The 57,132-nt window shown below is 62.9% G+C and carries 50 protein-coding genes, 2 tRNA genes and 2 pseudogenes (1 of these 54 only partly in view); 32 read left to right on the forward strand and 22 right to left on the reverse strand.

Annotated elements, in window-relative coordinates; translation table 11 throughout:
- Window positions 1–209: 209 nt before the first annotated feature.
- Together ACVWZA_RS16530 and ACVWZA_RS16535 are read left to right on the forward strand one after the other, a co-directional pair.
- Complete coding sequence (locus ACVWZA_RS16530; protein ID WP_457312363.1) at window positions 210–890, forward strand: energy transducer TonB; 681 nt, start codon at window positions 210–212, stop codon at window positions 888–890.
- A 219-nt stretch (window positions 891–1,109) separates the two neighbouring features.
- Window positions 1,110–1,340, forward strand: a pseudogene (locus tag ACVWZA_RS16535) (zinc ribbon domain-containing protein); the annotation flags it as partial.
- A gap of 516 nt (window positions 1,341–1,856) precedes the next feature.
- Here the strand turns inward: ACVWZA_RS16535 and ACVWZA_RS16540 are convergent.
- The 5 genes from ACVWZA_RS16540 to aroA all read right to left on the reverse strand — a co-directional run bounded on the left by ACVWZA_RS16540 (window position 1,857) and on the right by aroA (window position 6,471).
- A tRNA-Leu gene (locus ACVWZA_RS16540) sits at window positions 1,857–1,939 on the reverse strand.
- Window positions 1,940–1,995: 56 nt separating this feature from the next.
- Window positions 1,996–2,274, reverse strand: a complete 279-nt coding sequence (locus ACVWZA_RS16545; protein WP_457312364.1) for an integration host factor subunit beta — start codon at window positions 2,272–2,274, stop codon at window positions 1,996–1,998.
- 188 nt (window positions 2,275–2,462) lie between these two features.
- Complete coding sequence (gene rpsA / locus ACVWZA_RS16550) at window positions 2,463–4,202, reverse strand: 30S ribosomal protein S1 (protein ID WP_457312365.1); 1,740 nt, start codon at window positions 4,200–4,202, stop codon at window positions 2,463–2,465.
- Window positions 4,203–4,468: 266 nt separating this feature from the next.
- Window positions 4,469–5,113 carry a (d)CMP kinase gene (gene cmk, locus ACVWZA_RS16555; RefSeq protein WP_457312448.1) on the reverse strand — a complete coding sequence of 215 codons (645 nt, stop codon included), beginning with the start codon at window positions 5,111–5,113 and terminating at the stop codon, window positions 4,469–4,471.
- 8 nt (window positions 5,114–5,121) lie between these two features.
- Window positions 5,122–6,471: a 3-phosphoshikimate 1-carboxyvinyltransferase gene (gene aroA, locus ACVWZA_RS16560; protein ID WP_457312366.1), complete on the reverse strand. Its 1,350-nt coding sequence runs from the start codon at window positions 6,469–6,471 to the stop codon at window positions 5,122–5,124.
- 141 nt (window positions 6,472–6,612) lie between these two features.
- Between aroA and ACVWZA_RS16565 the strand changes: the two genes are divergently transcribed.
- From ACVWZA_RS16565 to ACVWZA_RS16575, 3 genes are all read left to right on the forward strand, one after another.
- Window positions 6,613–6,930: a TIGR02300 family protein gene (locus ACVWZA_RS16565; protein WP_457312367.1), complete on the forward strand. Its 318-nt coding sequence runs from the start codon at window positions 6,613–6,615 to the stop codon at window positions 6,928–6,930.
- 129 nt (window positions 6,931–7,059) lie between these two features.
- A tRNA-Ala gene (locus ACVWZA_RS16570) sits at window positions 7,060–7,135 on the forward strand.
- Between the two features lie 281 nt (window positions 7,136–7,416).
- Entirely contained in the window at window positions 7,417–8,808 is a 1,392-nt protein-coding gene (locus tag ACVWZA_RS16575; RefSeq protein ID WP_457312368.1) for an alpha-amylase family glycosyl hydrolase, read from the forward strand.
- A gap of 3 nt (window positions 8,809–8,811) precedes the next feature.
- Here the strand turns inward: ACVWZA_RS16575 and ACVWZA_RS16580 are convergent, their stop codons facing one another.
- On the reverse strand, window positions 8,812–9,834 hold the full coding sequence (locus tag ACVWZA_RS16580; RefSeq protein ID WP_457312369.1) for a LacI family DNA-binding transcriptional regulator: 1,023 nt from the start codon (window positions 9,832–9,834) through the stop codon (window positions 8,812–8,814).
- Between the two features lie 208 nt (window positions 9,835–10,042).
- Here ACVWZA_RS16580 and ACVWZA_RS16585 point away from each other — a divergent pair, with 208 nt between their 5' ends.
- From ACVWZA_RS16585 to ACVWZA_RS16625, 9 genes are all read left to right on the forward strand, one after another.
- On the forward strand, window positions 10,043–11,869 hold the full coding sequence (locus ACVWZA_RS16585; RefSeq protein ID WP_457312370.1) for an alpha-amylase family glycosyl hydrolase: 1,827 nt from the start codon (window positions 10,043–10,045) through the stop codon (window positions 11,867–11,869).
- Window positions 11,866–13,491, forward strand: a complete 1,626-nt coding sequence (locus ACVWZA_RS16590) for an alpha-glucosidase (RefSeq protein WP_457312371.1) — start codon at window positions 11,866–11,868, stop codon at window positions 13,489–13,491. The genes ACVWZA_RS16585 and ACVWZA_RS16590 overlap by 4 nt, the downstream gene beginning before the upstream one ends.
- Entirely contained in the window at window positions 13,488–15,548 is a 2,061-nt protein-coding gene (locus ACVWZA_RS16595; RefSeq protein ID WP_457312372.1) for a glycoside hydrolase family 97 protein, read from the forward strand. Before ACVWZA_RS16590 ends, ACVWZA_RS16595 begins: the two co-directional genes overlap by 4 nt.
- The gene (locus tag ACVWZA_RS16600) at window positions 15,545–16,522 is read left to right on the forward strand and encodes an alpha/beta hydrolase (protein WP_457312374.1); all 978 of its coding nucleotides are present in this window, start codon (window positions 15,545–15,547) and stop codon (window positions 16,520–16,522) included. The genes ACVWZA_RS16595 and ACVWZA_RS16600 overlap by 4 nt, the downstream gene beginning before the upstream one ends.
- Complete coding sequence (locus tag ACVWZA_RS16605) at window positions 16,522–18,021, forward strand: MFS transporter (RefSeq protein ID WP_457312376.1); 1,500 nt, start codon at window positions 16,522–16,524, stop codon at window positions 18,019–18,021. Before ACVWZA_RS16600 ends, ACVWZA_RS16605 begins: the two co-directional genes overlap by 1 nt.
- The gene (locus tag ACVWZA_RS16610) at window positions 18,018–19,049 is read left to right on the forward strand and encodes a cupin-like domain-containing protein (RefSeq protein WP_457312377.1); all 1,032 of its coding nucleotides are present in this window, start codon (window positions 18,018–18,020) and stop codon (window positions 19,047–19,049) included. The genes ACVWZA_RS16605 and ACVWZA_RS16610 overlap by 4 nt, the downstream gene beginning before the upstream one ends.
- Complete coding sequence (locus ACVWZA_RS16615; protein ID WP_457312378.1) at window positions 19,046–20,551, forward strand: tryptophan halogenase family protein; 1,506 nt, start codon at window positions 19,046–19,048, stop codon at window positions 20,549–20,551. Before ACVWZA_RS16610 ends, ACVWZA_RS16615 begins: the two co-directional genes overlap by 4 nt.
- Window positions 20,552–20,705: 154 nt before the next feature.
- Window positions 20,706–23,666 (forward strand): TonB-dependent receptor, encoded by a 2,961-nt coding sequence (locus ACVWZA_RS16620; RefSeq protein WP_457312379.1) that lies wholly within the window; start codon window positions 20,706–20,708, stop codon window positions 23,664–23,666.
- Between the two features lie 79 nt (window positions 23,667–23,745).
- On the forward strand, window positions 23,746–25,239 hold the full coding sequence (locus ACVWZA_RS16625) for a tryptophan halogenase family protein (protein WP_457312380.1): 1,494 nt from the start codon (window positions 23,746–23,748) through the stop codon (window positions 25,237–25,239).
- A 196-nt stretch (window positions 25,240–25,435) separates the two neighbouring features.
- On the opposite strand, the pseudogene ACVWZA_RS16630 reads toward ACVWZA_RS16625, so the two are convergent.
- Window positions 25,436–25,610, reverse strand: a pseudogene (locus tag ACVWZA_RS16630) (transposase); the annotation flags it as partial.
- Window positions 25,611–25,908: 298 nt separating this feature from the next.
- Here ACVWZA_RS16630 and ACVWZA_RS16635 point away from each other — a divergent pair.
- The 9 genes from ACVWZA_RS16635 to cobA all read left to right on the forward strand — a co-directional run bounded on the left by ACVWZA_RS16635 (window position 25,909) and on the right by cobA (window position 37,064).
- Window positions 25,909–26,385 carry a hypothetical protein gene (locus ACVWZA_RS16635; RefSeq protein WP_457312381.1) on the forward strand — a complete coding sequence of 159 codons (477 nt, stop codon included), beginning with the start codon at window positions 25,909–25,911 and terminating at the stop codon, window positions 26,383–26,385.
- A 51-nt stretch (window positions 26,386–26,436) separates the two neighbouring features.
- The gene (locus ACVWZA_RS16640; protein WP_457312382.1) at window positions 26,437–27,015 is read left to right on the forward strand and encodes an ANTAR domain-containing response regulator; all 579 of its coding nucleotides are present in this window, start codon (window positions 26,437–26,439) and stop codon (window positions 27,013–27,015) included.
- Entirely contained in the window at window positions 27,012–28,229 is a 1,218-nt protein-coding gene (locus ACVWZA_RS16645) for an ABC transporter substrate-binding protein (protein ID WP_457312383.1), read from the forward strand. The genes ACVWZA_RS16640 and ACVWZA_RS16645 overlap by 4 nt, the downstream gene beginning before the upstream one ends.
- A gap of 189 nt (window positions 28,230–28,418) precedes the next feature.
- Window positions 28,419–29,705: a nitrate/nitrite transporter gene (locus ACVWZA_RS16650; protein WP_457312384.1), complete on the forward strand. Its 1,287-nt coding sequence runs from the start codon at window positions 28,419–28,421 to the stop codon at window positions 29,703–29,705.
- The gene (locus ACVWZA_RS16655) at window positions 29,705–30,913 is read left to right on the forward strand and encodes an alginate export family protein (RefSeq protein WP_457312385.1); all 1,209 of its coding nucleotides are present in this window, start codon (window positions 29,705–29,707) and stop codon (window positions 30,911–30,913) included. Before ACVWZA_RS16650 ends, ACVWZA_RS16655 begins: the two co-directional genes overlap by 1 nt.
- Window positions 30,910–33,366, forward strand: a complete 2,457-nt coding sequence (gene nirB, locus ACVWZA_RS16660) for a nitrite reductase large subunit NirB (protein WP_457312386.1) — start codon at window positions 30,910–30,912, stop codon at window positions 33,364–33,366. The genes ACVWZA_RS16655 and nirB overlap by 4 nt, the downstream gene beginning before the upstream one ends.
- Window positions 33,363–33,707: a nitrite reductase small subunit NirD gene (gene nirD, locus ACVWZA_RS16665; RefSeq protein ID WP_457312387.1), complete on the forward strand. Its 345-nt coding sequence runs from the start codon at window positions 33,363–33,365 to the stop codon at window positions 33,705–33,707. The genes nirB and nirD overlap by 4 nt, the downstream gene beginning before the upstream one ends.
- Entirely contained in the window at window positions 33,704–36,289 is a 2,586-nt protein-coding gene (locus ACVWZA_RS16670) for a molybdopterin-dependent oxidoreductase (protein ID WP_457312388.1), read from the forward strand. Before nirD ends, ACVWZA_RS16670 begins: the two co-directional genes overlap by 4 nt.
- Window positions 36,282–37,064, forward strand: a complete 783-nt coding sequence (gene cobA, locus ACVWZA_RS16675) for a uroporphyrinogen-III C-methyltransferase (protein ID WP_457312389.1) — start codon at window positions 36,282–36,284, stop codon at window positions 37,062–37,064. The genes ACVWZA_RS16670 and cobA overlap by 8 nt, the downstream gene beginning before the upstream one ends.
- 392 nt (window positions 37,065–37,456) lie before the next feature.
- Here the strand turns inward: cobA and ACVWZA_RS16680 are convergent, their stop codons facing one another.
- The 7 genes from ACVWZA_RS16680 to ACVWZA_RS16710 form a co-directional block, all read right to left on the reverse strand.
- Window positions 37,457–38,752, reverse strand: coding sequence for a glycoside hydrolase family 130 protein (locus ACVWZA_RS16680; protein ID WP_457312390.1), 1,296 nt, complete (start codon window positions 38,750–38,752; stop codon window positions 37,457–37,459).
- A gap of 173 nt (window positions 38,753–38,925) precedes the next feature.
- On the reverse strand, window positions 38,926–39,897 hold the full coding sequence (locus tag ACVWZA_RS16685) for a helix-turn-helix domain-containing protein (protein WP_457312391.1): 972 nt from the start codon (window positions 39,895–39,897) through the stop codon (window positions 38,926–38,928).
- A gap of 489 nt (window positions 39,898–40,386) precedes the next feature.
- The gene (locus tag ACVWZA_RS16690) at window positions 40,387–41,640 is read right to left on the reverse strand and encodes an aKG-HExxH-type peptide beta-hydroxylase (protein ID WP_457312392.1); all 1,254 of its coding nucleotides are present in this window, start codon (window positions 41,638–41,640) and stop codon (window positions 40,387–40,389) included.
- A 12-nt stretch (window positions 41,641–41,652) separates the two neighbouring features.
- On the reverse strand, window positions 41,653–42,786 hold the full coding sequence (locus ACVWZA_RS16695) for a radical SAM protein (protein WP_457312393.1): 1,134 nt from the start codon (window positions 42,784–42,786) through the stop codon (window positions 41,653–41,655).
- A 57-nt stretch (window positions 42,787–42,843) separates the two neighbouring features.
- Entirely contained in the window at window positions 42,844–43,203 is a 360-nt protein-coding gene (locus ACVWZA_RS16700) for a hypothetical protein (protein ID WP_457312394.1), read from the reverse strand.
- Window positions 43,200–43,622 carry a hypothetical protein gene (locus ACVWZA_RS16705; protein WP_457312395.1) on the reverse strand — a complete coding sequence of 141 codons (423 nt, stop codon included), beginning with the start codon at window positions 43,620–43,622 and terminating at the stop codon, window positions 43,200–43,202. The genes ACVWZA_RS16700 and ACVWZA_RS16705 overlap by 4 nt, the downstream gene beginning before the upstream one ends.
- Window positions 43,623–43,697: 75 nt before the next feature.
- Window positions 43,698–44,024, reverse strand: a complete 327-nt coding sequence (locus ACVWZA_RS16710; protein ID WP_457312396.1) for a hypothetical protein — start codon at window positions 44,022–44,024, stop codon at window positions 43,698–43,700.
- 290 nt (window positions 44,025–44,314) lie between these two features.
- On the opposite strand from ACVWZA_RS16710, the gene ACVWZA_RS16715 reads away from it, so the two are divergent.
- Window positions 44,315–44,482: a hypothetical protein gene (locus tag ACVWZA_RS16715; RefSeq protein WP_457312397.1), complete on the forward strand. Its 168-nt coding sequence runs from the start codon at window positions 44,315–44,317 to the stop codon at window positions 44,480–44,482.
- 31 nt (window positions 44,483–44,513) lie between these two features.
- On the opposite strand, the gene ACVWZA_RS16720 is transcribed toward ACVWZA_RS16715, so the two are convergent.
- The gene (locus ACVWZA_RS16720) at window positions 44,514–45,803 is read right to left on the reverse strand and encodes an MFS transporter (protein WP_457312398.1); all 1,290 of its coding nucleotides are present in this window, start codon (window positions 45,801–45,803) and stop codon (window positions 44,514–44,516) included.
- Between the two features lie 161 nt (window positions 45,804–45,964).
- On the opposite strand from ACVWZA_RS16720, the gene pgsA reads away from it, so the two are divergent.
- Genes pgsA through ACVWZA_RS16735 form a run of 3 tightly spaced genes read left to right on the forward strand, consistent with a single transcriptional unit; the run spans window position 45,965 to window position 47,222 of the window.
- Entirely contained in the window at window positions 45,965–46,516 is a 552-nt protein-coding gene (gene pgsA / locus ACVWZA_RS16725; RefSeq protein ID WP_457312399.1) for a CDP-diacylglycerol--glycerol-3-phosphate 3-phosphatidyltransferase, read from the forward strand.
- Between the two features lie 5 nt (window positions 46,517–46,521).
- Window positions 46,522–46,779, forward strand: a complete 258-nt coding sequence (gene moaD / locus ACVWZA_RS16730) for a molybdopterin converting factor subunit 1 (RefSeq protein ID WP_457312400.1) — start codon at window positions 46,522–46,524, stop codon at window positions 46,777–46,779.
- Window positions 46,776–47,222, forward strand: a complete 447-nt coding sequence (locus ACVWZA_RS16735) for a molybdenum cofactor biosynthesis protein MoaE (protein WP_457312401.1) — start codon at window positions 46,776–46,778, stop codon at window positions 47,220–47,222. The genes moaD and ACVWZA_RS16735 overlap by 4 nt, the downstream gene beginning before the upstream one ends.
- Here the strand turns inward: ACVWZA_RS16735 and ACVWZA_RS16740 are convergent.
- Together ACVWZA_RS16740 and ACVWZA_RS16745 are read right to left on the reverse strand one after the other, a co-directional pair.
- The gene (locus ACVWZA_RS16740) at window positions 47,219–47,878 is read right to left on the reverse strand and encodes a fasciclin domain-containing protein (RefSeq protein WP_457312402.1); all 660 of its coding nucleotides are present in this window, start codon (window positions 47,876–47,878) and stop codon (window positions 47,219–47,221) included. The genes ACVWZA_RS16735 and ACVWZA_RS16740 overlap by 4 nt on opposite strands.
- Window positions 47,879–47,978: 100 nt before the next feature.
- Complete coding sequence (locus ACVWZA_RS16745) at window positions 47,979–48,878, reverse strand: hydrogen peroxide-inducible genes activator (RefSeq protein WP_457312403.1); 900 nt, start codon at window positions 48,876–48,878, stop codon at window positions 47,979–47,981.
- 148 nt (window positions 48,879–49,026) lie between these two features.
- Here ACVWZA_RS16745 and ACVWZA_RS16750 point away from each other — a divergent pair, with 148 nt between their 5' ends.
- Both ACVWZA_RS16750 and ACVWZA_RS16755 read left to right on the forward strand, forming a co-directional pair.
- Window positions 49,027–49,569: a peroxiredoxin gene (locus ACVWZA_RS16750; protein ID WP_457312404.1), complete on the forward strand. Its 543-nt coding sequence runs from the start codon at window positions 49,027–49,029 to the stop codon at window positions 49,567–49,569.
- A gap of 178 nt (window positions 49,570–49,747) precedes the next feature.
- Window positions 49,748–50,269 carry a carboxymuconolactone decarboxylase family protein gene (locus ACVWZA_RS16755; RefSeq protein ID WP_457312405.1) on the forward strand — a complete coding sequence of 174 codons (522 nt, stop codon included), beginning with the start codon at window positions 49,748–49,750 and terminating at the stop codon, window positions 50,267–50,269.
- A gap of 122 nt (window positions 50,270–50,391) precedes the next feature.
- On the opposite strand, the gene ACVWZA_RS16760 is transcribed toward ACVWZA_RS16755, so the two are convergent.
- Window positions 50,392–51,159 (reverse strand): sulfite exporter TauE/SafE family protein, encoded by a 768-nt coding sequence (locus ACVWZA_RS16760; RefSeq protein ID WP_457312406.1) that lies wholly within the window; start codon window positions 51,157–51,159, stop codon window positions 50,392–50,394.
- A 165-nt stretch (window positions 51,160–51,324) separates the two neighbouring features.
- Here ACVWZA_RS16760 and epsC point away from each other — a divergent pair, with 165 nt between their 5' ends.
- Both epsC and ACVWZA_RS16770 read left to right on the forward strand, forming a co-directional pair.
- Complete coding sequence (gene epsC, locus ACVWZA_RS16765; RefSeq protein WP_457312407.1) at window positions 51,325–52,017, forward strand: serine O-acetyltransferase EpsC; 693 nt, start codon at window positions 51,325–51,327, stop codon at window positions 52,015–52,017.
- Window positions 52,018–52,038: 21 nt separating this feature from the next.
- Window positions 52,039–52,383, forward strand: a complete 345-nt coding sequence (locus tag ACVWZA_RS16770) for a DUF2794 domain-containing protein (RefSeq protein WP_457312408.1) — start codon at window positions 52,039–52,041, stop codon at window positions 52,381–52,383.
- A gap of 168 nt (window positions 52,384–52,551) precedes the next feature.
- Here the strand turns inward: ACVWZA_RS16770 and ACVWZA_RS16775 are convergent, their stop codons facing one another.
- Window positions 52,552–53,583 (reverse strand): hypothetical protein, encoded by a 1,032-nt coding sequence (locus ACVWZA_RS16775; protein WP_457312409.1) that lies wholly within the window; start codon window positions 53,581–53,583, stop codon window positions 52,552–52,554.
- 303 nt (window positions 53,584–53,886) lie between these two features.
- On the opposite strand from ACVWZA_RS16775, the gene ACVWZA_RS16780 reads away from it, so the two are divergent.
- The gene (locus ACVWZA_RS16780) at window positions 53,887–55,353 is read left to right on the forward strand and encodes a hypothetical protein (RefSeq protein ID WP_457312410.1); all 1,467 of its coding nucleotides are present in this window, start codon (window positions 53,887–53,889) and stop codon (window positions 55,351–55,353) included.
- Window positions 55,354–55,397: 44 nt separating this feature from the next.
- Here the strand turns inward: ACVWZA_RS16780 and ACVWZA_RS16785 are convergent, their stop codons facing one another.
- The 3 genes from ACVWZA_RS16785 to ACVWZA_RS16795 all read right to left on the reverse strand — a co-directional run.
- Complete coding sequence (locus ACVWZA_RS16785) at window positions 55,398–56,297, reverse strand: SDR family NAD(P)-dependent oxidoreductase (protein WP_457312411.1); 900 nt, start codon at window positions 56,295–56,297, stop codon at window positions 55,398–55,400.
- A gap of 99 nt (window positions 56,298–56,396) precedes the next feature.
- The gene (locus ACVWZA_RS16790) at window positions 56,397–56,741 is read right to left on the reverse strand and encodes a hypothetical protein (RefSeq protein WP_457312412.1); all 345 of its coding nucleotides are present in this window, start codon (window positions 56,739–56,741) and stop codon (window positions 56,397–56,399) included.
- A gap of 135 nt (window positions 56,742–56,876) precedes the next feature.
- A protein-coding gene (locus tag ACVWZA_RS16795) for a hypothetical protein (protein ID WP_457312413.1) crosses the window boundary here: on the reverse strand, window positions 56,877–57,132 show its final stretch. Its footprint extends 1,457 nt past the window's final position; 256 of the gene's 1,713 nt are visible here — the last part of the coding sequence; its start codon lies off the right edge, out of view; it ends in the stop codon at window positions 56,877–56,879.

Genomic DNA, 57,132 nt, shown 5'->3' on the forward strand with positions numbered 1-57,132 from the left:
CCAAAATCCCAAATCCCCATAGGTCGATGCTTGGGCCCCGCGGGTTCGGGCCTCCCAGACTTTCGTACGCCTGCCGGCATCCGAAACTCTTCAGGAAAGCGGAAGGGCGGCTTTCAGCGCGACCCGCGCGGCAATGGCAGTTGTGTTGGCATCTCAACCAATCTAAGTTACGAGGGATCAGGTAATAAACTGGTGGATCATTACATTTTATGGGCAAGTTAATGACGTCGTCTGCCCGATATGCGCCGGTCATTTTGCTTTTGTCGTGCGCGCAGACTGCTTATGCGCTCCCAAATCGCCTTGACTTAATTTGTAAGCCAGCGGCAGATGCGCCGCCAAACACTACCGATATTGTGCTAAAGATCGATGCCGATGCTGGCATATGGTGCTCTGAAAAGTGCCTTTCGAAAAATCATATTGTGCTCGCTGACGAATCTGGGCTTATCTTGGAAGATGATATGCTTTCGCCCGGACAAATATTTGCAAAGCACGTAACATATTTTTCAAAGACACGAATTTTGCATAATGAAACTAAATATTCATTCAAAGATAAAACCTTAATAGAATATCATTGCGTTGAAAAAGAGTTTTCCGGATTTTTACCCGATAAATCTCGCGAGCCAATGGTCTCGCAACCTTACCCGGGCCCTGAAGATTACCCGCCAGAAGCCAAGCATCGCGGAGTAAGTGGGCGCGTGACGGTCCAATTGAAAATTGATGCAACCGGAAAACTTGTCTCTTGCAATGTCAGCGTATCAAGCGGGTCATCAGATTTAGACGAGGGTACTTGTCAGTTTCTACGCAAGCGTGGCCGTTTCCTCGCAGGAAGGGACGCGGACGGCGCGCCTGTGGCGGGCGAAATACAAAAAATGTTTAACTGGTATATGTAGCCCGATGACCTACTGTCCGATTCCTTCGCCATGTGAGTAGACCGCCAACGTCCGCAACTGGGCGCTTGCAGACCGACCGCTTTTGTGAGTCTACGGCCTAGTTGGCGCCAAAGTGCTTGATCGACTGCTCGGCTGACGACGGTTCGCTACCTAATTACCGACTGTTCGCATTGTGACATTACGACCGGACTTAAAAAACCGTTGGCTCAGCAGCGGCTCTTGGCAGAACGCGATCGGCGCAACACTCCACCGCGTACCACTACGAGCGACGTTCTCCTGTCCAAAGTCGCGCGATGCGGCTCATGCGGGGGCAACATGCAATTGGCGACCGGGACGAGCCGCACTGGCACGGTATATTACTACTACAAGTGCGCTGCCAAACTTCAAACCGGCATGTGCGCTGGCGGTAATCCCGCCTCGATCCGTCGTGATGAATTGGACGAAATTGTCGTCGATAAGGTCGCGTCAGATTTGCTAACGCCGCAAAGGATTCGCGAAATCGTTGCGCGAGCAGCAGAGATGCATACCGGCGCACGTCAGGAAGCGTCGGCTCGGGTCAAGCAACTCAAGGTGCTTCTGCAAGCTGCTAAGCGCAGGGAAGGCAACTTGTGGGACTTGGCAGCCGACCAAGGTATGAAGGCACGTCAGGGCTTTATGGATAAGCTCGACGCAGTTCAGGCCGAGGTTGCCGGTCTCGGCTTGCAAATCGCCTCCAGCGAGAACCTGATCGCCAATACCGTCCGCCCGCTGTCCGATGCAGAGGCAGCCGAACAGGGCGCTAAAATGCGGAAGTTGCTGATCGGGGCGGACATCCGGCGCAAGCGCCGTTTCGTCAACGCGGTCATCGCACGGGTGGTGGTGAGCGACGCTATGATCGAGATCGTTGGCCCTGAATCTTCCTTAGCGGAAGTCGCCAACGACATCGACATTTCGACTGGAACCCCGGTTCACGGTTTTGACCGGGAGTGGTGCGGACGGCGGGACTCGAACCCGCACTCCGAAGAGGGAGATTTTAAGTCTCCTGCGTCTACCGATTTCGCCACGTCCGCATGCACAGCTTGGTGGCGTGGACGAGCGGTCCCGTCAACTCACGCCGGTCAACGCCTCACACGTTGAGGCGTGCGCGCATTTCCTTGCCCGGCTTGAAATAGGGTACGCGCTTGGCGACCACGTCGACGGTTTCGCCGGTGCGTGGGTTGCGGCCGATACGGGCATCACGCGCACGAGTCGAAAAGGCACCGAAGCCGCGCAACTCGACCCGGCCATCGGCGGCCAGGCGGCGGGAAATCTCGTCGAAAAAGGTGCTGACGATAGCCTCGATATCGCGCAGCGCGAGATCGGGATTGTCCAGGGCCAGCATATCGACAAGCTCGGATCGGATCATGGCGTGTTCATTCCCTCTCGATCAAGGACCGCACCATGGGACAGGTGCGCATGAGCCCGGACCGGCGTCCTGACACGAACGCCTGCGAAACGATATACTCATCCGCGTCAAACCGATAGGACCGATTCGACACTAAAACGCCCAAATCGGGCTGGCGGGAGAGAAAAATTCCCTCCCGCCGCCGATTCTTACTTCTTGGTCTCGCCGCTCTGCGCCTTGAGCGCCGCGCCGAGGATGTCGCCGAGCGATGCACCCGAATCGGATGAACCGTACTGCGCCACAGCCTGCTTCTCTTCGGAGATCTGCATCGCCTTGATCGAGAAGGTCGGCTTCTTCGAACGATCGAAGCCGGTGACCATCGCGTCGAACTTCTGCGCGACCTGGAAACGCTCCGGACGCTGCTCGTCGCGGTCGCGGCCGAGATCGGTGCGCTTGATGAAGCCGGTCGCGCCATCGTCGCCGACCTGAACCTCAAGGCCCGCATCGCGGACTTCGAGCACGGTGACGGTAACGACCGCATTCTTATTGAGGCCACCCGAACCGCCGCCGCTCGCAGCGGCTGCACCGCTGGTCGCGCCGACCGCAGGAGCGCCGCGCTCGAGCTGCTTCATGCCAAGCGAGATACGCTCCTTCTCGGCATCGATGTCGAGCACGACGGCCTGAACCGTCTCGCCCTTGCGGTGCAGGTTGAGGGCATCCTCACCCGACACGCCCCAGGCGATGTCCGACATGTGGACCATGCCGTCGACATCGTTGTCGAGGCCGATGAACAGGCCGAATTCTGTCGCGTTCTTGACTTCGCCTTCGACGGTCGAACCGATCGGGTGCGCCTCGGCAAAGGCTTCCCACGGATTCGCCTGAGCCTGTTTGAGGCCAAGCGAAATGCGGCGCTTCTCGGGATCGACCTCGAGCACGATGACATCGACTTCCTGCGAAGTGGAGACGATCTTGCCGGGATGGACGTTCTTTTTGGTCCAGCTCATTTCCGACACATGAACCAGGCCTTCGATACCTGCTTCCAGTTCGACGAATGCGCCATATTCGGTAATGTTGGTCACGCGGCCAGACAGCTTGGCGCCGACCGGATACTTGACCATCGCGCCTTCCCACGGATCGCTCTCGAGCTGCTTCATGCCGAGGCTGATGCGCTGCGTGTCCTTGTTGATGCGGATGATCTGCACCTTCACCGTGTCACCGATGTTGAGCACTTCGCTCGGATGGCCGACGCGCTTGTAGCTGAGGTCGGTGACATGGAGCAGGCCGTCGATGCCGCCGAGATCGACGAACGCACCGTAATCGGTGATGTTCTTGACCACGCCGTCGATGATCTGACCTTCCGCGAGGCTCAGGATCAGGCCCGAACGCTGTTCTGCGCGCGTCTCTTCGAGGATCGCGCGGCGCGACACGACGATGTTGCCGCGCTTGCGGTCCATCTTCAGGATCTGGAACGGCTGCGGGATGTCCATCAGCGGGGTGACGTCACGGACCGGGCGGATATCGACCTGCGAGCCGGGCAGGAATGCCACGGCGCCGTTCAGGTCGACGGTGAAGCCACCCTTGACGCGACCGAAGATCGTACCCTCGACGCGGGCGGTCTTGGCGAATTCGGTTTCCAGCTTGTCCCATGCGGCTTCGCGGCGTGCGCGGTCGCGCGACAGCATCGCTTCGCCATGGATGTTCTCGACGCGGTCGACATAGACTTCGACTTCGTCGCCGACCTTCAGGTCGGCCTTCTGGCCCGGCGCTGCGAATTCGCGCAGCGGCACACGGCCTTCCGACTTCAGGCCGACGTCGATGACGGCCAGGTCGTTTTCAATTCCGGTAACGGTGCCCTTGACGACGCGGCCTTCGAAGCTGTCGGCGCTGCCGAGCGTTTCTTCGAGCATGGCGGCGAAATCGTCGCGGGTTGGATGTGCCTGAGTGGCCATAAAATATGTACGTCCTAAGTTCAGTTTCCGGCCAGCCGGTTGTCTCCGGCGGTCTTGGCCAAAACGCCGCGACGGCCGTATACCGGCGCGGCATCCATCCGAACGGAAACAGGAGGATCTCGACGCGTTTCAAATGCGAAAAGGGCGCGAGAGCATGACTCCGCGCCTTCCTCCACGAGCACCGCTCGCCGGACGGAGGCGCAGATAGCGGCAAGGAGGGGAAAAGGCAAGGTTCGCGAGGCTTGCCGCGCCGAGGCGACCTCAGGTCAGGACGGGCTGCTGTTCGCCTTGCGCTGCCGTTGATCTTCGACCAGCGCGATGGCGCGCTGTACCGATGCCTCGATCGACAGGAAACTCGTGTCGAGCAGCGCCGCGTCATTGGCCGGCACGAGCGGCGCCGCACTGCGCGTCGAATCGCGAAAGTCGCGGGCGCGAATGTCGGCGAGCACCTTGTCCATGCTGACGGTCGATCCCCGGTCGCGCAATTCGGCGTGCCGGCGCTTGGCACGGATCGTCGGGGTCGCGCGAATGAACAGCTTGGCGGTTGCGTCGGGCGCGATCACCGTACCGATGTCGCGCCCGTCGAGCACCGCACCGCCCGCTTGTTGCGCGAAGCGACGCTGGCGGTGGAACAGCGAGGCACGGACCAGCGGATGCGCGGATACTACCGAAGCGAGCTTGCCAACCTCGTCATTGCGCAATGCCTCATCGTTGAGCAGCGAATCATCGAAATCGCACGCCGCCACAGCATCCGCCTCAATGCTATGGTCGAGCTCCATCCGGCTGACATTGGCGGCGACCGCACGGTAGAGCAGTCCGGTGTCGAGATGGGGCAGGCCATAATGCTTCGCCAGCGCGCGCGCGATCGTGCCCTTGCCCGATGCGGCGGGGCCATCGACGGCGATCACCAATGGCTCGCTCATGGTGTCTGTTCCCGCAAATTCCGTCCCCGCAATTCGTCGAGCGTGTGGAAGAACATAGGATAGCTTGTTGCGACTGGCGAGACGTCATCGATCGTCACGCCGTCGCGCGTGACCAGCCCGGCGATGGTCATGCTCATCGCGATACGGTGATCGAGCAGCGAGGCGATCATGCCACCGCCGCGCAATGGCGCGCCGCCGCTGCCCTGGATCGCCAGTCCGTCCTCGAATTCCTCGGTCTCCACCCCGATCGCGCCCAGTGCCGCGGCCATCGCCGCGATACGGTCTGATTCCTTGACGCGCAGCTCATGCGCGCCGCGTGCCACGGTGCGTCCGGTGGCGCAGGCTGCCGCTACGAACAATACCGGATATTCGTCGATCATGCTCGGCGCGAGATCGGCGGGCACCTCGATCGCGTGGAGCGGCGCATGGCGCACGCGCAGATCGGCGACCGGCTCGCCGCCGACGATCCGCGAATCCCGTTCGGTGATATCCGCGCCCATCAGCCGCAGTGCGGCGAACAGGCCGGTACGCGTCGGGTTCATGCCGACATTGACGACCAGCACGTCCGATCCCGGCACGATGCTCGCCGCGACCACCCAGAACCCGGCGGACGACGGATCGCCCGGCACGACGATATGTTGCGGCTTGAGCTCGGCCTCGCCGACCAGCGAGATGATCCGCCCCCCGGACGCTTCCTCGACGCTCAGGTCAGCGCCGAACCCGGCCAGCATTCGCTCGCTATGGTCGCGTGTCGCGACCGGCTCGATCACCCGCGTGATGCCCGGTGTGTTGAGTCCCGCGAGTAGGATTGCCGATTTCACCTGCGCCGAGGCGACCGGCAGGGTGTAGCTGATCGGCACTGCCGGGTTCATACCGCGCACCATCAGCGGCAAGCGTCCACCCGGACTCGCGGTGATGTCGGCGCCCATCATCGACAGCGGTTCGATCACCCGCGCCATCGGGCGAGCGGAGAGCGACGCGTCGCCGGTGAAGGTCACGGTGATGCCATGGCTCGCCACCAGGCCCATCAGCAACCGCGTCGAGGTGCCTGAATTGCCCATGTCGAGCGCCTGTTCGGGCTGCAACAGGCCGCCCACGCCGACGCCGTGCACCGTCCAGATTCCGTCGTCATCGCGTACGATATCGGCGCCCATGGCGCGAAGTGCGGCGGCGGTGGCGAGCACATCCTCCCCCTCCAGCAATCCCTCGATCCGGCTTTCGCCGACCGCGAGTGCCGACAGCATCAGCGCGCGATGGCTGATCGATTTGTCGCCGGGCACGGTGACGCGGCCGACAAGCGGCCCGGAGTTGGTGATTTCGAGCGGACGAGGGGCTTGGTGCGACATTGGTGCGGCGCTTTGACAGTGCGCTTGCGCTATGGCAAGGCGCGCCCCACTTTGTAGCCAGCCCTTGCAAGAGGGAACTCAAAATCATCCTCGCAAGAGGAGCCTCAAATCCCAAATAGTCCTGAAAGGTCTAGTCGGCACATGATCAAGCCGGAATGGGGCACGAAAAGATCGTGTCCGAAATGCGCAACCCGTTTCTACGATCTTGGCAAGGATGACCCGGTCACCTGTCTTGAATGCGGATCGACCTGGAATCCCGAACCGATTCTCAAGTCGAAGCAGCCGCTGCCGTTCGACGCGCCCAAGCCGGAACTCGTCAAGAAAGACGACGATCTCGCCGGCGACGACGAGGATCTGGACACCGGTGAAGATGAAGAGCCCTCGCCCGATGACGAGGTCGATCTTGGTGGTGACGACGATCTCGGCGTCGATGCGCCGATCGCCGAAGACGAACATTGATATGACCTGCCGGCCCGGTAATATCCGGGCCGGCAAGAAATTGATGCGCAGGCGGTGATACAGCCGCTTGCCAACGAAGCGTCGCCCGTTTAGGGGCGACGTTCCCAAGGCCCAAGGGCCTGAACGGATGGGGCCGTAGCTCAGCTGGGAGAGCGCTGCGATGGCATTGCAGAGGTCTGGGGTTCGATCCCCCACGGCTCCACCAGTTCTTTGTCTTTTTTCGGCGGATATGCTGAATTTTTAAGGTCAGGGGACAAGTTGGTCCCTCATTTCAGTCCCACACCCAGCAGATTATTGTGAACTGATCGAGACGCTGTTGCGGCGAATCGGGCTTGGTGCAATCACCGGCTCGGGCAAGCGCAGCCCATTGGAAGGCTTATCTCCTTCTGTGCTCCCGCGCCCCATACGTATTCATCCCGGCTCCAATTGCTTCCGTGGTGCACGCCGGGCAAACCCCGCCGATACAAAAAACGGGGAGATGCCAGCATGAAGATCGGGCAAGCGGCGGCGATGGGATTCGCGCTTATCGTGGGTGTCGTGCCGGCGACCGTGATGGGCCAGACGGTTCCGGCTCGTTACACGCCGCAGCCATTCTCGACGATTACGCACCCGGAATGGTCGAAGTCCGCGGTCATTTACCAGATCAACACGCGTCAGTTCACGCCGGAAGGCAATTTCCGCGCAGCGGAGAAGCAATTGCCACGGCTGAAGGAGATGGGCGTCGGCATCATCTGGCTGATGCCGGTTCATCCGATCGGGGTGAAGAACCGTAAAGGCAGCCTCGGCAGCCCCTATGCGGTACGCGACTATTATGCGGTGAATCCCGAATTCGGCACCGTCGCCGACCTCAGATCCTTTGTCGACACCGCGCACAAGCTCGGCTTGCACGTCATTCTCGACTGGGTCGCCAACCATACCGCCTGGGACGCACCGATCCACGATCAACATCCCGACTGGTACAAGAAGGACTGGAAAGGCGCCGACCGGCCGACCCTGTGGTTCGACTGGAGCGACATCATCGACCTGGATTATTCGAAGCCGGCACTGCGCGAATATATGACCGGAGCGCTGAAATATTGGGTGCGAGAGGTCGGAATCGATGGCTACCGTGCCGATGTCGCCGGCTGGGTGCCGCTTGATTTCTGGGAGAATGCGCGCGCGGAGCTCGACGCGATCAAGCCAGTCTTCATGCTTGCCGAATTCGATCACCGCGATGTCCACCGCGCGTCGTTCGACGCGAGCTATGCGTGGAAATGGAACAACGCGATGCACGATATCGGCCTTGGCAAGGCCGATGCGACGGCGTTGTTTGGTTATTATTCCGAAGCCGAGGGTGCATGGCCCGATGTCGCGCAGCGCATGGTCTATACCGAAAACCATGATCAGAACGCATGGGAGGGAACCGAATTCGAACGCTTCGGCCCCGGCCTGAACAACGCCATCGTCCTGTCGTTCGTCGGGGCGGGAATGCCGCTGATCCATAACGGTCAGGAGGCGGGCAATCCAAAGCGGCTGAAATTCTTCGAGAAGGATCCGATCGTCTGGCGCGACCATCCCAACAATGCGCTGTTCAAACGGCTGATCGCGTTCCGCCAAGCGCATCCGGCACTGTGGAATGCGCCTTGGGGCGCGAGGATGGTCCCGGTGGTCAACACTGTGCCGACCAAGGTCCTTTCGTTCGTGCGTGAGAAGGACGGCGACAAGGTCTTCGCGCTGTTCAACATGTCGCCTGACAGGCAGTCGGTGAAATTCACCGATGGTCCGACCATCGGCACGTATCGCGACTTCGACGGCGATAAGGCGGTGACCATCGGCGGCGCCAGCGAATTGACCCTTGCCCCGTGGAGCTACCGCGTCCTCGCCACCTCGGCCAAATAGGCGTCAGGTCGTCTTGCGGACGATCAGGCGCGGTGGAAGCAGAGTGGTGTCGCTTGGTTCGTTGGCAATCTGGCGGATCAGCGCGTCGACCAGCATCTCACCCGCGCGCCCATAATCCTGCGCGATGGTGGTGAGCGGAGGGTGGGAAAGGCTGGCGGCCGGGATATCGTCGAATCCGACGATCGCGACCTGCTCGGGTACGCTCATGCCCGCTTCTTGCAATGCACGCATCGCGCCGATCGCGATCATGTCCGAGGCGGCGAAGATCGCATCGAACCCGATGCCGCGCCCGATCAACCGGTGCGCCGCTTCATAGCCCGATTGTTCGATCGTCAGGGCATCGACCTGCAGGCCCGGATCGGGGCGCAGACCGGCTTCGGCGAGCGCCGCGCACAGGCCTCGATAGCGCCCATGGAACTCGGGATAATGGCCGGACGCATCTCCGATAAAGGCGATCCGCCGCCGGCCAAGCCCGAGCAGATGTCGGCCGGCATCGCGCCCGCCAGCGACATTGTCGCAACCGATCGTCGTACCCTGAGCATCGGGATCGACAGATCCCCAGCGTACGAAGTGCGTGCCCTGCGACACCAGCTGTTCGAGCCGCGAACGGTAGATCTCGTAATCGCCATAACCGAGCAGGATGATCCCGTCGGCCTTGCGGCTGTCCTCGAAATCGACATGCCAGTCAGAAGACAATTGCTGGAACGAGGTCAGCAGGTCGTAGCTGCGCGCGGCGCAAGTGCGCAGGATAGATCCCAGCATCGACAGGAAGAACGGATTGATGAACGAGCCGTCGGGCAGCGGATCCTCGAAGAACAGCAATGCCAGCGTGTTGCTCTGCCCGCGCCGCAGCGACGAGGCATTCTTGTCGACCTTGTAATGAAGCTGCTGGGCGATCGCCTCAATGCGCTTGCGCGTGGCCTCGCTGACCGTGCGGTCGCCGCGCAGCGCGCGACTGACGGTCGGCTGCGAAACCCCCGCCAATGCCGCGATATCGAACGATGTGGTTTTTTCCTGCACCGGCATTGCGGCGTGCTGTCCTCTCGATACCCTGCGTCATCTCGCGGACGCCTTAGGCGCAGTGTAACGCGCTTCGCGTCAACAACAAAGTGGCTGCTGAATACGTATACCAGAGCCTTGGTTTTCCGGGACTATGATCACAAGACAATGGTCGGGGCACCGTTGTCGTGAATGTGCGGCGGGCATCCGGGGAGGGTCGATTCACCTGCGCGCCATGAAGCAGCTCATCAGTCTTGCCGCGTTGCTCGTCGCAACGCTCCCGTCGCCGCTGGAAGCGCGCGACGCCGCGCCTGCCAGCTATCGCGATCGCCTGCCGCAGGACGAGGTGATCTATTTCCTGCTCCCCGACCGGTTCGAGAATGGCGATCCGTCGAACGATCGCGGCGGGCTGAAAGGCGATCGGCTCAAGACCGGCTACGATCCGACCGCCAAGGGGTTCTATCATGGCGGCGACCTGAAGGGTCTGACCGCGCGGCTCGGCTATATCAAATCGCTCGGCGCGACGGCGATCTGGGTCGGCCCCATCTTCAAGAACAAGCCGGTTCAGGGGCCGCCTGGGCAGGAATCTGCGGCCTATCACGGCTATTGGATCACTGACTTCACCCGGGTCGATCCGCATCTCGGCACCAACGCGGAGTTCAAGGCTCTGGTCGATGCGGCACATGCGATGGGCATGAAGATCTATATGGACATCATCGCCAACCACACCGCCGATGTGATCCAATATCATGATTGTCCAGCGGGCGGTTGCAGCTATCGCGATCGTGCGGATTATCCCTATCAACGCCGTGGCGGTGTCGGAGGGGCACCGATCAATCCCGGGTTCGTGGGCGACCAGGTCCGCACTGCGGAAAATTTCGCAAAGCTGACCGATGCGACCTTCGCTTACACGCCGTTCGTGCCCAAGGGGCAGGAGAAGGTGAAAGTTCCGGCTTGGCTCAACGAGCCGAAATTCTATCACAATCGCGGCAATTCAACCATGTTCGACGAGAGCGCGACGATGGGCGATTTTTTCGGTCTCGACGATCTGATGACCGAGGATCCGCGCGTCATCAATGGCATGATCGAGATTTTCGGCGACTGGATCGACCGTTATGGCATCGACGGTTTCCGCATCGACACCGCGCGGCACGTAAACCCCGAATTCTGGGCGGCCTTCGTTCCGGCGATGTTGGCGCGCGCCAAGTCGAAGGGCATACCCAATTTCCACATCTTCGGCGAGGTCGCGCTCGAGACGCTGGATGTCGGCGCGCTCGCTAAACACACGATCGTCGACAAGCTGCCCGGCGTGCTCGATTTCGCCTTCCGGCAGGCAGTGGTCGAAACCGTCGCAGGCAAGCAAGGGACTAACGCCTGGGAGCGGCTGATCGATGGCGATGCGCTCTATGCCGGTGGCGCGGCGACGGCGATGACCTTGCCGACCTTTATAAGCAATCATGACACCGGGCGCTTCGCAACCTATGTCCGCAAGGCGCGGCCTGAGGCGAGCGACGCGGAAGTGCTCGACCGGCTCAAGCTCGCCAGCGCGATGTTGCTTACCTTGCGCGGCGTGCCGACGATCTATTCCGGCGACGAACAGGGGTTCGTCAGCGACGGCAACGATCAGGACGCGCGCGAAGACATGTTCGGCAGCCGGGTCGCGGTCTATAATGACAACAGGTTGATCGGCACCGATACCACCACCGCCACGGCGCATTTCGGTACCGCCAATCCGCTTTTCCAACAGGTCGCCATGCTTGCAAGACTGCGCATTTCTCATCCAGCGCTGACGCGCGGGCGGCAGGTGCTGCGCGCGCGCGGCGACAAACCCGGCTTGCTCGCAATCTCGCGCTTCGACCCGGTAACAGGGGCCGAATTTCTGCTGCTGTTCAACACGGCCATGACGCCGGTGGAAAAACAGGTGGAGGTGGACGTGACATCGCGCAATTTCACTATGCTTGCCGGTGGCGGGTGCGCCGCGCGGGCCAGCGCACCGGGCAGCGTCAAGGTGACATTGCCGCCGCTTGGCTATGCGGTGTGCACGGCGGAGCGCGTGCAATGACCGATTTTGCCGAACTGCCGATGGCGGATCATACGCGCGAATGGTGGCGTGGGGCTGCGATCTATCAGATATATCCGCGCAGCTTTGCGGATTCGAACGGCGACGGCATCGGCGACTTGCCCGGCATCACCGCCAATCTCGACTATGTCGCCGCACTTGGCGTCGATGCGATCTGGCTGTCGCCCTTCTTCAAATCGCCGATGGCCGATTTCGGTTATGACGTGGCGGATTATCGCGACGTTGATCCGATCTTCGGCACATTGGCCGATTTTGACGCGCTGATCGAGCGCGCCCATGCGCTTGGCCTGAAGGTGATCATCGATCAGGTGTGGTCGCATACATCGGATGCCTGCGAATGGTTCGCAGACAGCCGCGCGGGCCGCGACGGTGTGCGAGCCGACTGGTATGTCTGGGCCGACGCTCGAGCGGATGGCAGTCCGCCCAACAATTGGCAGTCAGTGTTCGGCGGCCCGGCCTGGACCTGGGACGCGCGGCGCGGCCAATATTACATGCACAATTTTCTCAGCGCACAGCCGCAGTTGAATGTGCACAGCGCGGCGGTGCAGGGCGAACTGCTCGACATCGCCCGCTTCTGGCTTGATCGCGGCGTCGATGGGTTCCGGCTCGATGCGATAAACTTCTCGATGCATGACCCGGCGTTGACCGACAATCCGCCGGCGCCGCCGTCCAACAAGCCGCGTACACGCCCGTTTGACTTCCAGCTGCATGTCCATAATCAAAGCCATCCCGATATCTCCGTTTTTCTGGAACGGGTGCGGCGGCTGATGGACGGTTACGGCGTGCGCTTCACCGTCGCCGAGGTCGGCGGCGAGGACAGCGAGCGCGAGATGAAGCTGTTTACGGCGGATCGGCGTCGGCTGGACAGCGCCTATGGCTTCGATTTCCTTTACGCCGACCGGCTGACCCCGGCTCTGGTGCGCACGGCGGTGGAGAATTGGCCCGACACGCCAGGTATCGGCTGGCCGAGCTGGGCATTCGAAAATCACGATGCGCCGCGCGCTATCTCGCGTTGGGCGGCGCCTGCGCATCGCGCCGCGTTTGCGCGCATGAAGATGCTGCTGCTGGTCTGTCTGCGCGGCAATATCTTCCTTTACTATGGCGAGGAGCTCGGGCTGACCCAGGTCGAGATCGCGTTCGACGACCTGCGGGATCCGGAAGCGATCACCAACTGGCCGCTGACGCTTTCGCGTGACGGCGCGCGCACGCCAATGCCTTGGTCTGCCGACAAGGCCGAGCTGGGCTTTTCTGACGGCAAGCCCTGGCTGCCGCTGGGCAGCGATCACGGCGCACTCGCGGTCGATCTTCAGAACGACGATCCGCAATCGATGCTTTCCTTCACGCGCGGTGTCCTCGCGCTCCGGGTCGCCAATGACGCTTTGCTGGTCGGCGATATCCGGGTGCTCGAAGCGTCCGGGGCGATGCTCGCGTTCGAACGCTTTTCGGCCGGGCAGCGCCTGCTCTGCGTGTTCAACTTTTCCGACGAGCGTCACGACTGGCAGCCCGAACAGGCTGGCCGCTGGCAAGTGATCGAGCAGGTCGGGGCGGTCGAGCAGTGGAGCTTCGGCCCGTTCGCGGCGCTGATCGCGGAGCGCATCGCATGATAGGTAACCCGGGCCGGAGGGTTGCCGCGCTGTGCGCTTTCGTTTTGCTTGCACTGTCCGTTCCTGCCGCCGCGCAGTCTCCCGAAGCGACCGCATCATCCCCGTCCGGCACGCTTTCGGTCGCGGTGACGATCGATGGTGAGGGGCATGCCGCCTATGCCATCAATCGTCAGGGCAAGCCGGTGATCGCGCCGTCGCAACTCGGGTTCCTGTTCACCGACGCGCCGCAGATGTTCCGCAATTTCCGGATCGCGACGGTCGAGCGCGCGACCAGCGATTCCAGTTGGGACCAGCCCTGGGGTGAGCGGACCAGAATCCGCAACCGCTACACCGAAATGCGCGTGCGGCTGATGGAGACATCGGCACTGCACCGCATGCTTGATATCATATTCCGGCTTTATGATGACGGGGTCGGCTTCCGCTATCAATTCCCCGATCAGCCCAATCTCAAACAGGCCAATATCGCCGAGGAACTGACCCAATTCAGCGTCGCCGAGCCGGCCACCGCATGGTGGTCGCCGGCGTTCGAATCGAACCGGGCGGAATATCTCTACAACCGAACGCCGATCGCCGAGGTCGGCATCGCGCAGACGCCGATCACCTTCCGCACGGAGGCCGGCCTGCATTTGTCGATCCATGAGGCCGCGCTGGTCGATTATGCCGGCATGAACCTCGCCAAGGTCCAGGGCGGCTTGCTCAAGGCGATGCTCACTCCGTCCTCGATCGGTCCCAAGGTCAGCCGCGCGGCACCGTTCGCCACGCCGTGGCGCACGGTGACGATCAGCCCGGATGCTGCCGGGCTCTACATGTCCAACCTGATCCTCAACCTCAATGAGCCCAACAAGCTCGGCGACGTGTCATGGGTCCGACCGCGCAAATATGTCGGCATCTGGTGGGGCATGCATCTCGATACGCAGACCTGGGGCTCTGGCCCGAAGCATGGCGCGACCACCGCGAATACGCTGAAGATGATCGATTTCGCCGCCAGGAACGGTTTCACCGGTGTGCTGGTCGAGGGCTGGAACATCGGCTGGGACGGCAACTGGTTCGCCGACGGCAACGACTTCGACTTCGCCAAACCCTATCCTGATTTTGACCTGCTCAAACTCGCCGGTTACGCGCGATCCAGGGGTGTCAGTCTGATCGGCCATCATGAGACTGCGGCCAATGCGGCGCATTACGAGGATCAAATGGGTGCCGCGTTCGACCTGTATGAAAAGATCGGCGTCGATTCGGTCAAGACTGGCTATGTCTCGGATGCCGGCGGGTTTCGCGTGCGCGGCGCCGATGGGCATATTCGTTTCGACTGGCATGAGGGGCAGGCCGCGTCGGTCCATCACCTCAAGGTCGTCACCGAAGCGGCGAAGCGCCACATCGCGATCGATGCGCACGAACCGATCAAAGATACCGGCCTGCGTCGCACCTGGCCCAATTGGGTGTCGCGTGAGGGGCAGCGCGGGATGGAGTATAATGCGTGGGGCGCGCCAAAGAACCCGCCCGAGCATGAGGCGAACCTCGTCTTCACCCGGATGCTCGCCGGGCCGATGGATTTCACCCCCGGCCTGTTGAGCCTGAAGGGACGCGGCGACAGCGACATCCTGTCGACCATCGCCAAGCAGCTTGCGCTCTATGTCGTGATCTACTCACCGATCCAGATGGCCGCCGACCTGCCGGAGAATTACGAGAAGAATGCCGGCGCGTTCCAGTTCATCAAGGATGTACCGACCGACTGGTCCGAAACACGGGTCCTGAACGGCGAGGTCGGTGATTACGTCACCATCGCGCGCAAGGATCGGCGCTCCGCCGACTGGTATCTCGGCGCGGTGACCGACGAGACGGCGCGTTCGCTGAATGTGACGCTCGACTTCCTTGATCCCGGCAAGGTCTATACCGCGCAGATCTATCGCGACGGGCCCGGCGCGGATTATCGCACCGATACACGGCACGCGATCACCATCGAGACCAAGCGGGTCAAGCGCGGCGACACGCTGACGCTGCCGATGGGGCCGGGCGGGGGCGAGGCAATCCGCTTCGTCGCGCCCAAGGGTCGGCGGTGACGCGGGCCGCTGTGGTCGTGTCCAATCCATGGTGGCGGTTGTTCGTCGCGCTGCTCCTGGGTCTCGCTCTATTGCCGCAGCCGGCGGCGTCGGCTGGCGACGGACGTTTCGTCGAGATCGCCGCCATGGCCTCGGCCCAGATCACGGCACCGCGAGTCACCATCTGGCTGCCGCCCGGTTATGGTCGCGGCAATCGGCGCTACGGCGTCGCCTATATGAACGACGGGCAGAATCTCTTCCGCCCGGAGCGCTCGGGCTTCGGCAAGGTCTGGGCTGCCGATAAATCGGTGCAGCGCCTGGTCGCGGCTCGGCGTATCGCCCCGCTGATCATTGTCGGCATCGATCACCCGGGCGGTGCGCGGTACCGGCAATATTTCCCGCAAAGCCTGTATGAAGCCGCAGCACCAGAGTTGCGCGCGCAGTTCGACCGCCTGGCTAACGGACCGATCACCGGTGACGCCTATCTGCGCTTTCTCGTCACCGAACTGAAGCCGTTCATCGACGGCCATTACCGCACATTGCCGGGCGCGGCACACACAGCGATCATCGGCTCGAGCATGGGCGGGCTCATCTCTTGCTATGCATTCGTCGAATATCCCCGAGTGTTCGGACGCGCGGGGTGCGTCTCGACGCACTGGCCACTCGCCGACCCCGACGATGTAGGGCCGTTCAAAGCGAATGTCGCCGGCTTGTGGAAACACTATCTGACGCTCAAGCTCGGTAAACCGGACGGACGGCGGCTCTGGATGGACCACGGGACCGAAACGCTCGATGCCGGTTATGCACCCTGGCAGAGCGCGATCGACACGGATCTGACCGCACTTGGCTGGCGCAAAGATCGCGATTTCGCGAGCCGCAACTATGCCGGCGCGGCGCATGAGGAAAATGCCTGGGCGGCGCGCCTTGACGATATCCTCGTCTGGCTACTGGGCGATCGTGAAACGCGCGCAAGTGCGGACCGGGGAGAAGGATGATGCGAACGACGCGACCGACGCTGAAATTTCCCCAGTTGTGGAACATCTCGTTCGGCTTTTTCGGTATCCAGATCGGCTTCGCGCTGCAGAACGCGAACGCAAGCCGCATCTTCCAGTCGCTCGGCACGCCGATCGAGAGTCTCGGTCTGATGTGGATCGCCGCGCCCCTGACCGGGCTGCTCGTTCAGCCGCTGGTCGGGTATTTCAGCGACCGCACCTGGGGGCGGTTCGGCCGGCGCCGGCCCTATTTTCTGATCGGCGCGATCCTGTCGACGCTCGCGCTGTTCGTGATGCCCAATTCCCCAACGATCTGGGTCGCGGCGATCACGTTATGGGTGCTCGATGGATCGCTAAATATCTCGATGGAGCCGTTCCGCGCATTCGTCGGCGACATGGTCGCGGAAAAGCAGCGCCCCGCCGGCTATGCGTTCCAGACCGCGTTCATCGGTGCCGGCGCGGTCGTTGCCAGCCTGGCGCCCTGGGTGCTCGAGAATTGGTTCGGAGTGTCCAATTCGGCCACCGCCGGTCAGCTTCCCGACGCGGTGCGCTATGGGTTCTATTTCGGCGGCGCGATGCTCTTCGCGGCGGTGCTGTGGACGGTGCTGTCGACGCGGGAATATTCACCGCAAGAACTACGCGCGTTCGGCGAGGAGAGCGCGACCGATGCGGAGATCGCCGCCGAACCGATTGTCGCGCAACCGTACGGGGCGCTATGGGTCGCCGGCGGCGTTGCTGTCGCCGCATTGATCTGGTGGGCGGAACGATCGGGTGTACTCGCCTCAGCCAATGAAGCCTATCTCGTGGCGGGGGGCATCGCGGCATATGGCGTGGCGCAGATCGTGTCGCGTGTGCTGGTCGGCGCGGGAAAAGGCGACAATGTCCTCAGCCATATCGTCAGCGACCTGGCGACCATGCCCAAGACGATGAAGCAACTCGCGCTGGTCCAGTTCCTTACCTGGGGCGCGCTGATCATCATGTGGATCTATTCCACACCGGTTATCGCGCAGCATGTCTATGGCACGCTCGATCCGACGTCCGACGCTTATAACCAAGCGGGGAGCTGGGTCGGTGTATTGTTCGCGATCTATAGCGGCGTGGCGATGCTCGCCGCCTTCCTGCTGCCGGGGCTGGCGCGGCGGCTCGGGGCGGCGCGCACGCATATCGTCGGCCTGTCATGCGGCGCGCTCGCTTTTCTCGGCCTGTTCTTCGTGCGCGATCAATATCTGCTGATCGCGCCGATGATCGGTATCGGCATCGCCTGGGCCTCGATTCTGACTATGCCCTATGTCATGCTTGCCAACGCTCTGCCGCAGCGCAAGCTTGGGATCTATATGGGCATCTTCAACTTCTTCGTCGTCCTGCCGCAGCTGATCGTCGCGACAATAATGGGCGGCGTGATCAAGAGCTGGTTTCCCGGCGAGCCGGTCTGGACGATGATCATTGCCGCAGTGGTGATGGGCCTTGCCGCGCTGGCGATGTTGCGCGTGAAGGCGGCGTGACCCAGGATCTCTGGGCGGGAACGCCATCGGTCCCGGTGATCGAGGGCGTGAGTCGCGCGCGGTTCGAGGCGGAGATCGTGCCGGCCGGCCGGCCGGTGATCCTGAAAGGCCAGGTGCGTGATTGGCCGATCGTCGCGGCGGGCACGCAGTCCGACGCTGCCCTTGCCGACTATCTCCTGCGGTTCGAGGCGAAGCACGCGGTCGATGCCTGGTTCGGCGCGCCGGCCATCGGCGGCCGCTTCAGCTATTCCGACGATCTGAGGGGCTTGAATCACGAACGCCGAACAGTCGAGATGCATGACCTGCTCGCCTATATCCTCGACAATCGCGACGATCCGACGGCGTTTTCCGCTTATGCCGGGGGCGTGCCGCTGCCCAAGGTCATGCCCGAACTGCTGGCCGCGCTGCCGATGCCGTTGCTCGATGCTGACCGCGAGATGCTGGTGTCGCTGTGGATCGGCGGGCGCAGCCGCACTGCGGCGCATTGGGATGTGCCGCAGAACCTCGCCTGCGTCGTCGCGGGGCGGCGGCGCTTCACCCTGTTCCCGACCGATCAGGTCGCCAACCTTTATGTCGGGCCGCTCGACTTCACGCTCGCGGGCCAGCCGATCAGCCTGGTCGATTTCGCCGCGCCCGATTTTGATCGCTTCCCGCTTTTCCGCGATGCGATGGCGGCGGCGGAGATCGCCGATCTCGGGCCGGGCGACGTGCTCTACATGCCCAGCCTGTGGTGGCATCATGTCGAGACACTCGATCCGGTCGGCGCGATGATCAACTTCTGGTGGCGCGACGGACCGGACTGGACGATCACGCCACTGTTCACGCTGTTCCACGCGCTGCTGACACTCAAATCATTGCCCGACAATGAACGCGTCGCATGGCGGACGTTCTTCGATCACTATATCTTCGGCACAAACGGCGATCCGATGGCGCATGTACCGCCCGACGCGCGTGGCCTGTTCGGCGAGATGACGCCGGATATGCGCCGCACCCTGATGACTTTCCTGGCCGGTCCGCTCAAGCCGTGAACACGCAACCGGAGCGGGCGCTGCGCCGCATCATTATCGTCGGCGGCGGTTCGGCCGGCTGGATGGCGGCGATGTCGCTCGCCAATGCGCTGCGCGGCAATTGCGCGATCGAACTGGTCGAATCCGAAGAGATCGGCATCGTCGGCGTGGGCGAGGCGACGATCCCGCCGATCAAGCAATATCTGCGCGGCCTCGGCATTGACGAGGAAAGCTTTGTTCGCGCCACGCGCGCGAGCTTCAAGCTCGGCATCCAGTTCGATGGTTGGGGCGGGGAGGGTGATCGCTATTTCCACCCTTTCGGCACTTACGGCATCAATTTCGACATGGTGCCGATCTATCAATATTGGCTGCGCGCCCATCTCTGTGGCGACCCGACGCCGCTCGACGATTATTCGATGTGCGCCGTCGCGGCGCGGCACGGACGGTTCGCGCACCCGGTCGATAATCCGCGCATGGTCCAATCGACACTCGATTATGCCTATCATTTCGACGCGGGCCTGTTCGCGCGCTTCCTGCGCACCCGCGCTCAGGCGGCCGGGGTGGTTCGCACCGAAGGCAAGGTGGTCGATGTGCGCCGCGCCGCCGACACCGGATTCATTACCTCGGTCGAACTGGCCGACGGCCGCAGCGTCTCGGGCGACTTCTTTATCGATTGCTCCGGTTTCGCCGGCTTGCTGCTCGGTCGCGCGATGGGTGTCGGTTATCATGACTGGAGCTGCTGGCTGCCGTGCGACCGCGCGGTTGCCGTTGCGAGCGACGGCGGTGCCGAACGCCCGCCCTTTACCCGTTCGACCGCGCGCGCCGCCGGCTGGCAATGGCGCATTCCGCTGCAGCACCGCATCGGCAACGGCTATGTCTTTTCCTCCGTGCATTTGAGCGAGGACGAAGCGAGCACGACCTTGCTCGGTTCGCTGGAAGGGACTCCGATCGGCGACCCGCGTGTGCTCCGCTTCACGACCGGCCGGCGGCACAGCTTTTGGACCGGCAATTGCCTTGCGCTCGGCCTTGCCGCCGGCTTCATGGAGCCGCTCGAATCGACCAGCCTGCATCTGGTGCAGAGTGGCATCACCCGTTTCCTCGCACTGTTCCCCGACCGCGATTGCGACCCTGCGGGACCGCGCGAATATGACCGGCTGACTGCGGAAGAATATGAACGCATACGGGACTTTCTGATCCTGCATTACCATGCAAACCGGCGCGACGAGCCGCTCTGGCAAGCCTCTCGCGCAATGAAGCTGCCTGATTCACTCGATTGGCGCATCGACCATTTCCGCAAGCATGGCCGCATCGTTTCGCCCGGCCCGGAACTGTTCCAGAACCCCAGCTGGATCGCCGTGCTGATCGGGCAGGGCATCATCCCCGCACGCCATGATCCACTGATCGATCAGCGCCGCCCGGCCGAGGCCGATGCGCGTCTGGCCAGCCTGCGATCGATCATAACCGCGGCGGCGGGAGAAATGCCGCGGCACGAGACATGGCTAAAGCGCCTAGGCATGGCCTAAGCCACTCTGATCGACTGCATACGTATGCGTGATCCGGCATACGTATGCGCACTACACGCCTCCAAAAAAGCCGGTATGCCCAACCTCGATAAGGGGCGTTCGCAACCTTCCGTACGAGGAGGAGAAGCGGCGCCGTCTTTAGAGGGGGACTGAAGTGCTCGACACCAATATTATCATTAACGCAGCGCCTACGGAATTTTCGCCGTCGCGCGCCAGGCGCTGGGCCACCAGCAGCCTCTATGCGCTGACCGTCGCTACCTTGGCAGCCGGTTTCAGCGGCACCGCCTTCGCTCAGGCCTCGACGAACCCGCCAAGCTCGCCCGATCCTGCCGTAACTCAGACGCCCGGCACGAGCACTGAAGTTCCGGTCGAAGATGCCGCCGTTCCCGGAGAGGATGCCAAGGACATCGTCGTCACCGGTTTTCGCGCCTCGATCGCCAACGCGATCGCCGAAAAGCGCCGCTCCGACCAGATCGTCGAGAGCATCTCGTCCGAAGATATCGGCAAGCTGCCCGACAACTCGATCGCCGAATCGATCGCGCGCCTGCCCGGCCTGACCGCGCAGCGTGTCGATGGCCGCGATCAGGTCATCTCGATCCGTGGTTTTGCCCCCGACTTCTCGACCACTTTGCTCAACGGTCGCGAACAGGTCACGACCAACGACAACCGCGCGGTCGAATTCGACCAGTATCCGTCCGAACTGCTGGGGCAGGTGGTGGTCTACAAGACCCCGTCGGCGGGACTGATCGGCCAGGGCGTGTCCGGCACGATCGACTTGCGCACGGTGCGTCCGCTGAAATACGGCAAGCGCGTCCTTGCCGGCAGCGCGCGCGGCGAGCTCGTCACCAAGGGCGAACTCAATCGCGGTACGACCAACAAGGGGTATCGGGTCAGCGGCACGTTTATCGATCAGTTCGCGAATGATACCATCGGCATCACGCTGGGCGTTGCGCACAATAGCTCGCCGAGCCAGTATGAGCGCTTCAATGCATGGGGCTATCCGACCTTCGACGGCCATAACCCAACCTATGGCACGCTGAATAACAACGGCACGCCGGCGAACACCGCCGATGACTTTTACGATGTCCGCCCGGAATATACCGCGGCACAGGGCAAATATGTCATTGGCGGCGCCAAGCCGTTCGTCCAGTCGAACAAGCTCACCCGTACCGGCCTGATCGGCACAGTCGAATGGGCGCCGAGCGAAGATTTAAACAGCACGATCGACGTGCTTTATACCAAGTTCCAGGAAAAGCAGGTCCTGCGCGGGATAGAGATCCCGTTCTGGTGGGGCGGCGGCGGCGAAGTGCTGCGCCCCGACTATGTCATCGAGGGCAATTCGATCGTGTCCGGCACATGGGATCATGTGAAGGGCGTGGTGCGCAACGATTATGTCGAACGCAATGCGAAGATCTTCTCGGCCGGCTGGAATCTGAAATACAATACCGGTCCATGGACCCTGATTGGCGATGCCAGCTATTCGCGGGTGACGCGCAAGGACATCTATATCGAAACCTATGCCGGCACGTCGCGCGGCGTGGGCAACGGTCCCTATGATTCGGTCGGTTTCCAGACCGAAGACAATGGCATCACCACCTTCAACACGAATGTGAATTATGCCGATCCTAATCTGATCCGGCTGACCAGCCCGCGCGGCTGGGCCGACGGCCCACGCGATGGTTCAGTGCCCGGCGGGCAGGACGGGTTCTACAGCGAGCCGAACGTGAAGGATCGGCTTTATGCATTCAGGCTGAGCGCATCGCGCGATCTGGGGGGCGGTAACGCGCTCGAAGTCGGTGCCAACTATACATCGCGCAAGAAGACGTATGTTCCGACATCGGATTTCCTGGCGGCGACGGCGAACATCAATGACCCGACGCATACGACCAGCGTTCTGGTGCCGTCGCAATATTATCTCGGGACCACCAGCCTCGCCTATCTCGGCATTCCGGGGCAGGTCAGCTTCGATCCGCTCGCGCTGGTGAGGGATGGCGTGTTGACTCGCCTGGTTGCGGCTAACGAACCGGTCAGATTCAACACTTGGGGCCTGGAGGAGAACGTCGCGACCGGTTGGCTGCGTTTCAACTTCAACACGCCTGCCGGCGGCGGGACTTTTTCGGGCAATGTCGGCGCTCAGATAGTCTATACCGACCAGAGCTCTGACAGCTTTTCCAACCTCAGCGGAACAGCCCAAGTCAGCGATGACGGCGTCAAATACACCGAGATATTGCCAAGCATGAATCTGAGCATGCGGTTCGACGACAGCAATGTGCTCAGGGTCGGCGTCGCGCGAACGCTGGCACGTCCACGGATGGATCAGCTAAAGGCCTCGTTCAACTACTCGACCAATCCTTCGCTGCTGACATCCACCGATCCATTCGCCGCCTTTTTTGCGGCAGGTGGCGGCAATCCCAGGCTGCGGCCATGGATCGCCGACGGTGTCGATGTGTCTTTCGAGCATTATTTTAATAGCTCGGCCTATTTCGCAGTCGCGGGTTTCTATAAATACCTCGAAAGCTATATTTACGATCAGAAGCTCCTGTATAACTTCGCCGGTGTGCCGACGAATCTACCACCGGGCAGTCGGCAACCCGGCACACTGTTGGGTGTCGTCACTCAACCGGTGAACGGCTCGGGCGGCGTATTTTATGGTGGCGAGGTCTCGGGGACGTTACCCTTCAGCCTGTTCACCTCCGCGCTCGACGGGTTCGGCGTGATCGGCAGTTATTCTTATACCAAGTCGAGTATCAGCAACCCGAACAGCCCGGATCAACCACTGCCGGGTCTCTCCAAACACGTGGCGAACGGGACGGTCTTCTTCGAAAAGGCGGGTTTCTCGGCGCGTGGCAGCATCCGCTACCGGTCGAGCTTCCTCGCCGAAGTCATCTCGCTCGGGCCGGGCGCACGCAACCGGCAGGCGCGGGGCGAGACGGTGGTCGATGGTCAGATCGGTTATGAATTCCAGAGCGGTGCGCTCAAGGGCCTCGGCATCCTGGTGCAGGGCCAGAACCTGACCAGCGAACCCTTCGTTACTGAGGACTCGGCGAGCAAGCTGATCATCGACTCGCAGGATTATGGTCGCCGCTTCCTCGCCGGCATTTCCTACAAGTTCTGATCCACAGGCTTTACCGCCTGTCCTCTCCCCTCGCCGCCGGTGAAAGCCGGCGGCGGTTTTTTGTGTATAGGGGGCCGTCATGATCGATCCGCTTCGCTCCATCGTCGTCGTCGGCGGCGGCACCGCCGGCTGGATCGCCGCCGCCATGCTCGCGCGCTTCGTGCCCGAATCGACCCGGATCGAGCTGATCGAGTCCGACGCGATCGGCACGATCGGCGTGGGCGAGGCGACCATTCCGCAAATTCGCCTGCTCACCGCTGGCCTCGGTATCGACGAGGACGATATGCTCGCGGCGGTGCAGGGAACGTTCAAGCTCGGCATCGAATTCGTCGACTGGCTGCGTCCCGGCCACCGCTATATGCACGGCTTCGGCCAGGTGGGACGGGGTCATGGCGTCGTCCCCTTTCATCACTATTGGCTGCGTGGCCTCGCTGCGGGCATTGCCGATCCGCTGCTCGATTACATGCCGAGCGCCAGCGCGGCCTGCGCCGGTCGCTTCGCCCGGCCACCGCTCGCGCCGCCCGGTCTCAGCTATGCATATCATTTCGACGCCAGCCTGCTCGCCGGCTATCTGCGCCGTATCGCCGAGCCCTGGGGAGTGGTGCGCACCGAGGGGCGCATCGTCGATGCGCGTCGCGACGATGCGGGCGACGTCGATGCCGTGCTGCTCGACGACGGGCGTGCGGTGCAGGGCGACTTCTTTATCGATTGTTCGGGTTTTCGCGCGTTGCTGCTCGGCGAAACGCTCGGTGTCGGGTATCAGGACTGGACCCGCTGGTTGCCGTGCGACCGGGCGATTGCGGTGCAGTGCGAACAGCCCGGCCCGATCCTGCCCTATACCCGTGCGACGGCGCGGCCGGTCGGCTGGCAATGGCGTATCCCGTTGCAGCATCGTGTCGGCAATGGCCTGGTTTATGCGTCGGCGCATCTGTCGGATGACGAAGCGGCAAGCCGGCTGCTCGCCAATCTCGACGGTGCACCGCTTGACGACCCACGGCCGCTGCGCTTTACCGCGGGCAAGCGGGACAATTTCTGGGAACGCAACGTCGTCGGCATGGGCCTCGCCTCCGGCTTTCTCGAACCGCTCGAATCGACCAGCATCCATATGGTGCAATCGGGGGTCGCGCGACTGCTCGAGTCATTTCCCCGGCGCGGCCCCAACCAGTTGATGCGCGACACCTATAATCGGCAAACGCATGCCGAATATGACCGGGTGCGCGACTTCCTCATCTTCCACTATCACGCCAACGCGCGTGACGAGCCATTCTGGCGCCAGTGCCGCGAGATGGATATTCCCGACGCACTGGCCACCAAGATCGCACTTTTCCGAGAAACCGGCCGCATCCTGCCCGAGCCCAACGAGCTGTTTACCGAGCCTGGCTGGCTGCAGGTGATGACCGGCCAGGGCATCCTGCCCACGGCCTGGTCGCCACTCGCCGAGGGCCTGTCGGACCCAGAGATGCGCGCTTTCCTGCGTGACATTCGACAGTCAATCGCCGCCAACATAGCTAGGCTGCCCGCACATGGAGACTATGTTGCGCATCATTGCGCGACGATGTCCGGGGCAGGTTGATCGCAAGTCAAGCCTGGCACGCTTCCCGTGCGCACATCGCCTGATGGGAATGGCTGCGATCGCAATTGGACTCATATCCGGTCAGGCTTGGACATATCCGGAGTGGCGGATGTAGTTGCGTATTCACCGGCTTGAAATTATCGAGGATGATTTTGAGCGCGTCGCAGTTAGCGTCGAAGAAACCTGGGTTCATTTGGCGAATCAAGCCTTTGACCTTGGAGAAGACCTGCTCGATCGGATTGAAGTCAGGACTGCAGGGCGGGGAGGTACGGCAGATGCATGCCGGCGGTCTCGAGGCACTCGCGGATGCCGGCTACCTTGTGGGCGGGGAAGTTGTCGATGATGACAATGCTGCCCGCCCGCATTTCGGGGATAGGCCCTTCAGGGCCATCCTGACAGGCCCCACGGCTCCACCATGAAATCAAATAATTTGCTGAAATCCCGCCCATCTCGGAGCGGGAGGTTTGGCCACAGGCGCCTCTGCTCCTGCGACGCCGCCTGCAGCTTGAATTCGGCTGACACTCTGCTCGCCTCTAATCGAGAATGATCTTCTCGGGATAGCGTGTATCGCTGCCCTTCGTTCGGCCGATATCGAATACGTGCCATTGCGCTTGTCACGAGCCCAGCCGACAATGGTTCGCTTGCCGCCAAGAGGATATCCGGTCACTCATGCTAAGTCAGCCTGAACAGGCGATCCTGAATCTGGAGCAGGCGCGTGGTCTGCGCGCTTCGGGCACTTCCTATCGGCAGATCGGGCGCCAACTCGGTCTCACCTCCGGCCAGCTCAGCCATATTCGCCGGACGCTGAAGCGGGAAAAGGGCGCGCGCACCAGATTGCGCTCGACCAACCTTCAGGCGACGGATCGCGACCTGCCGGTCAATCAGTCCGTCTTGCCATATGGTCTGCGGCACCGGCTCACCTCATCGGGTTATCGAACGCTTGGTGACCTGGCGGACCGGCTTGCCGATCCGGACTTTCCCGGGCTGGAAACGATGCCTGGCATCGGCCCGCACAGGGCGCGGCTGGTGAAGCGAGTTCTGGATCATTTTGGCCTGCTTCCCGGTCCGAGCGACCTGCAGGCCGAGATCGAGCGTATCTTTCCGGAATTCAGCGACGCGCCTCCGGGCGCGCCGGATAAGCGATAGTTGTAACCGAACAATGCCGCTGTATGCTGCGCCGCAGCGAAAGGGGGCCGTGTGCGGATTGCGATCATCGACGAAAGCCCCGCGCGCGCAGCGGTGATCGAGGAAGGTCTGCTCGATGCCGGCCTGAGCGATGTCGCGTTGTTCACCGATCGTCACGGCATTGTCGCCCGGCTCGAAGCATTCGCACCGGACGTCGTGCTGATCAATCTGGCCAATCCGCACCGTGACGAACTGGAAGAATCGTTCGCCCTTTCGCGCGCAATGGCGCGTCCCGTGGCGATGTTCGTCGATCAGAGCGATGTCGCCGGGATCGAAGCGGCAATCGATGCGGGGGTCTCGGCCTATGTTGTCGATGGCCTCAAGAAGGAACGGATCCGGCCCGTCCTGGAACTCGCGATTCGCCGCTTTCGCGCTTATTCGAGATTACGCACCGAGCTCGATGAAGCCCGCAACGCGCTGGCCGATCGTCGCGCGATCGATCAGGCCAAGGCGTTGCTGATGACGAAGCGCGGGATCGACGAACCTGCCGCCTATGCGGCGCTGCGCAAGGCGGCGATGGATAGCGGGCGGCGTATTGGCGATGTCGCCGATGCGATCGTCACCGCCAACCGGCTGATGGGGGATTTATGAGCAACACGCCCCTCCGCATCGGTTTTCTGCCGCTGGTCGATGCCGCGCTGCCGATCCTCGCGCATGAGCTTGGCTTCGCGGAGGCCGAAGGCATCGACCTGACGCTGGTGCGCGACATGAGCTGGGCGACGGTGTGCGACCGGCTGCTCTATGGCCATAGCGACGCGGCCCATCTGCTGGCGCCGCTCGCCATCTCCACGACATTGGGGCTAGGTCGCCCCGCGACGCCGCTGTCCGTGCCGTTCGTGCTCGGGCTGAACGGCAACGCGATCACGCTACGCCCGGATCTTGCCGCGCAGGTCACGACGATCGGTGGCCCCGGCGACGTCGTCGCGATTGGGGCGAAGCTGGCCGACATCGTCCGCGTGGCAAAGGCGGATGGAAAGCCGCTGCGCTTCGGCGTGGTTCATCGTTATTCGAGCCATAATTACATGCTGCGCTACTGGCTCGTCGGCTGTGGGATCGACCCGGACGGCGATGTCGAGATCGTGACCGTCGCGCCGCCCTTTGCCGCCGACGCGCTGGCCGGCGGTGAGGTCGATGGGATTTGCGTCGGCGAACCGTGGAACAGCGTTGCGGTGGATCGCGGCGTCGGGGTGATCGTCGCGGTCACATCGCAAATCTGGCTGCGCGGCGTGGAGAAGGTGCTGGCGATGCGCACCGCGCGGATGGAGGAGGATCCCGATCTGGCGCAAAGGCTGATCCGCGCGCTGTATCGCGCCGGAATCGCATTCGTCGATCCGGCGCGGCTCGACGAGATCGCGGCGATCCTTGCCCGTCCCGAATATCTCGACGGGTCGGCAACACTGATCGGGCGAGCGATATCCGACCAGATATTGTTCGCGCGCGGCCATGCATCGATCCATGTGCCCGACTTCATGTTCCAGCACCGCGAAGCGGCAAACTTTCCCTGGGTCAGCCAGGCGGCATGGCTCTATGCACAGATGTGCGTTGCCGGCCATGTCACGCCCAACGACGATGATTATCGTGCGGCGCAGCATGTTTTCAGGCCGGATATTTATCGCGCAGCCTTGCGGCCGCTCGGCGTGCCGTTGCCGGGGGCCAGTTCAAAACTGGAAGGCGGTATCGCCGAATCATTAGGTGTAGGCACGACGCAGGGGCGGCTGATCCTTGGCGCCGACCGCTTTTTCGACGCGCGCAGTTTCGATCCGGACGCGCTGGATCAGTATCTTAGGGAGGTCAGGCAGCGCTGATTGCGCTGCACTGCAAAAAAGTTCTTGCATCGTGCTGCCATAACCGTCAGCTTTGTATCCGACCGCTGGATCGCTGCAACGACGTAGCACCCGGCATCACCGAAAATTTGGCAAAGTCGCCGTCCGGCACCGTTTCTCAAACGGTCGTCGCGGCGGCTTTTTTGCGTTTGCTCGAAGGGGATCGGGACGATGACGCAATTGCAGGCAGTGCTGGAGCGGGGACTCGATGGAAGTCTGCGTGATCCGGTGGCAATACCGACAACGGCGAAAAATGGCGGCTTCTGGCAGGCCGGACATCGTCCGACCCTGATCGCGGCTTTCCTCTATTTCGATCTTGCCTTCATGGTGTGGGTGCTGCTCGGCCCGCTCGCGCCGATCATCGCCAGCGACCTCGGCCTGACGCCTGCGCAAAAGGGGCTGATGGTTGCCGTGCCGACATTGGCCGGGGCGATCCTGCGGCTGGTCAATGGCGTGCTGGTCGATCGCATCGGCCCCAAAAGAACCGGTACGATCGGGCAGGTGATCGTGATCGGGGGCCTGACGACGGCCTGGGTGCTCGGCGTCAACAGCTATGGCGGGACGCTTGCAGTCGGTGTCGTGCTGGGCTTTGCCGGGGCGAGCTTTGCGGTCGCGCTGCCGCTCGCCAGCCGCTGGTATCCGCCCGAGCATCAGGGCAAGGCGATGGGCATTGCCGGGATGGGCAATTCCGGCACCGTGCTCGCCGCATTGTTCGCGCCGGTCCTCGCCAAGCTGTTCGGCTGGAACGCGGTGTTCGGCCTGGCGGTGATCCCGCTGACGGCGGTCCTGGTCTATTATCAGATCGCGGCAAAGGATTCGCCGAGCCAGCCCGCGCCCAAGCCGGTCACGGCGTATCTCGCGGTGCTCAAGGAACGCGACGCCTGGTGGTTCATGCTTTTTTATGGCGTGACGTTCGGCGGGTTTGTCGGACTGTCCGCCAGCCTTTCGATCTATTTCACGGACCGGTTCGCGCTGACCCCGGTGTACGCCGGATATTGCACCGCCGCGGCGGTGTTTGCCGGATCGCTGGTGCGTCCCTTTGGCGGTGCGCTGGCTGACCGGATCGGCGGGATCAGGACGCTGACCGGCGTCTATGCGCTGGCCGGTGTGACTCTTGTCGCGATCAGCACCGCACCGGCGTCGATCGCCGTCACCCTGGCATTGTTCCTGTTGGTCATGGCGACGCTGGGGGCGGGCAATGGCGCGGTGTTCCAGCTCGTGCCGCAGCGTTTCCGTAGTGAGATCGGCGTGATGACCGGGCTGGTCGGTTTTGGCGGCGGTGTCGGTGGCTTCTACCTCGCTTCGTCGCTCGGTTTCGCCAAACAGCTGACCGGCAGCACTTCGACCGGCTTCCTGATTTTCGCCGGGCTGGCGTTCGTCGCGCTGGCGGGATTGTCGATCGTCAAGAAACGCTGGCGCTCGACCTGGGGCGCGGCACTGGATGGGGTGCGGATCTGATGCGCGCGCCGATCCTGCTGCTCGGGCTGGTCTCGACGCCAGCCCTTGCCGACCCCCTCGTCCTGAAACCGATCGTCGATGCGCGGCTGCGCTACGAGCATGTCGAACAGGCGCCGCTGCCCCGCGACGCCGACGCGGTCACGGCACGGATCCGCGCCGGGTTCGAGGCAATATCGGGCGATTTCACGCTGCTCGCCGAAAGCGAAGCGGTGCTGGCGATCGACCCGGCCTATAATAACGGGCTGAACGGCAAGACTCGCTACCCGATCGTGCCCGATCCGCAGAATGTCGAACTCAACCGGCTACAGCTCCAGTATCGCGGCCTGCCCGCCACGATCGTTACCGTGGGGCGTCAGCGCATCAACCTTGATGACCAGCGCTTCGTTGGATCGGTCGCCTGGCGCGACAATGAACAGACTTTCGATGCCGCGCGAGTCGAATGGTCGGGGATCAAAAACCTCAGGGCCGATGTCACCTATGCCTGGGATACCCGCACCATTTGGGGGATCGATGGCGGCAACCGGTTCGGGCCGGCGCGCTATCAGGGGATCGGCGGCGACAATATCTTCGCGACGCTCGCTTACAAGGCCCGGTTGGGCACGCTGACCGGCTTTGCCTATCTGATCGACCAGGACAGGCCGCTGGTGCTGGGCAACAGCAGCCAGACCTATGGCGCGCGTTTTGCCGGCGCGCTGCCGCTGTCGAAAACCGTCAAGCTCAACTATGCCGCCAGCTATGCGCGGCAGAGCGATTATGCGCGCAATTCGAACCGCTATGCCGCAAGCTATTATGCGGCGGATGTCGCACTCGACGTGCAGGCGTTCAAGGTCGGCGGCGGGTATGAAGTGCTCGGCGCGGACAATGGCCTCACCCTGACCAGCTTCCAGACGCCGCTCGCCACGCTGCACAAGTTCAATGGCTGGGCCGACAAGTTCCTCATTACTCCGCCGAATGGTCTGCGCGATGCCTATGGATCGGTCGGTTATGGCTGGAAGAAGCAGGGGCCGTTCGATGCGATCGCTCTCACCGCCGCCTATCATCGTTTCGACAGCGACCGGCTCGGCCAGCATTATGGTGACGAGATCGACGTTCAGGCGTCACTGAAACGCGGCCGCTACACCGCTCTGGTCAAATATGCCGATTATGAAGCGGACCGCTTCGCGACCGATACCAGCAAGCTCTGGCTCTCCCTGGAGTGGGCAATATGACCGCGAAGCCGCACCTGGTCGTGATCGGCAACGGCATGGCCGGCTGCCGTGCGGTTGAGGAAATCCTCGCGCGCGATGCGGGGAAATACCGCATCACGATCTTCGGCGCGGAACCGCGCGTGAACTATAACCGCATCATGCTTTCGCCGCTGCTGGCGGGCGACAAGTCGTTCGACGACATCGTGATCAACGATCATGGCTGGTATGCGGACAATGCGATTGATCTCGTCGCGGGCGACCCGGTGGTAGCGATCGACCGCGAGATTCAGACCGTCACCGCGCGTTCGGGCCGTGTCGAAAGCTATGACAAGCTGTTGCTCGCCACCGGCTCCGACCCGTTCATCATCCCATGTCCGGGGCATGATCTGCAGGGCGTCGTCACCTTCCGCGACATGGACGATGTCGGCGCGATGCTGCGGGCGGCGTCGGGTGGCGGTGACGCGGTCGTCATCGGCGGCGGCCTGCTCGGGCTGGAGGCGGCGCACGGCCTGTCACTGCGCGGCATGAAAGTGACGGTGCTGCACCTGATGCCGACCTTGATGGAGCGGCAGCTCGACGAGGCGGCGGGCTGGTTGTTGAAAGAGGCGCTGGAGGCCCGGGGGCAGGTGATCCTGACCGGTGCCGACACCGCCGAAATCTACGGCATAGGCAAGGTCGAGGGCGTGCGGTTGAAGGACGGGCGCGACATTCCGTGCACGCTGGTCGTGATGGCGGTCGGCATCCGCCCCAATGTGAAGCTGGCGCGCGATGCCGGGCTGGCGATCGGGCGCGGCATTCATGTCGACGATCACCTCGTCACCTCCGACGCCAATATCATCGCGGTTGGCGAATGCGTCGAACATAATGGCCTGGTGTACGGCCTGGTCGCGCCGTTATGGGAGATGTGCCGCAGCCTGGCCGACGGGCTGGTCGCGACGCCCAGCGGTTATACCGGCTCGGTCACCTCTACCAAGCTCAAGGTCTCCGGCATCGACGTCTTTTCGGCCGGCGATTTCTCCGGTGGCGATGGGTGCGAGGACATCGTCATGCGTGATGCGTCGCGCGGCATCTACAAACGCGTCGTGGTCAAGGACGACCGCGTGATCGGCGCGGTGCTCTATGGCGATACGCAGGACGGCAATTGGTATTTCGACCTGCTCAAGCGGCAGGAGGATGTCGCCGAGATCCGCGACGCGCTGATCTTCGGTCAGGCCTTTGCTTCGGGAGGAGGGGCATCGGCAAACCCTAATGCGGCAGTCGCGGCAATGGCGGACGACGCCGAAATCTGCGGCTGCAATGGCGTCAACAAGGGCAGGGTGGTCGCCGCGATCGCCGGCGGTGCGGAAACGCTCGACGCGGTGCGCGCCTGTACCAAGGCATCGGCCTCATGCGGATCATGCACCGGGCTGGTCGAAGGACTGCTGAGCCTCACACTGGGCGATAGTTTTGCCGGCGAGCGCACCGCGCCAACCGTGTGCAAATGCACCAGCTTCACGCATGAGGATGTGCGCCGGCTGATCATCGAAAAGTCGCTAAAGGCGATTCCCCAAGTGATGCAGGCGCTGCACTGGACCACGCCTGACGGCTGTTCCTCGTGCCGCCCCGCGCTCAACTATTATCTGCTCTGCGCCTGGCCGGGCGAGTTCGTCGACGACAATCAGTCGCGCTTCGTCAACGAGCGGATGCACGCCAACATCCAGAAGGACGGCACCTATTCGGTGGTTCCGCGCATGTGGGGTGGCGTGACCAATCCGAAGGAGCTGCGCGCGATCGCCGACGTCGCGGAGAAATATCAGGCGCGGATGGTCAAGGTGACCGGTGGCCAGCGGCTCGACATCTTCGGGATCAGGAAAGAGGATTTGCCCGCGGTGTGGGCCGATCTCAACGCCGCCGGGATGGTCAGCGGCCACGCCTATGCCAAGGCGCTGCGCACGGTGAAGACCTGTGTCGGGTCGGAATGGTGCCGCTTCGGCACGCAGGATTCGACCGGCCTCGGCATCCTGACCGAAAAAATGACCTGGGGCAGTTTCATGCCGCACAAGTTCAAGATCGCGGTCAGTGGCTGCCCGCGCAATTGCGCCGAGGCGACGATCAAGGATTTCGGCGTGATCTGCGTCGACAGCGGCTACGAGCTGTCGATCGGGGGCAATGGCGGCATTAAGCTGCGCGGGACGGATGTGCTGTGCAAGGTCGCTACCGAACAGGAAGCGCTCGATTATTGCGCGGCCTTCATCCAGCTCTACCGCGAGGAAGCGCGCTATCTCGACCGCACCGCGCCGTGGGTCGAACGTGTCGGAGTCGATTATATCAAGCAGCGTATCGTTGAGGATACGACCGGGCGCGAGGCGTTGCGCGCGCGCTTTCTCTACTCGCAAAGTTTCATGCAGGACGACCCCTGGGCCAAACGCGCGGCGGGAGAGGACTATAAGCTCCACCAACATCTCGCTGAAATCCGTCCGATGGTGCCGGCGTGACGGTCCATGGCGAATGGCTCGATATCGGGCCAGTCGATCAGCTCCCCGCACTGGGCGCGAGAACCTTGCCGGTGAAGGGCGGGCGGGAGATCGCCATCTTTCATACCGCCAACGGCGATGTCTATGCGCTGGTCAATGCCTGCCCGCACAAGGCCGGGCCGCTGAGCCAGGGGATCGTCCATGATACGACGGTGACCTGCCCCTTGCACAATTGGCGCATCTCGCTGGTCACCGGCGAAGCGCTGGGTGAGGACAAGGGCTGCGTGCCGACAATCCCGGTCAAGATCGACGGCGGCCGCATCCTGATCGGGCGGGCAGCGGCGTTGGCGGGGGTCGTTTGACCCCGGTCAGAACCACCTGTCCCTATTGCGGCGTTGGCTGCGGCGTTCTCGCCACGCCCGGTGCCGGACGCGCCGCGACGATCGCCGGCGATGCCGATCATCCGGCCAATCGCGGCAAGCTGTGTTCGAAGGGGACGCACCTCGGAGAGACGATCGGGCTGGAAGGACGGTTGCTGCACCCGATGATCGGTTCGGAGAGGGCCGGCTGGCACGAGGCGTTAGATCTCGTTGCCAGCCGCTTCGCCAGCACGATCGCCGAATATGGCCCCGACAGCGTTGCCTTTTATGCCTCGGGCCAGATGCTGACCGAGGATTATTACGTCGCCAACAAGCTGATGAAAGGCTTTATCGGCACTGCCAATATCGACACCAATTCGCGGTTGTGCATGGCTAGCGCGGTTGCCGCGCATATTCGCGCGTTCGGTGAGGACGTCGTGCCGTGCGGTTATGACGACCTCGACACCGCCGACCTGATCATCCTGGTCGGATCGAACACCGCCTGGTGCCATCCGGTGGTCTGGCAACGGATCGAGGGGGCGAGAGCGGCGCGCGGCACGAAGCTGGTCGTGATTGATCCGCGGCGAACCGAAACCGCACAGGCCGCCGATCTCCACCTCGCGATCGCGCCCGATACCGATATCGCGCTGTTCAACGGGTTGCTTGCCGAACTTAAAGCGAGTTGGCGGCTCGATGGGCGATATCTCGCCGATCATGTCAGCGTGCCCGACGGTTTCTGGGACATTGTCGTCGCGTCCGACACCGCCGGCATCTGCGATATCTCACCTGCCGACCTGCAGGCATTCTACGACCTGTTCATCGATCATCCCCGCACCGTCACGCTGTTCAGTCAGGGGGTCAATCAATCGACCAGCGGCACCGACAAGGCCAATGCGATCATCAATGTCCATCTGGCGACCGGCCGTATCGGCAAGCCGGGCGCCGGGCCGTTCAGCATTACCGGTCAGCCCAACGCAATGGGCGGGCGCGAAGTCGGCGGGCTCGCCTCGATGCTCGCCGCGCATATGGGGTTCAGCGAGGCGGAGCGCGATCGCGCCCGGCGCTTCTGGCAATCACCGACCATGTGCTCCGGGCCCGGCCTGAAGGCGGTCGACATGTTCGACGCGATGGCCAAGGGCAAGATCAAGGCGGTGTGGATCATGGCGACCAACCCCGCCGTGTCGCTGCCGGATGCGCGCATGGCGCGGGTCGCGCTGGCCAATTGCCCGTTCGTCGTCGTGTCCGATTGCATCGCGACGACCGACACAGGTTTCTATGCCAGCGTGAGACTGCCCGCGCTCGCCTGGGGCGAAAAAGATGGCACAGTGACCAATTCGGAACGGCGCGTTTCGCGTCAGCGCGGCTTTCTCGCCCCACCGGGTGACGCGCGTGCTGATTGGTGGGCGATCGCCGAAGTGGCGCAGCGCATGGGTTTTACCGGCTTCGATTACCCCGGCGCGGCGAGCATCTTCCGCGAATTCGCCGCGCAAACGGGATTCGAGAATGATGGGGCTCGCATGCTCGATATTTCAGACCGGGCGACGATCGGCGATGCGGACTATGCCGCGATGGCGCCGTTCCAATGGGGCGGCGCTTCGCCTTTCGCCGCGGGTGTCTATCCGACTGCCGATGGCAAGGCGCGGATGGTGCCGGTGCGCTACGTGCCGCGCGCCGACCAGAGTCGCGCCTTCCCGTTGCGGCTCAATACCGGGCGCTACCGCGACCAGTGGCACACGATGACCCGAACGGGGCTTTCGGCAAAATTGTCGCAACATCGCCGCGAGCCGCTGATCGAAATACATCCCGATACCGTGCAGCGTCACGGGCTGGTCGACGGTGGGCTGGCGCGAGTCGAGACGGCGCAGGGCGCGAGCATTTTTCGGGTCGCCAGCACAACCGACCAGCGCCGCCGCGAACTGTTCGTGCCGATCCATTGGACCGACCAGGTCAGCGCTGGCGGCCGCACCGGCCTGTTGCCGGGGCCGGATCGCGATCCGGTTTCCGGTCAGCCGGGTTTCAAGAATACTCCGGCGACGGTCAGGGCCTATAAATCCGACTGGACCGGTTTTCTGGTCACGCGCGACCGACCGGCCCAGCCCGATTGCGCCTATTGGACGCATGTCCGCACCGCGCATGGCTGGCTGACCGAGCTGGCCGGCCAGGGCGACCCGGCGGAGCTTACCGCATTGTTGCCGCCCGGTGAGCGTGCCGAGATGATCGACGCGCGGCGCGGCGTCGTGCGTTCCGCGGTGCTGGCGCGCGGCGTGCTGCAGGCCGCTCTGTTCGTCGCGCGCAGCGCAACGCTGCCGTCGCGCGAATGGCTGATCGATCAGCTGGGCGCGCCTGATCCGTCGCCGATGGAGTTGCTCGCCGGCCGTCCCGCCACCCCCGCGCCCGATCGCGGGCCGATCGTCTGCGTCTGCTTCGATATCGGTTTGAACACGATCCTGCAGGCGATCACCGAACGATCGCTGGTCAATGTCGAATCGATCGGCGCTGCACTGAACGCGGGCACCAATTGCGGGTCGTGCCGCCCGGCCATCGCTGCCCTGTTGGAAACGCAAAAGGATCACGCTCATGGATGACCTGATCGCGCCCGGTGACGTCTGGCTGGTCGGCGCCGGTCCCGGCGACCCCGACCTGCTGACGCGCAAGGCCGAACGGCTGATCGCGGCGGCGAGCATCGTCTTTTATGATGCGCTGGTCGGACCGGGGGTGCTCGACCTGATCCCTGACCATGTCGTGCGCGTTTCGGTCGGCAAGCGCGCCGGGCGTCATTCGCGGACGCAGTCGGCGATCGATGCGATGCTGGTCGAGGCCGCCGTCTCGGGTGAACGGATCGTGCGGCTGAAAGGGGGCGACCCGTCGATCTTCGGCCGCTCGACGGAGGAAATAACCGCTCTCGCTCGGCACGGCATTCGCGTTCGCGTGTGCCCGGGCATCACTGCGGCCAGCGCGGCGGCGGCCAGCGCCGGCCTTTCGCTGACGTTGCGCGGGTCAGCGCGGCAGCTACGCTTCGTCACCGCCCATGCGCGCGCCGATGAAGCGCTGGATCTCGACTGGGCGGCGTTGGCCGATCCAACGGCAACGCTCGCATTCTATATGGGCCGCGCCGCAGCGCCCGAAATCTGTCAGCATCTGATCGCGCATGGGCTCGCTCCGACAACGCCGGTGCTGGTTGCCAGTGATGTCAGCCTGCCCGGCGAATGCCTGCTCCACACCCGGCTCGACTTGCTCGCGCTGGCGATCGACCGGACGCCCGATGCCGGTCCCGCGCTGATCCTGATCGGCGAAGCGGTGCGGGCACAGCCGGTGGCGGATTTGGTCAGGATCGCGTCCGCGGCCGCCCGGCACAGCTGAGCCTGGCCTGGATTGGCACCGAGCTTTCAAGCCGTTTCATTTCTTGCCGAGCGATGTCCGCCTGCGAGCACCCGAGCGATTTCGGACCGGATTTGATGTCCCATATCTCTCCAATTCCTGGAGCCGTCTAGCGTTGTTCGTTTTTAACTAAGCACATGATATATAAAGAACTATATTGCTTTCGTCGTGAGATGGCAGCCTGAGAAATGGAACATCACTGGTGTAACATATCTCGCCACTCCAGCACCCGGCTCTGTCGCGCGCAAGTGATTCAACCATGGTGCCGCTTATGGTGTGGTACTTCCTGCCGGACCTATGCCGGCTTGCTCTTTCTCATCGTCGCAAACAGGATCGCCCTGCGCGCAATGGTCCCGCGCACGGGTCCTGAAACGTCAGACCATCACCGCCAGCAGATCGTCCAGCGCAACGCTGGCAAAGGTCGTGAAGCTGTCCGCCACGCCATAAGGCAGCAGCAGCCGCCGGTCATGGACCATCGCGCCGCAGCTATAAACGACATTGGGCACATAGCCGTCGCGCTCCTTGGGGCTCGGATGGACCAGCGGCAGCTTCACGCGCTTGATCACCTTCGACGGATCATCCTTGTCGAGCAGGCAAGCACCGATGCAGTAATTGCGTACCGTGCCCACGCCATGCGTCAGCAGCAGCCAGCCCTCCTCAATCTCGATCGGCGACCCGCAATTGCCCATCTGGACGAATTCCCAGAACCATTTTGGCGTGACGATCTTTTCGCCGCCGTCCCAAGTGTAGAGGTCGTCCGAATACATCAGCCAGATATTCTCGTTATCCTGGCGGCTGAGCATCGCATAATGGCCGTCGATCCGGCGCGGGAACAGCGCCATACCCTTGGCCATGGCGGCGGCGCCATGCAGCGGGTGCATCTCGAACGTCCGGAAATCATGCGTGCGGAGCAGTTCCGATCGTGCGACCGACCCGCTGAATGCGGTATATGTGCCGAGATAGTGAATGCCGCCATCGTCCTCGATGAAGCGCACCATGCGCAGATCCTCGATCCCTTGGTGCTGGCTTGGCGTGACCGGGAACAGCACGGTTTCCGAAGGCTCCTTGCTGCCCGGAAAGTCGATCTGGGTGATCGCGTCGTCGCCATTGCCCTGGACCGACTTGATCCGCGGCGAGACCACGGTGGCGCTCGGCGGGTCGACCGTCACATAGCCATCCGCCGCCCAAGTGCCGCAGCGAAACGTTACCGACGACACATGACCCTCGCCGATCCCACGTAGCGACATGGCAAAGCGGATCGTGCCATCCGCCAGATCCGACTGGTCGGGGTGCAGGATAACGCTCGGGTTGAACAAGGCGGCGGATTCGAACGAATATTCTTCGCTGAAATAGGCGCCGATCAACAAGGAGCGATCGCGGTCCAGTCTCTCCTCCTCGGCCGTTAGCGCCTCGATTTCGGCAAATCGGCGAAGCAAGGTCTCCTCGACATCGCGGTGACGTTCGGACAGCGAGGTGACGACCCGGTCGAGTTCGGTGCGTAACTCATCATTGTCGAGCGACATGACCCGCGCGATGATGCGCTCCGCGCGCGGATGATCCTTAACGAGGAACGGGGCAGGGTCTTCGAGCGAGAACGGCCTGATCACGGTGCGCGCCGGATCCGGCCGCAGGATCAGCGCCGAATGCGTCATGATATCGGTTCCGGCCATTTGCGATCCTTTGCTGCGCGTCCGTGCCCTCTCTACCCGTTGGAGAGACTTTGGTTGCCCAATAAAATGGCGCGCAGCGTCGTTATTTGACGATTGGTTGACACGCGAGCGGCACGAAGGCGGATTCGCCGGTCAAACGGCAGGTATTCGGCCGCGCTTGTCCAAGGGGATCGCTAATCCGTCCGTCGAGGCGTTTCGAGCAACTCGCGTGCAAGATTGAAATCATGCAGCGCCTGAGTGGCGGATCCCAGGACCGCGGCACGCGTGTGAATGCTCGCATCCAGGAACGGCCGCTCGAGCGAAAGGAAACGGCGCGGCGTCATGCCCAGGAACGTGTTCGAGTCACGCAGGAAATGCGATGCGTCGTGATAGCTGGGGTCGATAGCCGAATAATCGCGACGGTCGTTGCTCGTCATGAGCTTGATCAGCGAGCGAAGGAACCGGGCACGCATCAGCAGGACCTTTGGTGCCAGCCCGAAATAGCGCGTCGCGATCCGGCGCAGGCTGTGAGTCGAAATGCCCAGCTTGCGAGCGGCGACAGCAACGTCGATCATACCTTCGACCATCAGCAAGGTGGCAAATTCGCGGATCATCGGTTCGTCGGGATGGGCAAGACTCAGCATCGGCAGCAATAATTTGTCGAGCTGTGGTCTGACCGTCGGGCTGACCCCGGACTCGCTCAGTTCCTGTACCAGTCGATCGGCGAACCCTTGCCCCAGGGCTTCCGACAAGGGCACGATGCGATTGTGGAAATCTTCCGCAGATCGCCGACTCAATCGCGCCCACCCCAGTGCGCTGATGCCGATGCCGATCATCACGCCGCCATTGGTCTGGGCCCGAATCGCGCGACTGGTTGGGCCAAACAGGCTGGCTTCGGGCAGGGGAGCGAATGTCCGACGTCCGATGCTGACCTCGATCGGCCCCGCATTTTGCGTGACACGGATATTAGCGGTTCCCGGCAGAAACCAATCGATCTGATTGATCGCGTCGGGGCCTTCCGTCCCGTAAACATGATAGCCGGTGATGTGGTCGATAAGGTCGGCGCCCGGCTGCTCATATTGCACCGTCATGCCGGGGGGCAGGATGAGCGACCCCGGCAAATGCGGTTTGGCCGCGTTTCGCTGGCCAATAGCCGTAATCGTCATTTGCGCGCTTTCCCCCGTCACCGGCAAACGTCCGCCAAAACAACCATAATGGCAGCTTAACCCTTGTGTCTCCCCCTAAGGATCAAAAATCTACAAAAGAATTGAAAGGCTTCCGCGCCTCTCGTGAGACGTTAAGTTCTGACACAATGCCGATTATCGTAAGGCGATGTATTGGCGTTAACAAAGAATCAAGATTGCCGGGTCCCCTCAGCCCTGGGATCTGCGTCGCCCGATGTCACGTCGCCGCGATGAAGGCGCGCGATCGCCTCGCGCGCCAAGGTTGACCATCGCGGTGAGCGACGTCAGCCCGAGGAAAAGCACCCGGATTGCCAGGGGACACTGGGCGATTACGGCAATTTCAACGCCCCCGCGCATCTTCGGTCTGGATGGCAGCATCAAACTGTAAGGCTTGCGGTGCAATCGATTCGGTGATTTCTTCCGGCGACCCCATCTTTCAGTCAGGCGGGGGCGCCGGCTCCATGGATCGGCTCAGGCCGCGATGCGTGCCTTTGGCGCGGTAATTGCCGCGTCGGCCCATTCCAGAAACCCGATCCCGGCTTCGGTGAACCGGCCATGCCGCCGCATTATTTCAAGCCCGGCGGCGACCTCGCGCCGTACCTCGGCGGCGCGCTCGATCGCGTCGGATAGGTCCGCGCCATCCAGCGCACCGTGCGCGATCACTCGTTCGAGCGCCTCGGCAATCTTGGCGTGGACGTAAAGACCCTCGAAGATCCCGATGATCGGCCGCGGGTCGTCGCGCCAGTCGACCTTGAACAACTCATCGGTCTGTTCCGCCTCGAGGATCGGCAATGTCTCCTCCAGATAGCGTAGCGTGACATGGCCAAGCTCGTGGATCAGGTCTTCGAGATTATCGAGCACAGAGTCGCGCGCCACCCAGCAAGCACCCTGATACGCCGAGCTGGTGAACGACATCAGGCCGATATGGGCCGTCGTTTTACGCGGCACCACGACTCGCATCGCCCGGCCGAGCTCGTCATATTTCTCCGACAGCGCCGTTTCCAGAATCGCCGCTGCCTTGAGCAGATTGCCCGGATCGGTCGGCGGGAAATAGGACATCGGATCGTCGAATTCCCAATTTATCACACCATCCTGGCGGCCCGGAGCCCGGTCTTCGCGCAGCTTAAGGCGTAACCAGGGCAAGTCGTTGCGTATCACCACGTTGATTCCGGGCATCGCCGGTGCACGCAGAATCCGGGGGTCGTCGAGATCGTCAAGGTCGATATCGTGCCGGCCGCCTGTCTCATCAATGATCGCGATCTTGCGCCCGATCTTGCGGACACCGGCCAGCTTGCCGTGCACGCCACCGATCGCAATCTGGCAATCCCAGGTCATGATGACCCCGCTCTCGATCGCCAGCAGCGCAGTCCAGTCGGCGGCATCGGCAAAGCTCACGCGCATATTGTCGGTCATGTCGAGTTGCCGGCACAGCCGGGCGTCGTTGGTGTCGATCCAGTCTTCGATCCGTCCGAACAGCGACAGCCAGCCACGCAGCACCGGCGAGCGCAGCCGGTCGTCACGATCGGCGCCGTCGATTTCGATCGTCTCGATCAGCGCGGCGAGCGATGCGGCCTGGCGTTCGAAGCCCTCGACCAGTTCGATCACGCGGTGAAGCGCAACAAGGTCCCCGAACCGGTGTCGGGCGGACTGCGCGATACAAGCCTCCAGGACATCAGGATGCGGGCCGGAAAGCGCGGCGACGAGATCGGATTTGGTGGTCAGCATTTCATGGTCCTTTCAGGCTGCTTGCGCGGCGGAAAGCCGGGCACTCACTCGGTCGAAGAAATGGCGATGGTCGTGACACAATACGGAAGGCTGATCGGTGATCCGGCCCGTGGCGTCGAAACGGCCGGCAAGCGTGCCGCCGCCGCAATGCTGCCAATGCTCGCACGTTCGGCATTGGTCTGGCTGGCGTTCCGCCGCGGCCTTGTGCGCGACAAAGGTCGGCCATGCCGCGACCGCCTCCGGTCCGTGCTGATGGACAGAGAAACCCGTCTCGGCTGCACCATCGGAGGAGGGGCGGAAATAATCGCTCAATTCGATCGCGCCATCGGTGTTGATCACCAGCGACCGCAACGACCAGGCGGCATGGTCGTCTGAGGATACCAATCCGCCCAGAATGGCGCGCATCGTGCCTTGGAAGCGGTCGATATGCACGTCTGCGCGGTCGAGGCGAAGCCAGGCGTCGAACAATTCCGCCAGCCATGTCCCATAACGCGGGTCGGCGGCATAGGCAGCCTGGTCCTGCCAGGGCAGATTGCCGTGATTGAGCTCGAGCGGCCACAGCAGATTGACTCGCGTGACCGGCAGGCCGGCAATCCAGTCGAGGAAATCGTTCGGCGGAATATCCGGCTGCATCACGCAGAGGAATCCACCGATCAGGTCGCCGTGCCCGCGATCGATCAGTGCGCGCACATTGCCCATCACCCGATCGTACGAACCGCGCCCGGCGAAATCGACGCGTGCCGAGTCATTTGCCGCGCGCGGACCGTCCAGGCTGACGCCGATCTTCATCTCCATCGCCTCGAACAGCTCGATCAGGCGGGGCGACGGCAGCTTGAACAGATTTGATTGCAGGCCGAGATCGATCTCCAGGCCGTTGGTGCGAAGCGCGCGGATGTGCTCGAACAAACGCTCGAAATTGGCCACCGGCCATAATGTCGGTTCACCGCCATGCAGCGTCACCTCGAACCGCGTGCGCCCGGTGCGTGCGCCATCGGCGGCGATCATATCGAGCGTGGCGATCGCGGTCTCGATCGTCATCGCCGATGGTTTGCGGCTATAGGTGCGGTCCGCGCTGTTGAACATGTAGCAGTAACTGCAATCGAGATTGCAGTAGCCGGTCAGCTTGATGATGTACGAATTGAACATCTCGACCCCTTCGGGAGAGGGGAGCGGCGTTTTGGCAACGCCGCTCCCCAGCCTTGATCAGCGGACCAGCGCGCCGGCGCCGGCTTCGCGAAATCGCATGGTGAAGCCGACCGCAACGCTGAGCGCGGCGGGATTGAACCCCGGCCGGCCCTTCGCCGCGTCGATCGCCGAGGTCAGCAGCTTGGCCTGGATAGGGTCGCTCGACTGCAGGCCTGCGGCCCTGGCCCGTGCCTGGGCTTCGCTGCCCTTGAAGGTGATGTTGCGGCTGACGGGTGCCGTCGTCGCCAGCTTGGTACCCATCTTTAAGGTCGGCACGACCACTTGCGCCGTGGCGGGCGCGGCGATCGCGCCCAACGTCGCCGCCGCTGCCAGTAATGCGGCAGCGTCGAAGACGCAGTGTTTTGGTATGTCGTTCATCGTCTTTCTCCTGTGTAAGGTAGAGGGGCGGACGCCCGTCTAGCAGTGCGGTCACCCCGACAAGACAGTCGGTCAGCGAAACGTCGAGCGACCGGTTTCATGGTGAACCCAAGCGCGATGCTGACCGCCGCCGGGTTGAATCCCGGTCGCACCCTCGCCGCATCGATCGCGGTCGAGAGCAGGTTGGACTGGATCGGGTCGCTCGCCCGCAGGCTCGCGGCCTGGGCCCGGGCCTCCGTTTCGCTTCCCTGGAAGGTGATGTGCCGGGTGATCGTCTCTGTTGCCGGCACTTTGGCGACCGTCTTCAGCTTGGGGATGGTCAGTTGCGCGGTGGCCGGCGCGGCGATCGTGCCGAGTGTCGCCGCCGCCGCGATCAGCGTCGCGGCATCGAGAACACCATGTCTTGGCGTGTCTTTCATGATCATTCTCCCATCGGGAAACGAAACCGCGACGCCCGGATCATCGGCCGCTGCGATGCTTGTCGGGGCACCGGTTCAGCGCAAGGACGTGGCCCCGGTCTTCATCGTGAACTGGATACCGATGCTGACCGCTGCTGGGTTGAACCCCGGACGGACCTTGGCCGCGGCGAGCGCTCCATCGAGCAGCTGCGACTTGATCGGATCCGATGCCCTCAGGCTGGCGGCCTGAGTCCGTGCTTGGGCTTCACTGCCCTTGAACGTGATCGATTTGCTGATCGGTGCGACCGAAATAGACTTTGTCGCAACCGGGCGCATCTGTGCCGTCACGGGCGCCGTCGCGCCGATCACCACAACCGCGGCGAGCAAACTCGCTGCGTCCAGCGTCTTGTTCCTATCGTTCATCGTCATTCTCCATCTGATGGATGCGGTCCCCGCATGGGATCGCGCGACGATGGCTAGGGCTTCGCAAATGGCGGGGGATCACACGATTGGGGGAGGACATACTGAAAAATGCGCGGAGAGAATTCATGCGCCCGCTCCGCGCCTTCCCCGAGCAAGGGCCGTGCTCCGTCGGCACCACCGCAGCGACGGTATGCCTGCGATTTCAAGGCGCATGCGCCGTCCCGAATTAAGACTTTGGTAACCATAAGTCGCGCTGGTCGAAATCGTAAACGAAGCGTTAACTGTCGATCATGCGAAGCCAATTCACTCTGGACGCCCAGGCGCCCCGCCACCCTTTCCGGCAAACCCTCGCGCCGGCCAGGAACATCAAACCGCTGCGCAATGAAGATGGCGATCTCAAGCTCTTCGTGCTGAGTTTCACCGCCTTCTTCATCTGTATCTACAGCTTTATTTTCTGAGGCGTGCTGCAGCTTAGGCTCGCACCTCGCCTTAATCGCAGGCGAGATGCAGTTTCTGTGCGATCCAGGCCGAAACCAGGCACATGCCCGCGACCAGCAGCATCATGTCCTCGGGCGACACCCCTAGCCAGATCAGGAACAGCACGGTGAACGCGCCAACGGTCATCGCGCCGGAATTGACGACGTTGTTCGCGGCGACGGTGCGTGCGGTCTGATCCTTGGTCACGGTCGTGGTCAGAAACGCATAGAGCGGCACCACGAACATGCCGCCGGTAATCGCGATCGCCAGCAGCGAGAGAGTCACCGGGATCGCCCGTGGCTGGGTAAAGAACTCGACCACGCCATAAAGCTGCCCGTTCGCGGCTGGTATCCAGGACCGCGCGAGCAGCGAGAAGACTATTACGAAGCCGCCCATCGCGATCACCGAAGCCGGCGAATATTTGGCGGAAATTTTGCCCTTGAGCATCGAGTTGATCACCACCGAGCCGATCGCGACCCCGACCGAGAAGATCGCGATCACCAAGCTGGCGACGCGCTCGTCGGCAGTCAGCACATTCTTGACCAGTGGCGGAAAGACGATGATCAGTACCGATCCGATCGTCCAGAAGAAGGAAATCGCGCAGATCGCGAGGAACAGACGCGGGATGTGCATCGTCGCCCTGATCAATCGCCAGGAGGCGGTAAAGGGATTGTAGTTGAGCTTGAGCACCGCGCCCTCGCGTGGCGCCGGCGGAACTTGCCGTCCCGCGAACCATCCGATCCCCGCGACGACCAGAACCGTCACCGACGCACCCTCGGCCGAGATCCAGCCGGCAACCACGGTGCCCAACAATATGGCGAGATAAGTGCCCGCCTCGACCAGGCCGGTACCGCCGAGCACTTCGTCCGGTTGCAGATGCTGCGGCAGGATGGCGTATTTGATCGGCCCGAAAAAGGTCGAATGGATGCCTAGCGCAAACACCGCCAGAAGCATCATGAACATGCCAATACCGGTGTGGCCGGCCTTGGCGATCAGCAGCCCGGCGGCGCCGAGCAGCATGATCAGGATCTCCGCGGCCTTTACGATGCGGATGATTTTCGCCTTGTCCGTCGTGTCGGCGAGCTGTCCCGACAGCGCCGAAAGCAGGAAGAAGGAGATGATGCTGAGGCCCGTGGCCAGCGCGTTGAAATACGACTCGGTCGCAGGGTCGTTGAAGATCTGATAGGTCGCGAACAGCACCATCGACGTCTTGAACAGATTGTCGTTGAAGGCGCCGAGGAACTGGGTGGTGAACAACGGCAGGAAACGGCGCTCTTTCAGCAACCCGAGCGCAGTAAGCATGGTGTAATGCGGCCCTGTTTGTGATGGGGTTTGTGGCGAAACAGTGTCGGCGACATAGCCGAGGCGGTAGCGGGGCAGCAACCGCTTATCCGGTGGCTCGTTGTAGGACGCTGTCCTGTCATGGGCTTTCGCAGGGCGGGATGCCGGTCTAGAGCAATGGAATGTTGACACTCCCCAACCTGTTAACCCTGTCGCGAATCGTCGCGGTGCCGCTGCTGGTCGGGTTCCTGTGGTGGCCGGGCTGGGCGGCGGGTTATGCCGTCGCTTTCGCGCTTTATTGCCTGATGGGCATCACCGATTATTTCGATGGTTACCTCGCCCGCGCACAGGGCACTGTATCGAAGCTGGGCATCTTTCTCGATCCGATCGCCGACAAGATCATGGTTGCCGCGGTCGTGCTGATGCTCGTCGCAACGCGCGACATTGCCGGTTGGTCGCTGATAGCCGGCATCATCATCCTGCTACGCGAACTCGCTGTGTCGGGTCTGCGCGAATTCCTTGCCCAGTTGCAGGTGTCGGTGCCGGTGTCGAAGCTCGCCAAGTGGAAAACGACGCTCCAATTGGTTTCTCTCGGCGGTCTGATTCTCGCCGGCGCGCTGCCTGGCTGGGCCTGGGTCCAGCAAGTCAGCCTCGCTGCGTTATGGGGTGCGGCGGCGCTGACGCTGGTGACCGGCTGGGGTTATCTCCGCGTCGGCCTGAAGCATATGGACTGAGACGGGTGGCGATCGAGATAGTGTATTTCGCCTGGGTGCGTGAAGCGGTCGGCGCCAGTCAGGAACGCGTCGATCCGCCTGCCACGGTAAAGACCGTCGCGCAACTGATCGACTGGCTGTCCAAACGCAGCGCGGGCCATGCCACCGCCTTTGCCGATCGCGGCCGGCTGCGCGCGGCGGTCGATCAGGTTTTCGTACCGCTCGACACACCGCTCGGCGACCCGCGCGAAGTGGCGATCTTCCCCCCGGTAACCGGCGGATGATCCGCGCTGCCGTGCAGAGCGATCCGATTGATCTCGCGGTCGAACTTGCTGCGATCGACGCGTCCGGGGCAGGGGGCATCGCGACCTTCACCGGGCTGGTGCGTTCGGACGACGGTGTCGATGCACTAGAATTGGAACATTATCCCGGCGCGACCGAAGCCGCGCTGCGTGCTCTCGCCGCAGGGGCGGCCGAGCGCTGGTCGTTGCTGGCGGTGAGCGTGGTGCACCGTGTCGGCATCATGCGGCCGGGCGAGCGGATCGTGTTCGTCGGCGTGGCCGCGGCACACCGCAAACCAGCACTGGATGCTTGCGCCTTTTTGATCGACCGGCTGAAGACTGACGCGCCCTTCTGGAAACGCGAGACCCGCGGGCAGGACGCACGCTGGGTCGAACCGCGCGGCAGCGACGATGCTGCCGCCGCGCGGTGGGATGAGCCCGCTTAAAGCTTCGGCAGCACGACGCCGTTGACGATGTGCACAACGCCATTCGACTGCCGCACGTCCGGAATCTCCAGATAGCTCTTGTTGCCGTTGACGTCGGTCAGCGAGACCGCCTGGCCTTCTTTGGCAACGGTCAGCGGCTCACCCTCGACGGTGGTCAACACAGCCTTGCCGCCACCGGCATCGATCTGCGCGAGCAATTGAGCGCCAGTGATCGTTCCCGGCACGACATGATAAGTCAGCACTTTGACCAGCGTTGACTTGTTTTCCGGCTTAAGCAGGTTCGCCAGCGTCTCCGGCGCGAGTCTGGAGAACGCGTCATTCGTCGGCGCGAACACGGTGAACGGGCCCGGGCCCGACAGCGTTTCGACCAGGCCTGCGGCCTGTACCGCCTTGACCAGCGTGGTCAGATTGGGGGCCGCCGATGCATTGGCGACGATCGTCTTGGTCGCATCCATCGCGGCGCCGCCGACGGCCGGGTTTGGGGGCAGCTGTGCGGCGGCGGGGGCAGCCGGAGCACCGGCTGCCGGTGTGGCCTGCGCTGCCGGTGCGGCGGGAGTGGTTGCGGCGGGCGCGGTCTGGGCGAGCGCGGTTGAGCTCGCGGCCATTGCGAGTACGCCGGCCAGTGCCGTCAAATGACGTTTGGCAAAGGAATTCATGTGTATCTCCGCTCGTAAAACTCTTTCGTGCATCAAGGAGTGCACGATAAAGATACGATTCAAAGGCGAAATGGTTTCGCCGGTCGGTCGCGCGAGGGGCTCATTGTGCCTCGGCAAGAACGCGGGCGAGCAAGTGGAAGTCCTTTTCGCGCGGGCTCGCGCGGCGCCATACCAGTGCGATCCGGCGCGACGGGTTTTCCGCGTCGAGTACCCGCGCGGTGAGCCCGGTATGGTCGAGAATCCCCGCCTTCAGCGCCATTTCGGGGAGCATCGTCACACCGAGGCCATTGTCGACCATCTGCACGATGGTGTGCAGCGAGGTGCCGAGCATCGTCGCCTCGGCGCGCAGTTCCGGCCTGTTGCACGCGGCGAGCGCATGATCCTTCAGGCAATGCCCGTCCTCGAGCAGCAACAGCCGCGTCTCGTCGATATCGGCGGCGCGGATCGCCAGCGCCGAATTGCCGAGCTCGGCTTCCGGGCCGGCAACGAACAGCCGGTCCTCGAACAGGAATTCGCTCGATACTTCGCCGCACGCATAGGGCAGGGCAAGCAGCACGCAGTCGGTGCGGCCATGGTGCAGCCCCTCGCACGCTGCGCCGCTCGGCTCTTCCCGCAGGAACAGTTTCAGGTCGGGATAGTCGGTCCGCAGCCGTGGCAGGATGCGCGGCAGCATGAACGGCGCGATCGTCGGGATCACGCTCATCCGCATCTCGCCCGACAAGGGCCGCCCGGCGGCACGCGCCAGGTCGCCCAGTTCCTCCGCCTCGCGCAGCACGCGCCGAGCCTTGTCGGCAATGCGGTCGCCGAGCGGCGTGAAACGAACGACACGCCGGGTGCGCTCGACCAGTACCACGCCGATCAGGGTTTCGAGCTCGCGGAGGCCCGCCGACAGCGTCGATTGCGTAACGAAGCACGCATCGGCGGCACGGCCGAAATGCCCGTGATCCTGCAGCGCGACCAGATATTGCAGCTGTTTCAGCGTCGGGAGGTAGGTGGCCATTGATTGCCTCAATCGATCAAGATGAGCAGAATAACCTGCTTGATCGATCAAAAGCCAGTGCTTATGTGCGACGCAGCAAAGAGGGCGGTTCACGCCCCACCGGAAAGGATGTTCGAAGGGCTGACCCATTTCCAGGAGGCCCAATTACATGTTGACCATCGGCGACACGCTCCCCGACTTCACCGTTCCCGTCCAGCAAGGCACCGACGCGCTTCCTGCGGGCGAAACGCTCAGCCAGGACAGCTTCCCCGGCAAGTGGAAAATCCTGTTCTACTGGCCGAAGGACTTCACCTTCGTGTGCCCGACCGAGATCGTCGGTTATGCCAATCTCAAGGACGATTTCGCCGATCGCGACTCCGTGCTGATCGGCGCGTCGACCGACACCGCGCACGTCCATCTCGCCTGGCGCAAGTCTGATCCCGATCTCGCCGCCGCCGACTTCCCGTGGATCGCCGACAATGGCGCAGTGCTGGCCTCGGCACTCGGCATTCTCGATAAGAATGAACATGTCGCGTTCCGCGCGACCTTCATCATCGACCCGGACAACGTCATCCAGGCGGTTCAGGTCAATGGCCTGAACGTCGGCCGCAACCCCGCCGAGACGCTGCGCGTACTCGACGCGCTGCAGACCGATGAACTGTGCCCGTGCAACTGGAACAAGGGCGACGACGTCCTGAAGCTGGCTGCTTAACGATTCGGAAGCGGGCGTGATCATGTGTCACGCCCGCTTACTCCTACAGTCGTCACCCCAGCGCAGGCTGGGTCTCATGGGTCGGGCGCTGCGCTCGCCACTTGAAGACCCCAGCCTGCGCTGGGGTAACGTTCTTTTTTGTACGGCGCATTTCACTGCTGCGCTTTGGAGTATTCTCATGTCGCTCAAGGATTTCGCGGGCACGTTGCCCGATTTTGCCAAGGACATCCGCCTGAATGTCGGCTCACTCCTCAACGAACAGCATTTGCCCGACCAGCAGAAGTTCGGTCTGTTGCTGGCCTGCGCGCACGCCACCGGCTATAAACCGCTGGTCGACGCCACTGAAGCGGAAGTGATCGACAAACTCTCGCCCGAGGCGGCCAATGCAGCACGCGCGGCGGCGGCGGTGATGGCGATGAACAATGTCTATTACCGCTTCACGCATTTGGCCGGGAATGACGAATATCAGCGCATGCCCGCCAAGCTGCGCATGAATGTGATCGGCCAGCCGGGTATCGACAAGGTCGATTTCGAACTGTTCAGCCTCGCCGTGTCGGCGATGAACGGCTGCGGTATGTGCATCGACAGCCATGAGCAGGTGCTTAAAAAGGCTGGCGCGACGGCTGAAGCGATCCAGACGGCCGTGCGCATCGGCGCGGTGCTGAAGGCGGTCGCCACAGTCCATGCCGCGGTCAATTGAAGTACCCCTCCGTCAAGCCTGACTTGTTCCGGCATCCGCCGATCCGCAAACTTTCACGCTCTATTTTTCGGTACGGTAGACCCCGGGAGTAAATCCGGGGTGACGATGGTGGGCGACTGGCGTTAGACGAGTGCCCGGTAAAGATTGAACAGGCTGGTCAGCGTCAGGATGACGCCAACCAGAAACATCAACGTCTTTGCCGGCACTCGCTTGGCCAGCAACGCGCCGAATGGCGCCGCGATTACGCCGCCGATCAGCAAACCAACCGTCGCCAGCGTGAAAGCGGCCAGTCCCAATTGCGAGATGAAGGTCGCGGAGATCGTCGCGGTCAGGAAGAATTCCGCGGTGTTGACGGTACCGACCGTCATGCGTGGGCTCGCCCCCTGCACGAGCAGGTTGGAGGTGACCACCGGCCCCCAGCCGCCGCCGCCCGCCGCATCGAGGAAACCACCGATCAACCCGAGTGGTTCGACGATCTTCGGCTCCTTTTCGCGCGGCGGATAATGCATCGCCCGGAACAGCAGATACAGGCCGATTCCCGTAAGATAGATCAGGATGAACGGCTTGGCGGTGCCGGCGTCGATGTTCGACAGGACATAGGCGCCGAGGATGCCTCCGATCACCCCAGGGATCATCAACCGGAAGAACAGCTTCCAGTTCACGTTGCGATGGATCGCATGACTGATGCCCGAGACGGCGGTGGTAAAGGTCTCGACAGTGTGAACCCCGGCCGATGCTGCGGCAGGCGGCACGCCAAGGAACAACAGCAGCGAATTCGAGATCACGCCAAATGCCATGCCGAGCGCACCATCGACCATCTGCGCGGCAAAGCCGATCGCGATGAATGGCAGAATTGCCTCGATGGCTTCGATTGAAAGATACGAACTCAACGCAATCCCCCAAGGCAATCCGGCACACAGCCTGAAGGTTGGAGATTGCTCACCATCGGATATCCTACAAGCAAGATAGGGTTTGTCGGCGGAAAGTTACGATGGTGCGGTCCTTTAATTCGCCGGATCGAACGACTAGATAACCTTGGCGACTAAGGGGACGCAATGATGGGACGACTGATCGCCTATCTCGATTCGATCAAGGCGCGCGACCCCGCGCCACGGTCGCGTTTGGAGATTCTCACTTATCCCGGCGTCTGGGCGCTCGGTTATCACCGCATCGCGCATCGCCTGTTCAAGGCGCGGCTGTTCCTCCTCGCGCGCGCGGTCAATCATTTCTCGCGCTTCCTGACCGCGATCGACATCCATCCGGGGGCGACGATCGGGCGGGATTTCTTCATCGACCACGGTTTCGTCGTGATCGGCGAGACGGCGGAGATCGGCGACAACGTCACCATCTATCAATGCGTTACGCTCGGCGGCACCAGCCCGGACAATGGCTTAGCGGGCAAAAGGCATCCGACCCTGGCCGATGGCGTGATCGTCGGGTCGGGCGCACAGGTGCTCGGCCCGATCACGGTCGGCAAGGGTGCACGGATCGGCGCCAATGCGGTGGTTACTCGCGAAGTGCCGGAGGGCGCGGTGATGGTCGGCATCCCGGCACGCGCGACGATGGTCGAGGGCGGGCAGAAACAGAGTGGATTCCTCGCTTATGGCACGCCGTGCAGCGAGATGTTCGACCCCGCGACACAAAAGGTCGAATTGCTGCGCTGCGAACTCGAAACCATGCGCAAACGCCTCGACGCGCTCCTCGCCGAGCATGACGATGAGGCTCAGGGACGGCGCGATCGTGCCTGATCGCGTTCCGGCGGGAGACTGATGGGAATCGTTACCCCCTTTCCGGCGCCGCAGCGGCCCGCCGCTCAGGTGGGGTTTGAGCGCGCCGAACTGACCCGCATCCTCGATCTCTATGGCCGTATGGTGTCGGCCGGCTATTGGCGCGATTATGCGATGGACTTGGGTCGCGATGCCGCCGTCTTCGCGGCTTTCCGCCGTGCCGCCGAACGACCCGAATTCCGCATCGAGAAACGCCCCGCGCTGCGCAACCGCCAGGGCATGTGGGCGCTGATCAACGAAGCCGGCATGGTGTTGAAGCGCGGCCATGAACTGCCCGCCGTGCTCGCGCCGGTGGAGCGGCGGCTGATGAAGCTGGTGGCGGATTAGGCACCTGCACCGTTCGCGTGAGCCAGTTGAAGGGCGGTTGCCACACATCGGCCTCGATTTTGGGCGCAGGTGCTTCGACAAGCTCAGTACGAACGGGACGTGGCGCAAAGAAAACCCCGGTAGCCTTGCGGCGGCCGGGGCAGGGGTCCGTTCGAACGGATGTCTGTGTCAGGCAGCCACCATCGTCCCGACCGGCGGTAAACGACGACTGAGATCACCCAGCGTGCCGACCACCATGCGGCGCATCGGGTGCCAGAAGGCAGATAAGGTCAGCAGGGCCGAGCCGATGATCAGCGCGGCGATCGCGGCGCTCAGTTCGACCGCACCCGCGCTGTTGATGATCGCGTACATCGCATAGAGGACATAGACGAGGCTCGAGACGAGCAGTGCGCGGCGGTCGATCGCCAGTGCGACAAAGGCGAAGACGAGGTACAGGCCAAGCACGAAGATCGCCGTGCCGACGCCGATATCGTTGCCGAAGATACCGAGCATCTGGAACACCGGATGCGCGATCATCGGCGCGGCGGCGAGATGCAGCCAGAAGGCGACATCTGCGCGGCGCGTGCGGCGCTGGGTATCCGACATGTCCCACCACATCGCCAGTGCGAACACCGCCAGGCCGCCGATCAGCACGATCGGATAGATCGAATCCTTCATGACCGGTACGGCGGCGATGACCAGGCCCGTCGCGGTCGCGACCAGCGCCGCCGCGCCCGCCGCAACTGTGATCGGCACCATGAAGCGGCGCCAGTGCACCCAGGCCGCCCCGGCCGTGATCAGTGCGATTCCGGCGCCGATCCCGGCATTGACCTGATCCGGCAGGTTTGGGTTGATCACGACCATCGCACCGATCATCGTCGCGGCGACGCCGCCGACAAAGGCGAGCAGGAGCAGGATGCTGGGCAACGCCATGCGGCGATGACGCGTGAAATATTCGGCAAGCAGCCATGCCGTGACTGCGACGGCCGCCCCGCCGACCGGCTGCGCGATCACCTTGCCGATCTGCGCCATCGCGACAAGCAGCAGAGCGATCGCGATCGACACGAAGATATCGTTGAAGCCGGTGAGCAGCCGGAAATGCTCCTCATCGACCGCTGGTGTATCCCGCAGGCCGGCAATATGGTTGCGCAGCGCGCTGGCCGTATCGGGAGTAATGACCCCCGCCGCCACGGCGCCGTCGATGTCGCTTTCGCTGTACATGGCAGTCCTCCCTGTTCCTGACCGGAAATTAACATAAGTGTATTGGTAAAACAATACACCAGCACGCTCAGGCTCTCGCCGCTTCCGATGCCTGCTCGTAAGCGCCAAGTTCGCGCTCGATCAACTCGATCATCTTGCTGTCCGCAAAGCGCCCGATCAGTGCAGCTTCGCATCGTTGGCTTGCTCCGGTTTTTAGAAAACTCCTCCTTCATTTGCATGGTTTCGGACGGTTTTCTCTCGCGCATCTGGCTCCGCGGCATCGCTCCCGAACTGGGGGGCGAGCATTCGGATATGGAGGCCAAGATGACTTTACGGACCCTGATGATGTGCGGCGCGATAGCACTCAGCCCATTTGTTCTTGCAGGTACCGCACAAGCGCAGGCGGTGTGCAACGGATCGGATGGCGCGGTGACCGACACGCCCAATGCGCAGATCACTGAGGATTTCAACACCGCATGCGGCTATGCGGCGGGCGCCAATGGCGGCAGCGGAAATACCGCGATCGGCGGTTTTGCCGATGCCAGCGGCGGCAATACCAGCGGCGACCACACCGTTCCGCAAAACGGCGGCAACACTGCGGTAGGCTTTTCCAGCGATGCCAGCGGCGCCGCGAGCTTCAACGTGGCAGTCGGCGGTGGTGACGGGAACGGCGCCACTGCGGGACCCAATGCGTCGGGCGACGGCAGCTTCAACATGGCGTTCGGCAACGGTTCCAACGCCAGCGGCAATGCCGCCGCCAACATCGCGATCGGATCCGGCGCCATTGCCGCCGGCGACGGTTCGTCGCGAGTCGCGATCGGCGACTTGACCCAGGCGGTCGGCAACAATTCCGTCGCGCTGGGCTACAACGCGCGCGGCAACGGCAATTTCTCGGTCGCGATCGGCGCGGGCTCGATCGCCGACGAGGACAATATTGTTTCATTCGGTTCGGGCGGCAACAACCGCCGCCTGGTCCATGTCGGTGCGGGCAATATCGCGGCGGGCAGCACCGATGCGGTGAATGGCGGCCAGCTCTATAATGCGACGCTGGACGCCGCCAACGCCGCGGCGGCTGCCGCTGCCGCGCAGGCCACCGCGAATGGTGCGCAGACAAGTGCCGACACCGCGATCACCAACGCGGCGGCGGCGCAAGGTACCGCCGATACCGCGCTGACCAATGCCGCGACCGCTCAGGGGACAGCGAACACGGCGCTGACCAATGCCGCGACCGCTCAGGGGACGGCGAACACGGCGCTGACCAATGCGGCGACCGCTCAGGGGACGGCAAACACCGCGATCACCAACGCTGCGACCGCTCAGGCGACTGCGGATGCCGCGATCGATCGTGGCGATGAGCTGGGCAGCAGCACGGCAGCGGCGCTGGGCGGCGGCGCTGCCTATAACGCCGCGACCGGGGCGGTGTCGGCACCGAGCTATTCGATCGGCGGCACGGCCTATAACAATGTCGGCGCGGCATTCAGCGCGGTCGATTCACGGCTCGGCATACTCTCCACGCGCATCGATGGTGTGATCGATCTCGCCTATGACATTCGCAAGGAAGAGCGGCGTGGCATCGCCGCCGCCGTCGCCATGACCACCGCACCAATGCCGTCGGAAGCCGGCCGGGTGAGCTGGGCGGTCAACAGCGCGGTGTTCCATGGCGAGGTCGCCTTTGGCGGGTCGCTCGCGGCGCGGGTCGGGGCCAAGGTGCCGCTCGCGGTTACGGCGGGCTTCGCCTATGCAAAGGGCGGCAACAATGTCGCGCGGGTCGGTCTGGCCGGCGAGTTCTGAGTGGGGAGCGGGCCGCCGTCTAGACAATGGCGGCCCGCGATCCTTCAGCCGCCCTGCAGCTTGCGCAGGATCGACATCGATTGTTCCGCGCCTGATTGCGGGGTTAACTCGCCGGTCCGGTCGGTGATTTCTGCCCAGTGTGCTGCGATCCCTTCCGCCGACAATTCGTCGCCGGTCAGCAATTTGCCTTGGGTCAGCGTGATATAGGCCGCCTGGAACACGCCGGCGCCCGCGCCGACGATCATGTTGGTCGGCGCGTCCTCGGATACGAGATAGATCGCGGCCGGCGCGACCTTTTCGGGCGCGAAGGCGGCGAACGCCTCGGCCGGAAACAGATCTTCGGTCATGCGCGTGCCCGCGGTCGGCGCGATCGTGTTGACCTTGATGTTGTTCTTGGCACCCTCGATCGCGAGGGTGCGGGTCAGCCCGGCCAGGCCGAGCTTGGCCGCGCCATAATTGGCCTGGCCGAAATTGCCGTACAGGCCGGTCGACGATGCGGTCATCAGGATGCGGCCGTAATTCTGCTCGCGCATCGTTTCCCACACCGCCTTGGTGCACATCGCCGATCCGTTGAGATGGACATCGACAACGAACTTGAAATCCGCCGGCTCCATCTTGGCGAAGCTCTTGTCGCGCAGCACGCCGGCATTGTTGATCAGGACATGAACGCCGCCCCATTTCTCCTTCGTCTTGGCGACCAGCTCGACCATATGCTCATATTCGGTGACGCTGCCGCCATCCGACATGGCTTCGCCGCCCGCCGCCTTGATCTCCTCGACGACTTTCAGCGCCGCATCGGAATGACCGGTGCCGTCGCGCGACCCGCCAAGATCGTTGACCACGACCTTCGCACCACGGCGCGCGAGATCGAGCGCATAGGTGCGGCCAAGACCGCCGCCGGCGCCGGTGACGATGGCAACTCGGTCGTCGAAGCGAATGGACATGCGAAAAGCTCCCGAAATGTTTCGAGCGCTTCCTAGGCGATCATTCTCGCGAGGAAAAGCCATCCGGGCGCATGCTTGACGCAGCGCCCGGATTGCTGATCAGCGGCCGCCGCGCTGCATGCAATTGTCGGTCTGGCCGCGCTTGCACACCGGATATTTGGCGAGCGGTGGCGGGGCCGGATAGGCCTGATCGGGCGTTGGTGCCTGACGATAGACCACGGTCGCGCCGGGCTGCATCGGGCCGCTCATCGCCGGGGCGGTCGGACCATAGCCACCGGTGGTGCCGGCAGGCGTCGGTTCGGTGGCGCTCGGGTCGGCCGCTGGCGCCGCTGGGGCCGCCTCTGCGGGCATTGCCTGGGCCGCGTCTGCGGGCGGTGCCGGGGTGTCCTGTGCCACTGCGGGAACCGCGATAAACGCGGCGGCGGCCAATAGGATCAGCTTCATCAAGGGTCTCCTGAAAGCATTGCGCCGAAACAGGCGCGCACCCCCAACGCGCATGTTCCGGAATGGCTCCCGTTTCGGAATCGTTTTGAATATGTCGAAGGCCTGAAAGCGCGATCGTCGCGCTAACATGCCCAATCATCGCCACCAGTCGGCTTGTGCAATCGGCACAATAGCTTCGACCCGGCCGAGAAAGACCGGCGGTGCGAGGCTCTCTGCGCCTGCTGCCGACAGATTGATTGCAAAGCGAATTGCCGCGCGGGTGTCGTCGGGCTGCACGGCCGCATGCCAGCCGACCAGTTCATCGATCACGTTTCGCCGAAAAACGGCCACCGGAATCGAACCATCGGCGACATTCGGGGATAGCGCGAGGGTATTTCGCGTCAGAAATATC

It is taken from the genome of Sphingomonas sp. UYAg733 (assembly GCF_054057355.1).

What these genes read in the sequence shown, in the direction of transcription:
- rpsA (WP_457312365.1), bottom strand. Translation starts at nt 4,202, where the DNA reads ATGGCCACTCAGGCACATCCAACCCGCGACGATTTCGCCGCCATGCTC.
- ACVWZA_RS16655 (WP_457312385.1), top strand. Translation starts at nt 29,705, where the DNA reads ATGCGCGCGCCGATCCTGCTGCTCGGGCTGGTCTCGACGCCAGCCCTT.
- ACVWZA_RS16565 (WP_457312367.1), top strand. Translation starts at nt 6,613, where the DNA reads ATGATCAAGCCGGAATGGGGCACGAAAAGATCGTGTCCGAAATGCGCA.
- ACVWZA_RS16530 (WP_457312363.1), top strand. Translation starts at nt 210, where the DNA reads ATGGGCAAGTTAATGACGTCGTCTGCCCGATATGCGCCGGTCATTTTG.
- ACVWZA_RS16545 (WP_457312364.1), bottom strand. Translation starts at nt 2,274, where the DNA reads ATGATCCGATCCGAGCTTGTCGATATGCTGGCCCTGGACAATCCCGAT.
- ACVWZA_RS16720 (WP_457312398.1), bottom strand. Translation starts at nt 45,803, where the DNA reads ATGCTTACTGCGCTCGGGTTGCTGAAAGAGCGCCGTTTCCTGCCGTTG.
- ACVWZA_RS16785 (WP_457312411.1), bottom strand. Translation starts at nt 56,297, where the DNA reads ATGTCCATTCGCTTCGACGACCGAGTTGCCATCGTCACCGGCGCCGGC.
- ACVWZA_RS16710 (WP_457312396.1), bottom strand. Translation starts at nt 44,024, where the DNA reads ATGAACGATAGGAACAAGACGCTGGACGCAGCGAGTTTGCTCGCCGCG.
- nirB (WP_457312386.1), top strand. Translation starts at nt 30,910, where the DNA reads ATGACCGCGAAGCCGCACCTGGTCGTGATCGGCAACGGCATGGCCGGC.
- ACVWZA_RS16575 (WP_457312368.1), top strand. Translation starts at nt 7,417, where the DNA reads ATGAAGATCGGGCAAGCGGCGGCGATGGGATTCGCGCTTATCGTGGGT.
- ACVWZA_RS16650 (WP_457312384.1), top strand. Translation starts at nt 28,419, where the DNA reads ATGACGCAATTGCAGGCAGTGCTGGAGCGGGGACTCGATGGAAGTCTG.
- ACVWZA_RS16690 (WP_457312392.1), bottom strand. Translation starts at nt 41,640, where the DNA reads ATGCTGACCACCAAATCCGATCTCGTCGCCGCGCTTTCCGGCCCGCAT.
- ACVWZA_RS16685 (WP_457312391.1), bottom strand. Translation starts at nt 39,897, where the DNA reads ATGACGATTACGGCTATTGGCCAGCGAAACGCGGCCAAACCGCATTTG.
- ACVWZA_RS16750 (WP_457312404.1), top strand. Translation starts at nt 49,027, where the DNA reads ATGTTGACCATCGGCGACACGCTCCCCGACTTCACCGTTCCCGTCCAG.
- ACVWZA_RS16715 (WP_457312397.1), top strand. Translation starts at nt 44,315, where the DNA reads ATGCGAAGCCAATTCACTCTGGACGCCCAGGCGCCCCGCCACCCTTTC.
- ACVWZA_RS16695 (WP_457312393.1), bottom strand. Translation starts at nt 42,786, where the DNA reads ATGTTCAATTCGTACATCATCAAGCTGACCGGCTACTGCAATCTCGAT.
- epsC (WP_457312407.1), top strand. Translation starts at nt 51,325, where the DNA reads ATGATGGGACGACTGATCGCCTATCTCGATTCGATCAAGGCGCGCGAC.
- aroA (WP_457312366.1), bottom strand. Translation starts at nt 6,471, where the DNA reads ATGTCGCACCAAGCCCCTCGTCCGCTCGAAATCACCAACTCCGGGCCG.
- ACVWZA_RS16635 (WP_457312381.1), top strand. Translation starts at nt 25,909, where the DNA reads ATGCTAAGTCAGCCTGAACAGGCGATCCTGAATCTGGAGCAGGCGCGT.
- ACVWZA_RS16790 (WP_457312412.1), bottom strand. Translation starts at nt 56,741, where the DNA reads ATGAAGCTGATCCTATTGGCCGCCGCCGCGTTTATCGCGGTTCCCGCA.
- ACVWZA_RS16740 (WP_457312402.1), bottom strand. Translation starts at nt 47,878, where the DNA reads ATGAATTCCTTTGCCAAACGTCATTTGACGGCACTGGCCGGCGTACTC.
- ACVWZA_RS16595 (WP_457312372.1), top strand. Translation starts at nt 13,488, where the DNA reads ATGATAGGTAACCCGGGCCGGAGGGTTGCCGCGCTGTGCGCTTTCGTT.
- ACVWZA_RS16625 (WP_457312380.1), top strand. Translation starts at nt 23,746, where the DNA reads ATGATCGATCCGCTTCGCTCCATCGTCGTCGTCGGCGGCGGCACCGCC.
- cobA (WP_457312389.1), top strand. Translation starts at nt 36,282, where the DNA reads ATGGATGACCTGATCGCGCCCGGTGACGTCTGGCTGGTCGGCGCCGGT.
- ACVWZA_RS16745 (WP_457312403.1), bottom strand. Translation starts at nt 48,878, where the DNA reads ATGGCCACCTACCTCCCGACGCTGAAACAGCTGCAATATCTGGTCGCG.
- ACVWZA_RS16780 (WP_457312410.1), top strand. Translation starts at nt 53,887, where the DNA reads ATGACTTTACGGACCCTGATGATGTGCGGCGCGATAGCACTCAGCCCA.
- ACVWZA_RS16735 (WP_457312401.1), top strand. Translation starts at nt 46,776, where the DNA reads ATGATCCGCGCTGCCGTGCAGAGCGATCCGATTGATCTCGCGGTCGAA.
- ACVWZA_RS16770 (WP_457312408.1), top strand. Translation starts at nt 52,039, where the DNA reads ATGGGAATCGTTACCCCCTTTCCGGCGCCGCAGCGGCCCGCCGCTCAG.
- ACVWZA_RS16605 (WP_457312376.1), top strand. Translation starts at nt 16,522, where the DNA reads ATGCGAACGACGCGACCGACGCTGAAATTTCCCCAGTTGTGGAACATC.
- ACVWZA_RS16680 (WP_457312390.1), bottom strand. Translation starts at nt 38,752, where the DNA reads ATGGCCGGAACCGATATCATGACGCATTCGGCGCTGATCCTGCGGCCG.
- ACVWZA_RS16775 (WP_457312409.1), bottom strand. Translation starts at nt 53,583, where the DNA reads ATGTACAGCGAAAGCGACATCGACGGCGCCGTGGCGGCGGGGGTCATT.
- ACVWZA_RS16585 (WP_457312370.1), top strand. Translation starts at nt 10,043, where the DNA reads ATGAAGCAGCTCATCAGTCTTGCCGCGTTGCTCGTCGCAACGCTCCCG.
- ACVWZA_RS16580 (WP_457312369.1), bottom strand. Translation starts at nt 9,834, where the DNA reads ATGCCGGTGCAGGAAAAAACCACATCGTTCGATATCGCGGCATTGGCG.
- ACVWZA_RS16705 (WP_457312395.1), bottom strand. Translation starts at nt 43,622, where the DNA reads ATGAAAGACACGCCAAGACATGGTGTTCTCGATGCCGCGACGCTGATC.
- ACVWZA_RS16645 (WP_457312383.1), top strand. Translation starts at nt 27,012, where the DNA reads ATGAGCAACACGCCCCTCCGCATCGGTTTTCTGCCGCTGGTCGATGCC.
- ACVWZA_RS16755 (WP_457312405.1), top strand. Translation starts at nt 49,748, where the DNA reads ATGTCGCTCAAGGATTTCGCGGGCACGTTGCCCGATTTTGCCAAGGAC.
- pgsA (WP_457312399.1), top strand. Translation starts at nt 45,965, where the DNA reads ATGTTGACACTCCCCAACCTGTTAACCCTGTCGCGAATCGTCGCGGTG.
- ACVWZA_RS16700 (WP_457312394.1), bottom strand. Translation starts at nt 43,203, where the DNA reads ATGAACGACATACCAAAACACTGCGTCTTCGACGCTGCCGCATTACTG.
- ACVWZA_RS16590 (WP_457312371.1), top strand. Translation starts at nt 11,866, where the DNA reads ATGACCGATTTTGCCGAACTGCCGATGGCGGATCATACGCGCGAATGG.